General features: G+C 46.1%; 54 protein-coding genes and 1 pseudogene (2 of these 55 running past the window's edge). 16 read left to right on the top strand and 39 right to left on the bottom strand.

All coding sequences use genetic code 11. The features are described 5' to 3' along the window. Nucleotides 1-384 carry the 5' end (the start) of an ABC transporter ATP-binding protein gene (locus AC1TPC_RS16230; protein WP_482067863.1) on the bottom strand. It extends 393 nt beyond the left edge of the window, so 384 of the gene's 777 nt are visible here — the first part of the coding sequence; its start codon is at nt 382-384; its stop codon lies beyond the left edge, outside the window. 313 nt (nt 385-697) lie between these two features. On the opposite strand from AC1TPC_RS16230, the gene AC1TPC_RS16225 reads away from it, so the two are divergent. After that, on the top strand, nt 698-1474 hold the full coding sequence (locus tag AC1TPC_RS16225) for an exodeoxyribonuclease III (RefSeq protein ID WP_482067873.1): 777 nt from the start codon (nt 698-700) through the stop codon (nt 1472-1474). A gap of 67 nt (nt 1475-1541) precedes the next feature. Here the strand turns inward: AC1TPC_RS16225 and murI are convergent, their stop codons facing one another. The 3 genes from murI to AC1TPC_RS16210 form a co-directional block, all read right to left on the bottom strand. Continuing rightward, nucleotides 1542-2339 carry a glutamate racemase gene (murI, locus tag AC1TPC_RS16220; protein ID WP_482067862.1) on the bottom strand — a complete coding sequence of 266 codons (798 nt, stop codon included), beginning with the start codon at nt 2337-2339 and terminating at the stop codon, nt 1542-1544. A 152-nt stretch (nt 2340-2491) separates the two neighbouring features. Further along, entirely contained in the window at nt 2492-4384 is a 1893-nt protein-coding gene (locus AC1TPC_RS16215) for an LTA synthase family protein (RefSeq protein ID WP_482067861.1), read from the bottom strand. Between the two features lie 379 nt (nt 4385-4763). Then, complete coding sequence (locus AC1TPC_RS16210; protein ID WP_482067860.1) at nt 4764-5018, bottom strand: hypothetical protein; 255 nt, start codon at nt 5016-5018, stop codon at nt 4764-4766. A 457-nt stretch (nt 5019-5475) separates the two neighbouring features. Here AC1TPC_RS16210 and AC1TPC_RS16205 point away from each other — a divergent pair, with 457 nt between their 5' ends. After that, a complete protein-coding gene (locus AC1TPC_RS16205; protein ID WP_482067859.1) occupies nt 5476-5883 on the top strand; it encodes an HAD family hydrolase in 408 nt (135 codons plus the stop codon). A 78-nt stretch (nt 5884-5961) separates the two neighbouring features. Here AC1TPC_RS16205 and AC1TPC_RS16200 read toward each other — a convergent pair whose 3' ends face one another. The 9 genes from AC1TPC_RS16200 to AC1TPC_RS16160 form a co-directional block, all read right to left on the bottom strand. Beyond that, nucleotides 5962-8079: an S-layer homology domain-containing protein gene (locus AC1TPC_RS16200; protein WP_482067858.1), complete on the bottom strand. Its 2118-nt coding sequence runs from the start codon at nt 8077-8079 to the stop codon at nt 5962-5964. A gap of 259 nt (nt 8080-8338) precedes the next feature. After that, nucleotides 8339-8689 carry a hypothetical protein gene (locus AC1TPC_RS16195; RefSeq protein ID WP_482067857.1) on the bottom strand — a complete coding sequence of 117 codons (351 nt, stop codon included), beginning with the start codon at nt 8687-8689 and terminating at the stop codon, nt 8339-8341. A gap of 166 nt (nt 8690-8855) precedes the next feature. Next, nucleotides 8856-10349 carry an O-antigen ligase family protein gene (locus AC1TPC_RS16190; RefSeq protein ID WP_482067856.1) on the bottom strand — a complete coding sequence of 498 codons (1494 nt, stop codon included), beginning with the start codon at nt 10347-10349 and terminating at the stop codon, nt 8856-8858. A 135-nt stretch (nt 10350-10484) separates the two neighbouring features. Beyond that, entirely contained in the window at nt 10485-11501 is a 1017-nt protein-coding gene (gene mglC / locus AC1TPC_RS16185) for a galactose/methyl galactoside ABC transporter permease MglC (RefSeq protein WP_482067855.1), read from the bottom strand. 30 nt (nt 11502-11531) lie between these two features. Continuing rightward, nucleotides 11532-13049, bottom strand: coding sequence for a sugar ABC transporter ATP-binding protein (locus AC1TPC_RS16180; RefSeq protein WP_482067854.1), 1518 nt, complete (start codon nt 13047-13049; stop codon nt 11532-11534). Between the two features lie 109 nt (nt 13050-13158). Continuing rightward, the gene (locus tag AC1TPC_RS16175; protein WP_482067853.1) at nt 13159-14169 is read right to left on the bottom strand and encodes a galactose ABC transporter substrate-binding protein; all 1011 of its coding nucleotides are present in this window, start codon (nt 14167-14169) and stop codon (nt 13159-13161) included. A 112-nt stretch (nt 14170-14281) separates the two neighbouring features. Further along, a complete protein-coding gene (locus AC1TPC_RS16170) occupies nt 14282-15268 on the bottom strand; it encodes a substrate-binding domain-containing protein (protein ID WP_482067852.1) in 987 nt (328 codons plus the stop codon). After that, nucleotides 15265-17016 (bottom strand): cache domain-containing sensor histidine kinase, encoded by a 1752-nt coding sequence (locus AC1TPC_RS16165; protein WP_482067851.1) that lies wholly within the window; start codon nt 17014-17016, stop codon nt 15265-15267. The genes AC1TPC_RS16170 and AC1TPC_RS16165 overlap by 4 nt, the downstream gene beginning before the upstream one ends. Then, nucleotides 17013-18665 (bottom strand): response regulator, encoded by a 1653-nt coding sequence (locus AC1TPC_RS16160; protein WP_482067850.1) that lies wholly within the window; start codon nt 18663-18665, stop codon nt 17013-17015. The genes AC1TPC_RS16165 and AC1TPC_RS16160 overlap by 4 nt, the downstream gene beginning before the upstream one ends. 329 nt (nt 18666-18994) lie before the next feature. Between AC1TPC_RS16160 and AC1TPC_RS16155 the strand changes: the two genes are divergently transcribed. After that, on the top strand, nt 18995-19381 hold the full coding sequence (locus tag AC1TPC_RS16155; protein ID WP_482067849.1) for an SET domain-containing protein: 387 nt from the start codon (nt 18995-18997) through the stop codon (nt 19379-19381). 160 nt (nt 19382-19541) lie between these two features. On the opposite strand, the gene AC1TPC_RS16150 is transcribed toward AC1TPC_RS16155, so the two are convergent. The 8 genes from AC1TPC_RS16150 to AC1TPC_RS16115 form a co-directional block, all read right to left on the bottom strand. Then, nucleotides 19542-20108, bottom strand: coding sequence for an NAD(P)H-dependent oxidoreductase (locus AC1TPC_RS16150; protein WP_482067848.1), 567 nt, complete (start codon nt 20106-20108; stop codon nt 19542-19544). A gap of 125 nt (nt 20109-20233) precedes the next feature. Then, the gene (locus tag AC1TPC_RS16145; RefSeq protein ID WP_482067847.1) at nt 20234-20761 is read right to left on the bottom strand and encodes a TetR/AcrR family transcriptional regulator; all 528 of its coding nucleotides are present in this window, start codon (nt 20759-20761) and stop codon (nt 20234-20236) included. A 240-nt stretch (nt 20762-21001) separates the two neighbouring features. After that, on the bottom strand, nt 21002-22648 hold the full coding sequence (locus tag AC1TPC_RS16140; protein WP_482067846.1) for a family 10 glycosylhydrolase: 1647 nt from the start codon (nt 22646-22648) through the stop codon (nt 21002-21004). Nucleotides 22649-22796: 148 nt separating this feature from the next. Beyond that, a complete protein-coding gene (locus tag AC1TPC_RS16135) occupies nt 22797-24644 on the bottom strand; it encodes an oligopeptide ABC transporter substrate-binding protein (protein WP_482067845.1) in 1848 nt (615 codons plus the stop codon). A gap of 15 nt (nt 24645-24659) precedes the next feature. Next, nucleotides 24660-25565 carry an ABC transporter permease gene (locus AC1TPC_RS16130; RefSeq protein ID WP_482067844.1) on the bottom strand — a complete coding sequence of 302 codons (906 nt, stop codon included), beginning with the start codon at nt 25563-25565 and terminating at the stop codon, nt 24660-24662. A 26-nt stretch (nt 25566-25591) separates the two neighbouring features. After that, nucleotides 25592-26554 carry an oligopeptide ABC transporter permease gene (gene opp4B / locus AC1TPC_RS16125; RefSeq protein ID WP_482067843.1) on the bottom strand — a complete coding sequence of 321 codons (963 nt, stop codon included), beginning with the start codon at nt 26552-26554 and terminating at the stop codon, nt 25592-25594. 5 nt (nt 26555-26559) lie between these two features. Further along, nucleotides 26560-27495: an ABC transporter ATP-binding protein gene (locus tag AC1TPC_RS16120; protein ID WP_482067842.1), complete on the bottom strand. Its 936-nt coding sequence runs from the start codon at nt 27493-27495 to the stop codon at nt 26560-26562. Next, nucleotides 27482-28498: an ABC transporter ATP-binding protein gene (locus AC1TPC_RS16115; protein WP_482067841.1), complete on the bottom strand. Its 1017-nt coding sequence runs from the start codon at nt 28496-28498 to the stop codon at nt 27482-27484. The genes AC1TPC_RS16120 and AC1TPC_RS16115 overlap by 14 nt, the downstream gene beginning before the upstream one ends. Before the next feature lie 634 nt (nt 28499-29132). On the opposite strand from AC1TPC_RS16115, the gene AC1TPC_RS16110 reads away from it, so the two are divergent. Beyond that, nucleotides 29133-29312: a matrixin family metalloprotease gene (locus AC1TPC_RS16110; RefSeq protein ID WP_482067840.1), complete on the top strand. Its 180-nt coding sequence runs from the start codon at nt 29133-29135 to the stop codon at nt 29310-29312. A 372-nt stretch (nt 29313-29684) separates the two neighbouring features. On the opposite strand, the gene AC1TPC_RS16105 is transcribed toward AC1TPC_RS16110, so the two are convergent. The 6 genes from AC1TPC_RS16105 to AC1TPC_RS16080 all read right to left on the bottom strand — a co-directional run bounded on the left by AC1TPC_RS16105 (nt 29685) and on the right by AC1TPC_RS16080 (nt 37165). Then, nucleotides 29685-29885 (bottom strand): hypothetical protein, encoded by a 201-nt coding sequence (locus AC1TPC_RS16105; protein ID WP_482067839.1) that lies wholly within the window; start codon nt 29883-29885, stop codon nt 29685-29687. A gap of 97 nt (nt 29886-29982) precedes the next feature. Continuing rightward, nucleotides 29983-31581, bottom strand: coding sequence for a response regulator transcription factor (locus AC1TPC_RS16100; RefSeq protein WP_482067838.1), 1599 nt, complete (start codon nt 31579-31581; stop codon nt 29983-29985). After that, complete coding sequence (locus tag AC1TPC_RS16095; protein ID WP_482067837.1) at nt 31556-33508, bottom strand: cache domain-containing sensor histidine kinase; 1953 nt, start codon at nt 33506-33508, stop codon at nt 31556-31558. Before AC1TPC_RS16095 ends, AC1TPC_RS16100 begins: the two co-directional genes overlap by 26 nt. A 70-nt stretch (nt 33509-33578) precedes the next feature. Continuing rightward, nucleotides 33579-35246, bottom strand: coding sequence for a type 2 periplasmic-binding domain-containing protein (locus AC1TPC_RS16090; protein ID WP_482067836.1), 1668 nt, complete (start codon nt 35244-35246; stop codon nt 33579-33581). Nucleotides 35247-35324: 78 nt separating this feature from the next. Further along, nucleotides 35325-36149 (bottom strand): carbohydrate ABC transporter permease, encoded by an 825-nt coding sequence (locus AC1TPC_RS16085; RefSeq protein WP_482067872.1) that lies wholly within the window; start codon nt 36147-36149, stop codon nt 35325-35327. Between the two features lie 80 nt (nt 36150-36229). Continuing rightward, nucleotides 36230-37165, bottom strand: coding sequence for an ABC transporter permease (locus AC1TPC_RS16080; protein WP_482067871.1), 936 nt, complete (start codon nt 37163-37165; stop codon nt 36230-36232). Between the two features lie 328 nt (nt 37166-37493). On the opposite strand from AC1TPC_RS16080, the gene AC1TPC_RS16075 reads away from it, so the two are divergent. After that, nucleotides 37494-38678: a carboxylate--amine ligase gene (locus tag AC1TPC_RS16075; RefSeq protein WP_482067835.1), complete on the top strand. Its 1185-nt coding sequence runs from the start codon at nt 37494-37496 to the stop codon at nt 38676-38678. On the opposite strand, the gene AC1TPC_RS16070 is transcribed toward AC1TPC_RS16075, so the two are convergent. Further along, a complete protein-coding gene (locus AC1TPC_RS16070) occupies nt 38679-39563 on the bottom strand; it encodes a helix-turn-helix domain-containing protein (protein ID WP_482067834.1) in 885 nt (294 codons plus the stop codon). Between the two features lie 223 nt (nt 39564-39786). On the opposite strand from AC1TPC_RS16070, the gene AC1TPC_RS16065 reads away from it, so the two are divergent. After that, the gene (locus AC1TPC_RS16065; protein ID WP_482067833.1) at nt 39787-41394 is read left to right on the top strand and encodes a glycoside hydrolase family 43 protein; all 1608 of its coding nucleotides are present in this window, start codon (nt 39787-39789) and stop codon (nt 41392-41394) included. A gap of 215 nt (nt 41395-41609) precedes the next feature. On the opposite strand, the gene AC1TPC_RS16060 is transcribed toward AC1TPC_RS16065, so the two are convergent. Together AC1TPC_RS16060 and AC1TPC_RS16055 are read right to left on the bottom strand one after the other, a co-directional pair. Further along, nucleotides 41610-41951, bottom strand: coding sequence for a DUF1801 domain-containing protein (locus tag AC1TPC_RS16060; protein ID WP_482067832.1), 342 nt, complete (start codon nt 41949-41951; stop codon nt 41610-41612). A 128-nt stretch (nt 41952-42079) separates the two neighbouring features. Further along, nucleotides 42080-42244, bottom strand: a pseudogene (locus tag AC1TPC_RS16055) (YciI family protein); the annotation flags it as partial. 293 nt (nt 42245-42537) lie between these two features. Between AC1TPC_RS16055 and AC1TPC_RS16050 the strand changes: the two are divergent. Then, a complete protein-coding gene (locus tag AC1TPC_RS16050; protein ID WP_482067831.1) occupies nt 42538-42870 on the top strand; it encodes a hypothetical protein in 333 nt (110 codons plus the stop codon). Between the two features lie 370 nt (nt 42871-43240). Then, a complete protein-coding gene (locus AC1TPC_RS16045) occupies nt 43241-43915 on the top strand; it encodes a DUF2306 domain-containing protein (RefSeq protein WP_482067830.1) in 675 nt (224 codons plus the stop codon). Nucleotides 43916-43963: 48 nt separating this feature from the next. Here the strand turns inward: AC1TPC_RS16045 and AC1TPC_RS16040 are convergent, their stop codons facing one another. From AC1TPC_RS16040 to AC1TPC_RS16020, 5 genes are all read right to left on the bottom strand, one after another. Next, nucleotides 43964-44470, bottom strand: coding sequence for a HEAT repeat domain-containing protein (locus AC1TPC_RS16040; RefSeq protein ID WP_482067829.1), 507 nt, complete (start codon nt 44468-44470; stop codon nt 43964-43966). 242 nt (nt 44471-44712) lie between these two features. After that, nucleotides 44713-45099 (bottom strand): ankyrin repeat domain-containing protein, encoded by a 387-nt coding sequence (locus AC1TPC_RS16035; RefSeq protein ID WP_482067828.1) that lies wholly within the window; start codon nt 45097-45099, stop codon nt 44713-44715. A gap of 24 nt (nt 45100-45123) precedes the next feature. Beyond that, nucleotides 45124-45978 carry an ankyrin repeat domain-containing protein gene (locus tag AC1TPC_RS16030; RefSeq protein ID WP_482067827.1) on the bottom strand — a complete coding sequence of 285 codons (855 nt, stop codon included), beginning with the start codon at nt 45976-45978 and terminating at the stop codon, nt 45124-45126. A 60-nt stretch (nt 45979-46038) separates the two neighbouring features. After that, nucleotides 46039-46890 carry a CPBP family glutamic-type intramembrane protease gene (locus AC1TPC_RS16025; RefSeq protein ID WP_482067826.1) on the bottom strand — a complete coding sequence of 284 codons (852 nt, stop codon included), beginning with the start codon at nt 46888-46890 and terminating at the stop codon, nt 46039-46041. After that, nucleotides 46887-47444 carry a PadR family transcriptional regulator gene (locus tag AC1TPC_RS16020; protein WP_482067825.1) on the bottom strand — a complete coding sequence of 186 codons (558 nt, stop codon included), beginning with the start codon at nt 47442-47444 and terminating at the stop codon, nt 46887-46889. The genes AC1TPC_RS16025 and AC1TPC_RS16020 overlap by 4 nt, the downstream gene beginning before the upstream one ends. A gap of 193 nt (nt 47445-47637) precedes the next feature. On the opposite strand from AC1TPC_RS16020, the gene deoC reads away from it, so the two are divergent. The 7 genes from deoC (at nt 47638) to AC1TPC_RS15985 (ending at nt 53642) form a co-directional block, all read left to right on the top strand. Continuing rightward, nucleotides 47638-48306, top strand: coding sequence for a deoxyribose-phosphate aldolase (gene deoC / locus AC1TPC_RS16015; protein WP_482067824.1), 669 nt, complete (start codon nt 47638-47640; stop codon nt 48304-48306). A 51-nt stretch (nt 48307-48357) separates the two neighbouring features. Beyond that, nucleotides 48358-48753 (top strand): cytidine deaminase, encoded by a 396-nt coding sequence (locus AC1TPC_RS16010; protein ID WP_482067823.1) that lies wholly within the window; start codon nt 48358-48360, stop codon nt 48751-48753. Between the two features lie 76 nt (nt 48754-48829). Beyond that, on the top strand, nt 48830-50011 hold the full coding sequence (locus tag AC1TPC_RS16005) for a NupC/NupG family nucleoside CNT transporter (protein WP_482067822.1): 1182 nt from the start codon (nt 48830-48832) through the stop codon (nt 50009-50011). Nucleotides 50012-50029: 18 nt separating this feature from the next. After that, on the top strand, nt 50030-51211 hold the full coding sequence (deoB, locus tag AC1TPC_RS16000) for a phosphopentomutase (RefSeq protein WP_482067821.1): 1182 nt from the start codon (nt 50030-50032) through the stop codon (nt 51209-51211). A gap of 21 nt (nt 51212-51232) precedes the next feature. After that, nucleotides 51233-51940 (top strand): purine-nucleoside phosphorylase, encoded by a 708-nt coding sequence (deoD, locus tag AC1TPC_RS15995; protein WP_482067820.1) that lies wholly within the window; start codon nt 51233-51235, stop codon nt 51938-51940. Nucleotides 51941-51981: 41 nt separating this feature from the next. Further along, nucleotides 51982-53283 (top strand): pyrimidine-nucleoside phosphorylase, encoded by a 1302-nt coding sequence (locus AC1TPC_RS15990; RefSeq protein WP_482067819.1) that lies wholly within the window; start codon nt 51982-51984, stop codon nt 53281-53283. A 20-nt stretch (nt 53284-53303) separates the two neighbouring features. Further along, nucleotides 53304-53642, top strand: a complete 339-nt coding sequence (locus AC1TPC_RS15985) for a hypothetical protein (protein WP_482067818.1) — start codon at nt 53304-53306, stop codon at nt 53640-53642. Between the two features lie 295 nt (nt 53643-53937). Here AC1TPC_RS15985 and AC1TPC_RS15980 read toward each other — a convergent pair whose 3' ends face one another. From AC1TPC_RS15980 to AC1TPC_RS15970, 3 genes are read right to left on the bottom strand one after another with little or no spacing between them, the layout of a single operon-like run. After that, the gene (locus tag AC1TPC_RS15980) at nt 53938-54978 is read right to left on the bottom strand and encodes a DUF1835 domain-containing protein (RefSeq protein ID WP_482067817.1); all 1041 of its coding nucleotides are present in this window, start codon (nt 54976-54978) and stop codon (nt 53938-53940) included. A 45-nt stretch (nt 54979-55023) separates the two neighbouring features. Further along, entirely contained in the window at nt 55024-56112 is a 1089-nt protein-coding gene (locus AC1TPC_RS15975; protein ID WP_482067816.1) for a threonine aldolase family protein, read from the bottom strand. A 28-nt stretch (nt 56113-56140) separates the two neighbouring features. Then, a complete protein-coding gene (locus tag AC1TPC_RS15970; RefSeq protein WP_482067815.1) occupies nt 56141-56578 on the bottom strand; it encodes an Lrp/AsnC family transcriptional regulator in 438 nt (145 codons plus the stop codon). 153 nt (nt 56579-56731) lie between these two features. Here AC1TPC_RS15970 and AC1TPC_RS15965 point away from each other — a divergent pair, with 153 nt between their 5' ends. Beyond that, nucleotides 56732-57379 carry a YitT family protein gene (locus tag AC1TPC_RS15965; RefSeq protein WP_482067814.1) on the top strand — a complete coding sequence of 216 codons (648 nt, stop codon included), beginning with the start codon at nt 56732-56734 and terminating at the stop codon, nt 57377-57379. 134 nt (nt 57380-57513) lie between these two features. Here the strand turns inward: AC1TPC_RS15965 and AC1TPC_RS15960 are convergent, their stop codons facing one another. Beyond that, nucleotides 57514-57671 carry the 3' end of a hypothetical protein gene (locus AC1TPC_RS15960; RefSeq protein WP_482067813.1) on the bottom strand. Its footprint extends 226 nt past the window's final position, so the window shows 158 of its 384 coding nt (coding positions 227-384); its start codon lies off the right edge, out of view; the stop codon is at nt 57514-57516.

The raw sequence follows: 57671 nt of genomic DNA, 5'->3' as shown, positions 1-57671 counted from the left end.
CGATTTCTCGAAGCCCTTCAAGCGCACAAGTTCGATCAGTTCATCCACCTTCTTACGGATTTCCGGCTTATGCAGGGATAAGTCGGCGGCGATGTTCTTCTCGACTGTCAGCCATGGGAACAAGCGAGGCTCCTGAAAAATAAATCCCTTCTCAATGCCCGGCCCGGTCACCTGCCGGTCATTCAGCTTAACGCTGCCGTCAAAATCGACGTCGAGCCCGGCGACGATTTTGAGCAGCGTGCTTTTTCCACAGCCGCTCGGACCGATGACAGTAATGAATTCACCTTCTTTCACCGCCAGATTAATATTTTGAAGAGCCGAAATGGTGCCTTTGCCGGAATGAAAAGTCTTGCTGAGCTGCCGGATGTCGAGTAACGCGCTCATGAGTTTCATCCTTTCTCTCGTCCCGTTCGTTATTAACACAAAGAGGCATTCTCAATTGAGAATGCCTCCGTTCGAACGGTCGACCTTATTTAATTTGGTTAAACCATATTATTCTTAGTTAATTAGTTGGTTTTAACATAACAAGAAACCGCCATGCTGTCAATGGTAGTGGAGAAGTTGGTTTTAAACCTGTACATACAGCTGTATGTACAGGTTTAAAAATGATAATAAACGTCTGCATACTTGTTGAAATAGTACTCCTGTATGCTAAACTAGTAAATAAATGATAGAAAACGCAAGGAGATAAATGATGATCAAGCTCGTATCCTGGAACGTAAACGGTCTTAGAGCATGCGTAACCAAAGGCTTTAACGACTACTTCAAAGAAACAGACGCCGATATCTTTTGCCTGCAGGAGACGAAGCTGCAAGACGGACAAATCAGCATGGAGCTGGGCGAGGCGTATTTCCAGTATTGGAATTATGCGATTAAGAAAGGCTACTCCGGCACCGCTGTGTTCACGAGAATAAAGCCTCTATCCGTGCACTACGGCATAGAGGAGAACTCGGAGCCCGAAGGGCGTGTCATTACGCTTGAGTTCGACGGCTTCTACCTCGTCAACGTATATACACCGAATGCGAAGCGCGACTTGACGAGACTGGATTACAGAATGGAATGGGAAAATCGGTTCCGCAGCTACCTGCAGCAGCTGGATGCCGTAAAGCCTGTACTCGTATGCGGCGATCTGAACGTGGCGCATCAGGAGATCGACCTGAAGCATCCAAAACCGAATCTGGGCAACTCAGGCTTTACGTTAGAAGAGCGAGGCAAGATGACGGAGCTTCTAGAGGCTGGGTTCCTCGATACGTTCAGACATTTGTACCCGGATCGTGCGGATGTGTACAGCTGGTGGTCTTACATGCCGAAGGTGCGCGAGCGGAACGTTGGGTGGCGCATTGATTATTTTCTAGCTTCATCCAGGCTAAGCCCGCTGCTCATCGATGCGCAAATCGATACTCATATTTTGGGAAGCGACCACTGCCCTGTCCTGCTTATGATGGAGGATATTGAAGCCGAAGCTTCGGAATAGGCAGTCCATTAAACTCGAATAGGCGGACGGCACTCAGGGCTTGAGCGTCGTCCGCCTATTTGCATTGTTAATTGGGGAGCGTCTCCGTCATGGCATCCTTTTCGCGCAAGTAAGCCAGCGCCGTCTGCATTTTATCGATATAAGCCGGCTCGTTGCCCGTACACCTAAATTGAACGTTTCCGGTTCCGCCGCCCCCGGCGAAGCCGTACCGGCTTAGCAAGGCTTGCAGACGCTTCACCGTCCCGGCATTCCCATCCACAATCTCGATATGAGCCGGAAGCAGCTCTCGCAAAATATCCTTGTAGAACGGGTAATGCGTGCAGCCAAGTACAATGATGCCGTAATCATTCAAATCATAATTAGAGAGCTTGGACCTGAAATATTCATTCATGATTTGTTTATCAAATTGCAGCGATTCGCAATAATGCACAAGCTCCGGCAGAGGCAGCGAATCGACGATTCCCATATCATCCACGCGGGAGACGAGCGCATAATACTTAGGCATCTGAAGCGTTAATGGCGTTGCGAAGACGAGCACTCTTTTGCCCGTTGCACGGTTCATCTCCACCGCCGGCTTAACTGCAGGCTCCATGCCTACGATCGGAAGAGAGTATCGCTTCCTAAGCTCCGTAATCGCAATGCTAGTCGCTGTATTGCAAGCTACGACTAACGCATCCATTCCCTCATTCATCATCTTGCCAACCGTATCGAAAATGTACGCCTTCACGTCTTCCTTCGGCTTCGTGCCATAGGGAACGTGAAGCGTGTCCGCCATATAAAGAAAATCCTTGTCAGGGAGCCGCTTGAGCGCTTCCGCCAGCACGGTAAGTCCGCCGATCCCTGAGTCAAAAAAACCTATTCGCATGTCTCATCGATTCCTTACGTTTAATGAAATAGAATAATCGGATAGAGCTAATTCCATCTTAACTCATTCCCACCCTGCATTAAAGCTTATAATTGCTTCTTCGATTAAAAAAACGCCCCTCGTCCTTCATGGACAAGAGGCGCTCTATTGTTTTATGGCGCTCGCTTCGGCAGCAGCCGGACATATTCATCCGAAAGCTTCATGAGCTCCAATATATAATCATAATCCTCGCGGTATTGGCTGAAATCTGCTACCGGTTCTTTCGTCCTAATATCGGTGGCCGTACCATCCTCGAATCCTTTGCCTGGCACGAACAAAATTTCATTGTTGAAAAATGACCCCGTCGGCAAATAATATCGCATACCGACTACATTTTGCGTCGTATTGAGCAAATCATGGCCAAAGGCCGTATAGCCTTCATCCTTGAGGGATATGCCAAGCAAATTAGAAATCGTCGGCATAATATCCACTTGGCCGCCTACCTGCTCCACTACCTTCCCGTCTTCACCTGGTACATGGATGAACAACGGAATATTGAAGCGGCTGACTAGACCGTCATATTTAATGCCCAACTGCTCGCTGACCCATGCGGGATCATTATCCTTCGCCTGCAGCCCGGAGTGATCGCCGTATGCGACCAGCACCACATTTTCCCACATGCCGTTCGCTTTGAGTCCCTCTATAAATTTCCCGAGCGCGTAATCGGCATAATTGATCGCTGTTAAATAATCGCCTAGCTGCGTATCCTGCAGCGATTCCGGCATCTTAATCCGCTGGAGCTCGCTCGGCACCCTGAACGGATGATGGCTGGATGCCGTTACAAACTGCGCATAAAAAGGCTTATTTTGCTGATCGAGCGCTTGAAGCTTCTCTAATCCGACCCGGTACAACTCCTCATCTGAGGCGCCAAAGGAATTAAAATGGTCATTTTTAAAAGAAGGCTTATCATAGTATGTTTCAAATCCTAAAGCAGAATACATTCGGTTGCGATCCCAGAACGTTACATCATTAATATGAAACGTGTTCGTGGCATAGCTGCTCTCTCCAAGCAATCTTGGCATACTGGGCACGACTCTGTTGCCATAACCGGTGGACATAGCCATAACGCCTGTCGGATAGATGGAAGTGTTGGACATGAACTCGGCATCCGATGTGTTGCCCTGCCCGATTTGCTGGAAGAAATGCGGGAAGTAGAAGCTCTCCTTCGCCAGCTTATTCAGAACAGGAGTAACGACTTGTCCTCCAACCGAAAGATTAATCGTAAAGTTTTGGAACGCTTCGAGCTGAACGACGATGACATTCTTACCTTTGGCGAAGCCAAAGTAGTTCGGCGTACCTGCTGTCATCGCAGCCCCCGCTTGGTCAAAATAAGAAGTCTGAAGCGCCTCAGTGCTAGCAGCCGTTTCTTCCACGCTTCCGTTCTTAATTGCGTCCTGCTCCTGATTCGCTTTAATCGCAGCGGCAACCTGATAATCTAGAAAGCCTAAGCTTTCAGCTTGCACGATCTCATTTGGGATAGAGCTGGCTGACCAGATGTATCCGCCCGATACAGCAACGCACAAAACAGCAGCCATACTTGCGATCAATGGCCTGACAACGCGTCTTCGACTCTCGCTGCGCTTACCCCGTACAAGATTAATGATATACAGCAGAACAAATACGATAACATCTGCAAAAAATAAATAATATTTAGCTTGGATAATCGATCCTACGCTTGTCCGAATTTGCAGCACCTGATCCAATCCATGCAGTGCGGTGTATGTAGGCACCGTTCCATAATAGCTAAAATATATAGTAGAAACGAAAAGTAGAAGCGACAGCACTGCATTCAGTATCCCAAATACCGTCCCTTTCCACTTCGCGGAGGTTATGATGTCAACGACCAGCAACAAGGCAAGCACCGCTGCCGCATCCGTAAGCAGACGATCCGCCTCTATGCCATTAAAGACGAATTGGCGGAACAGGACCATTTTCAGCATCATAACAATAAATAAAATAATAATCGGCGACCTATCGTAATTGGAACGGGTAGATATAAGCTTCAAGATCCTTCACTCCCTAGAAATCAACACTTGCTCCGAAAATAAAAATAAACCGTCAAGGAATGACGGCTTACTTAACTATTAATGTTAAGGGAATGTAAAGAAAAATGCAACGGCTAATATAGGAAACAATACACTTGCTATATTTTTCAGGATAGACTTCCGCTGATTTATTGACGGATATTGGAAGCTGCGGCGTTAATACAATAATAAAAAAGCAATTAATGAGAGCCGATATCAAAAGAAAGTATAATACGTCAAAACATCTCAAAGGTCAAATTAAACTGGCCCTAAGACAACTCCTCTTTATGTTTCAATAGAATACTTTAATGTGCTACCGCAGTTAATTGGATAGATAAATTTAATAAGCAATACATTAACTCTATTGTACGATCTTTTTGCCCTTCAATGACAATCGATATAGAGCAACAGATGTCAATGTAATTATTCCCCCTATAACAATAAAGGCAACACCATAAGTATGTAAGTGATAATCTGTTGCAGGAATAAATAGCCAGATAAATTTACGGATACCCATACTGCCATTACTTCTAGCACTAAATGTGTAGATGGTGTATCCTTGATAAATAACATACAAGCCAATAATCAATAAGATAATCCTACTGAATAACTTCATCTTAGGCTCCTCCTTCTCTTTATCGTTTAATTTAATTATTATATTCCATCTTTGTAATTCTATACTCGGTGCATTTTATTACACTTTCCTTATGTTAGTAAATCATCACTCCTCCCACTTTTAATTCATTTAGGCTACGTTACAAGCGTCGATAAAAATGTTCTTTCGGACTCCTCAAATATTTTAGACGGAAAGAGTAAGCATATTGTTACGATGCAACCACATTTCCTACATTGGAACATCGGCTTCTTATTTTGTGGTTTTAACCTAACAATAGCGTTCATAGGGACACCGTAACTAAGCATTTTCTATATTCTCTAACCTTGCCCCGAATAGATGGACGCAAAGAAAACCTCTATAATAAATCATGGAGAGGTACATATGGGACAAGGGAAGAAATTCGATAAGGCATTTAAGGAGCAGGTAGGAGTCAATTTCATAATTCAGAACCCTTGGTATGACTAAAGAATTTGGACATAAAAAAGGGAGTACCTCCCCAATTCTCGAAATAGTAGGTGAAAGCCGCCCTAACGATCCCCGCTTTGGTGAAATGCCGCAGCTCGAATGCCCCGCTTCGTTTCGCACGCTTATAGTGACCTATATTGGGCTGCTTGAAGAATTGGAACCAATAAAGGAAATGGTGCAGCAGACGTACGGAGATAAGGTCCATATCCTCCTCATGAAGGATCAATACATAGAGAACCACTATTTTCTGGAGTTCAGCCATAGTAAGGCAAACAAAAAGGAGGGGCTGCTGCAATGGGCTAAGCTCATGCAATGCGAGCCTGAGGAAATAACCGTATTCGGAGATAATCTGAACGATATGGGCATGTTTGAAGGCTCATCGCATTATCGACGCTCGTAGGTGAAAGCAACGAAAATTGCAGAAGGGCATCCCTATCCTGAAGAACGGGAACCCTTGCGGGTTCCCGTTCTACGTTATTTATTTGACCAGCAAGGTGTAAATCGCTTTCGCGCTTTCTGCGCGTGTCAATTGCGCTTTAGGAGCGAATGAATTGCCGCTGCGGCCTTCAATGAAGCCAGCTGCATATGCTGTGTCGATGTAAGCTAGTGCCCACTCTGCAGCTTCGCTGCGATCCGCAAACTTCGCTTCAGCCCCAGCTGCTAGCTTGCTGCCTGCTTTATGCTCGTATGCCCGAACCAATAGGACTGACATTTCTTCTCTCGTAATCTTCGCGTTTGGTGCGAAGGTTGTTGCATCCTTACCTTGAACAATGCCCGCTTGGCTTGCAGCAGCTATGGCTTCCGCATACCATGCGCTAGCGCTCACATCCGTGAACCCTGCCGGCCCAGTCGCTGTAAGACCGAGCGCTCTAACGAGCAATGCAGCAAACTCGGCACGCGTTACATCGGCTTGCGGTGCAAATTGATTCGCGCTTATACCTTTTATAATGTGCTTAGCGGCCATCTCTTTAATGATATCGGCTGCCCAATAATTAGCTGCCACATCCGTAAAGGATTTGTTATACTCCAAAACCGCATATTTACTGAAGTGATGAATATCTACCTTAAGCTCATCTCCAACAAGCTTGCCGCCTACATACTCCAGCTTGCCATCGTCGGCGATGTAATACACGCCAATCAAAGATTTATTGCGACCTGCAGCCACTTTCAGACTGATCGTAATAGGCTCATCAAATTGGCTTAATACCGTTGTCTTGCCATCTTTCGTTACAACGGACAACGAGAAGTCGTAAATATCGCCTGCTGGCTTCACATCCGCATTGCTTTGCGTTTTTGCTTTGCTTAATAGATCAGATGATGCTGCGTCCGAAACCTTTTTATAATCAAATGAGATTTGGGCGCCTTCGAGCTGACTAGCAGGCAGTAACGCCTGAAGCTTCGCCAGCACCTTGGTTGGAATTTCTACGCTTAGGTCATCGCTGTCCAATTGCAGCTTGTTGCTGCCAATCGCTTCTGCCGCTGTAATAGGAAACAGAACTTGCGGCTTATCTTTGGCAATCGCTACCGTCACGACGCCGTCTTTACCGTTTTTCAAGCTATCCGTGGTGATAACTTGCTTGTCTTTATTAGGGTCCTCAATTAGAGGTCCACCACCAGGACCGCCAGGACCACTAGTCGGAGGAGGGCCAGCTGTTCCCGTTGAATCAGCAACAAAGGAGAGGTTATTAAACCTTGTTATATTTTCACTTGTGAAATAATAAGTGTCCGCTCCTGTTTCCAAGCTATTAAATTTCAAATAGTCTCCATAGCGCAATACGGCTTTATATTTTTCCTTCGATGATGGCATCATGATTTCATTTCCGCCGCTTGTGCTCGACAGCTGCAGTTCATAGGTCTCGCCCTTCACTAATGAAACAGGAAACTTCAAAGTAAAGATATGATCGCTATACACCACTTTTTGCAGCTCGCTATCGTACCATGAGTCTACTTGTACTTCAGATGCGTATGCAATTAGATTTATTTTACTATTTGATAATACAAAATCTGTTGGAACAGCAGCCGATCGATCAATTCGAGCTCCTTTTCCGTTATTTTCGGGCAGCTCTACTTGAATGAATGGATAGCCTGATTTTTCTGGTGTGAACGAAAAGAGCTTTTCCCCACTCTTGAGGTAAGAATTCTCTTTTTTTCCTGAGAGATATTCCGCAGTTTTCATCCGGTACAAATCCAATGCAACGGTTTCGTCTTCGTAAAGATACGATCCATCTTCACGTTTAGGAATAACAAACTTCTTCTTATCTTCTCCTTCTGTTATCTTCATTTCCTTTGTTGTATCCGAGCCAACAAACGCGCTATAAGCGACCCATTTGTAAGGTGTATTGTTATCGTCGTATTGTGTGCTCGCATTTGAAGACACTTTTCCAGCGATTTGTACAGCCTTGCCTGATGCGTCGATTCGTTCAACCGTCACGTTATCAGGATCAGCTGTATAGATTCCCCCTGTTAACTCTCCCGTTGTTTCGTTGTAATCGAATCCTATGTAGGCAGCTGCATGAGAAAGGATTGGCATTAACATAGACAACAACAACAATGTTACTACTGAAGCACTAAACTTCTTGCGGATTGGCTTGTTCATTGATAAACTCCTTTTTTTGAAATTTTTTACATAACTATTCTATTCTATCAAATATGATTATCTATATCTAGGTTTTTAAGTCTTTGTACTCCAAGCACAATTCAATATCTTCCAGATTAAATCGCAAAGAAAATAGGAAGCCTATCGAGTTCCCATTATTCTATCTTTTATTTGACCAACAAAGTGTAAAACGCTTTCGCGCTTTCTGCGCGTTTTCCATATTACTCAAGCGGAAAATGGGAAGTATGCATATTAAATATTATTTAACTTCAACCTTGATTGCGTATGCAACAGAACCTTTTGACCATTTTGCAAAAAAAGAATATATATGCACTCCACTAACATCAGAGGCCTTAATTTGGTTAGACACTACCGTTATATTTTTAAAGTCTTTCTTACTTATTGTTTCAACAGCCCTTATCTCTTTTGGAGGATGATCAAATGATATATTAATTTTCGAGTTTTTAGGTACGACAATAGGCTCTTTATTTTTCATAATATCTGAAGGATCTCCATAACCGTCTTTTGTTCCCCAACTATAAGATATTACTTCTACAGGAATATTAGTCTCATTGTCCTCAGATACAGCTGTAGCATTAGGTAATGGCATATTGCTCAAACTCCCACAGCCAGTAGGTATCATAATACATATAAGCAAAAATATGAGTCTAAACATTAAACTCCCCTTTTCATTAATAAACTCAACATTGTTTTCCAAATCGAATGTAACATTTTTGTCGAGTTAGTGATTGCAGCACTGATAGGGTCTAAGATTACTAGAGCTTTTTCAGATGTTTAATAATAGAATCCAACAAGTCGTTATACAGCTTCTGTTGAGTTACCATATGCTTAGCCTTCACTAGCTTACTTGCAGCCCGCTCATAATAGCGAGAGTCCCCTGAATCATTGCCCATTCGTACATCTATTTTGGCTGATTCATATAGGATCGAGCTCGACCATGGAATAGCCCGCTCTGCCCGAACGAGCTGCGCTTGTGCATATTCCAGATGATTTGCTCTTACTGCTCTTACTGCTTGCTCCTTCCAATGGTAGCCGGCAGCCATCCATCCAAAGAAAAAGGCAACGAAAATTAAAGCCGAGCATGCTGCTGCAAGCTTAACCCCATTAACTTTTATCACCTTTATTTTCTGAGGCATATGAAGCATTAAGCTAATCAGCAAAGTGAGTATAAGCGGAAACGTCAGGTCAAAATCAAAGGCCGCGTGCAGGAGCATCATTGTGATCATAACAAATAAGCCTTTGCCTTCTATCTCATTCGTGCTTCCAGCCGCATGCCATACAGATAGTCCATTCTTTATAAAAATAGCAATCAGAGCCAACCAGCATAGTCCGCCTATTAGACCGATATCCAAAAATACTTGAATATAGTGGTTGTGAATAAATTTTACAAAATACTCCTGAGATTGATACGCATACTGAAGCACCGTCCAGCCGCCTCCGCCAGTACCTCCCCACATATAATCCATAAACATATGGATACTATCTTTCCAATACACCAAGCGGATTTGAAATTCTGATGTTTTTGTTTGAATGCTCGCCACGCGATTGAGAAAGAACAAAACATCCTGCTTAATTAACATGGCGATAATCAGACTTCCTAGATGGCAAACTGCCACGTAAAGGATTGATTTTTTTGTTCGTAATTGCGGAATAAGAAATAGGGTCACAGCTGCTGAGATAAGCCAAAGTATCCATACTGAGCGAGAGAAGGTTAAGAGCAAGCCAACGGCGTTGACTGTCAATAACAATAGCTGAAGCTTGGATTGGGTCTTAGCGAATGCAAGCATGCTTATGAGGATTCCTGCCAAAAGAATGATTGCGAGGGCATTGGCATATTGCAGCGTAGATTCCAGTCTTCCCTGTCGTTCGAGTTGAAACGCAATACCGATGAACACCAAGAAGGAGCCTATCCAAGGCCAGAGGTATAGGAGCTTTGCAAGCTTTTCACGCGCAAGCATCGTTGCCATCAAAGACAACGGAATCAGGCTCGACACCCTTGATGCTTCTAATACAGCAGCTTCAAGATCTAAAGCGTATAGGCAAGCAACCCAATAACAGGCTACAAATAATCCAATCGGCAAATGCAGCCAAGTAACCGAAACGGATCTTCCCCACATTAAAACAACAAAAAAACCTATGTAAGCAAATACATTCATCACTAGAAAAGTTTGCTCAACGATATAGCCCGTGAAGATAGCACCGCCCAGAAAAAACAACATCAATATGATATACACAAAAGAACCGCCCATCCTGCACGCTCCAAATCTATCGTTAATTATTGGCTATACTTAGTTCGACAAATATTTCAGATCCCCTCTACACCGCAAAAAAGGAGCTGCCCCAGGTCATCGACCTTACGGGACAGCTCCTATTTCCTGCTCGTGTTACTTCTTCGCAACGTATTTGCGAATATCGAATGCTACGGCAACGACGATGATCAAGCCTTTGATGATCAGCTGCCAGTTCGGGTTGATGCCGATGAAAGTCAAACCGTAGTTGATGACGGTGAAAATAAGAACACCTGCGATGATTCCTTTTACCCGGCCTACGCCTCCGGTTGTCGACACGCCTCCAACCACACAAGCTGCGATAGCATCAAGCTCGTACATATTACCATAGTTGTTTGACGCACCACCCGTACGCGCAGCTTCCAGTACGCCTGCCAGACCATACAAAGCGCCGGCAATCGCGTAGATCCACATCAGGTTGCGAGCAACGTTAATGCCTGATACATGAGCGGCTTGAATGTTGCCGCCAATAGCGTACATGTTTTTGCCAAGACGCGTTTTGTTGAAAACAACCCATACGATGAATGCTACGAATATAGCGATGAGTACGATATAAGGAATTGAGAATTGACCGTCGCCAATGGCGCCTGTTCCAATCTCTGTAAAGTCATTTCGCAAGCCCCCGATTGGCTGTGAGTTGTTCGGCGGCAAATCGAAATAAAGCGAGTTCATGCCATACACCGCAACCATCGTGCCGAGCGTTGCGATAAACGGCGGAACGTTAAACTTTGCTACAATCAAGCCGTTCAAGAGCCCCACTAACAAGCCAACGATAATCGCAATTGCGATCGGGATGATGACTGACAGCTGCGGCAGGTTAGGGAAAAACTTGCTGGCGTAATCCGGCATTTGCAGCATCGATGCGGATACGACCGCACTGAGGCCGACTACGCGGCCTGCCGACAAGTCCGTACCTGCGGTAATAAGTACAAAAGCGGCGCCAAGTGCAATAATTACCCTCGTAGAAGACTGCACCAGCATATCTCTAAGCGTTGTTATAGACAAAAAGTTGGCATCAATGATTCCGATTATTAAAATTAATACGACAAGAACAATCCAAATTGCGTTCTGCGAAAATGCATGTTTTATTTTTAAGCCTTTAGCTGTGTTCATTTGCCCTAAACCTCCTTAAATCCTTCATCATTAGCCCGTCTGTGCTGCCAGCCGCATAATACTTTGCTCGGTCGCCGAATCGCCATCCAAAATGCCGGTCGAGCGTCCTTCCGACATAATCATGATGCGATCCGACATGCCAATGAGCTCCGGCATTTCCGACGAAATCATAATGATGCTCTTTCCTTGCTTCGCCAGCTCAATAATAATGCTGTAAATCTCGTATTTAGCGCCAATGTCGATGCCCCTTGTCGGTTCATCCAGCAGCAAAATGTCTGGATCGGTCAGCAGCCATCGAGCCAGCAGCACCTTCTGCTGATTGCCGCCCGATAAGTTGCGAATAAGCTGATCGACTGACGGCGTTTTTGTTTTGAATTTCTCGACGCCTTTCGCCGCTTCTTTTCTCATCTTCGCTTCGTCTAGGAAGCCGAAGCGATTCTGATACATCCCCAGATTTGCGATAGCGGTATTCTCCATGACAGACAATACGGGGAAAATGCCCGTTACCCGCCGCTCTTCCGTTAACAGCGCGATTTTGTGCTTCTTCGCGTCAATTGGCGATTTCACCGTAATCGGCTTGCCATTCTTGTAAATCGTTCCCGATTTCACGGAACGAATACCGAATAGCGCCTCGATCAACTCCGTACGCTGCGCGCCGACTAGCCCGCCTACGCCAAGTATTTCTCCTTTACGCAGCTCGAACGAAACATCTTTGAAGGAATGCGCATGAGGTGATGTTAAGCCATCCACCCGCAGCATGACCTCGCCTGGCTTGTTTGTCCGCTCCGGGAACCGGTCCGATAGATCGCGGCCAACCATACGGGTAATAATCGTATCGATAGTCAGCTCGGGAGCCGGCCAAGTGCCGATATATTTACCATCGCGCATAATCGTCACATCATCCGAAATGCGTAATATTTCTTCCATTTTGTGCGAAATATAAATAATGGAGACGCCTCGTGCCCGCAGTTTGTTGATAATAGCGAACAGCTGCTCAACCTCATTGCCTGTAAGCGATGACGTCGGCTCATCCATTACGATAATTTTCGAATTAAACGATACCGCTTTGGCAATTTCGAGCGATTGAATCTTGGATACGGACAATTCGCCGACAAGCTGGTTCGGATCAATCGTCATATTTAAATCCTCGAACAACGCTACCGTGTCGCGGTACATCTTTTTATGGTCAATGAACCGGAGAGGGGGAAAGCCTCTTACCGGAAATCTGCCAAGCCAAATGTTTTCCATCACGCTGCGCTGCGGCACCGGGTGTAGCTCCTGATGGATCATAGAGACGCCTTGGTTCAATGCGTCTTTTGAGTTTTTAATATCGACCTTCTGTTCATCCAAGAAAATCTCGCCGGCATCCGGCTTATATATGCCAAACAAACATTTCATTAAAGTAGATTTGCCTGCACCATTCTCTCCCATTAGAGCATGAACTGTGCCGGGACGTACCTTCAGCGTTACATCATCTAGCGCTTTGACACCTGGAAACGTCTTTGTAATCCCGTTCATTTCAAGCAAATAAGGATGCTGCTTTGCCATCGTATAGCCTCCTTTTATCCAGCCCACCTGGAAAGTGGGCGAAAAAAAACAGGGGCAACGCAAGTGACGTTATTCCCCTGCTTCTTGTTCATCCATCTGTCTGCTCGTATTATTTGCTTTCTTGCGTTACTTTTTGGTACGGAATCCAAACATATTTGCCATCCGTAATTTCAAAGCCTGTGTTTTCTTTCGTTGGCGTTTCGCCAGCCGCAAGTACACGCATAAGCTCAACTGTTGCTTTACCTTGGTTCGTTGCATCGTTCAGAACTGTTCCAAGCAATGTTCCTTCTTTCAAAGCTTGGTTTGCTGGATCTGTTGCGTCTACGCCGACAACCGGCATAAATTTATCGTCCTTGAAATAGCCGGCAGCTTTCAACGCTTCGATTGCACCAAGCGCCATGTCGTCATTGTTAGCTAGAACAGCTTCGATGCTGTCGCCTTTGGAAGAAAGGAACGCTGCCATTTTTTCTTGGCCTTTAACGCGATCCCACATCGCTGTATCTTCAGCCAGCTTCTCTACTTTAATGCCTGCATCTTGAATCGCTTGAATGGAGAATTTCGTCCGAAGCTCAGCATCCTGATGTCCCGGCTCGCCTTTTAACATAACGTATTGCAATACGCCGTCGCCGTTTTTATCCGCTTCCGGATGCGCTTTCCAGTACTCAGCAACGATTTCGCCTTCCATCGTACCGGACTCTTCCGCTTTAGCGCCTACAAAGTATGCTTTATCCCATTTTGCCAAATCATCAGCAAGCGGCTCGCGGTTGATGAACACGACTGGAATGTTTGCCTTTTGCGCTTTATCGATAATGATGCCTGCAGCCGTACGGTCAACCGGATTGACCGACATCGCTTTTACTTTTTTCGTAATAAATAGATCAACCTTATCGTTTTGCGTTGGCTGCGAGTTTTGGCTATCTACGATATCTACTGCCAATTTACCTTCTGCCGCTGAATTGATTGCATTACGAACGCCGCTCATGAATGTATCGTCAAATTTATAAATCGCAACGCCTGCCTTTGGCAAGCCGCTAGTGCTTCCCTCTCCGTCTGAGTTTCCGCAAGCTGCTGCCGTAACCGCAAGTGCTCCGATCATAATCGCTGCCGTCCACTTTTTCATTTTTATTGACCCCCTGGTGGATTAATTAACTACAGCTTCATTATGTCGTATACAGCGATAGATTCACATTTAATATCCTCATCATTTTTATTAATATCCTCATGTCTTTCGATTATTGAACGACGGGGAACAGCAGTTTTTGATTTTTCAGCCAAAACATATTTTCCTCCGTAATAAATTCCATATCCATTTCCACGCGGGCAGAAACCTTCTTTCCTTGCGCCGCCGCAAGCGCATGCTTGACGCCGAGATAGCCCATGCTGAACGGATTTTGCACTATTAACAGCTGCAATTGATTTTCCTGCAGCAATTCCAGAAGCTCTGGCGAGCTGTCGAAGCCGACCAGCTTAATCTTCTCCCCAGCCTGCCTGCGCTTAAGCTCAAGCGCCGCTCCGATCGATGTTTGTGTATTAAGCGACAGAATGCCGTCAACCTTTTGCCTATCCAGCATGCCGCTGACGGTTTGCTGACATTCGCTATATTCATCCGAGCAGGGCTGGCTGTCTACGAGCCGAATGCCTTCATATTCCGCAACGGCATCACGAATGCCCTGCTCTCGCAGCTTGCCGTTAATGCCCCCTTTGGTGTACGCAACGATAGCTACGTCACCTTCGCCGCCAAGCTGGCCAGCCATCTCGCGCACCGCTGCTTTCCCGGCAACATAATTGTCCATGCCTATATAAGAGGTCGTCTCGCCTGAAGTGAGCAAGCTGTCGATTGCAATGACTGGAATCCGCCGCTTGGCAGCCTCTTTCAGAAACGGTTCAAAGGCCCCATCGTCATTCGCTCCAAGCACAATGGCATCAGGCTTTGTCTCCAGCGATTGCATCGCCGTTTGCAGCTGGCCCGCAACATCACCTTCATCCGATGGAGCGGAGACATGCAGATTGATGCCAAATTCCCTAACGGCTGCCTGCGCGCCCATCGTCACGTTCTGCCAGTAGTCGCCTTTGCTTGTACGGAGAATAAGCTGAATCGTCTTCCCTGCCCGCTCCTCCTTCGGCTCCTGCTCATTTGGATAAAGCGCAGAATATAGCAGGTAGGCAGCTGCAAGGAAGAGAAGCACGCTAATGATGCTTCCTTTTTTCATGACCATCATGGCTGCTCCCCTCCTTCGACTTGCTCAGGCAAACGAGCAGGGAAACGAATCGTGACGGTTGTCCCGACTTCCAGCTCGCTTTCAAAATGCAAACCATACTTTTCGCCAAAATATAGTCTAATTCTTTCCTGCACGTTCATAATGCCTACACCTGATCCTTTCGAGCTAACGACTTCTCCCATCAGAATTTTGCCAAGCTGCTCCTCCGACATGCCGAGCCCATCATCGATCACCTTAATAACCACATCGCTGCCATCAAGCTTAACAGATACGACAATATGCCCCTTATCGACGGATGGCTCGATGCCATGCATAAGCGCATTCTCGATTAAAGGCTGGATAATAAGCTTCAAGGTTACACAAGACAAAGCCTCTTCTTGCATATCAAAGGAATAGTCGAATTTATTTTTGAAGCGCATCTGTTGAATAATCAAATAATTTCGAGCATGCTCCATCTCATCCGCAATCGGAATTAAGCTTTTTCCTTTGCCGATACTAATCCGGAACAGCTTCGACAGCGCCGTAATCGTCTTGATTACCTCTTCGTTCTTGTTCATGCCGACCATGCGGACGACCGTATTTAACGTGTTGTACAAAAAATGCGGATTAATTTGCGCTTGCAATGCTTCGAGCTCATACTTTCGTTTGCTCTCCTGCTCCGTGACGATTCGGTTCATCAATTGCTTGATCGTGCCGATCATAATGTTGAACCGATCCGCAAGATGCTTAATTTCAAGCGGTCCCTCGCCGCTCGCCGTTAGATCGAAGTCGCCTCGCTCCACGCTTTTCATCGATAGCTCCAGCCGCTTGATCGGCCTTGAAATACGCCGAGAAACCATGCTGGACAATAGGAAAACAATGAGCGCCAACGCGACAAGAAGCTTCGACATCGAACGGTTCAGCACCGCGCTCGTCGTCATCACCTCATCCATATACGATACGCCAACGACCTTCCAGCCTACGTTGCCGATCGTTTGGACGCTGATCATTTTCGCTTCCTCTGTAGATTCATCTATATAGCTCCCATAAGTATGCTTGAGCGCAAGCTCGACATTCTCATCCTTTAGACTCGCATAAATGAGCTCAAGCTGCGGATGATACACGATGTTTCCTGCCGATTCGTCAAGCATGTACACATACCCTTTCTGCCCTAAGCTTACACGTTCGGACAGCTCATCTATCGTATTGAAATTTACATCAAGCAGCAGAACACCGTTCACCTGCTTGCCATTATGCTGAACAGTAATGCTTTTGCTAATCGATACGACCCAGCGGAATTGCTGCTTGTACAGGTTTTGCACATGGGGAAGCGATATGGACAAATGCCCCGTCGTATCGAGAGCGCTTCGGAACCAGCCTTCCTCCGTCACCTTCAGCGTGTCCTTCAGCTCAACATTCGGCAGGTCGAACAGCAGCTGTCCTTTATCATCAAAGAGCGCCAGCGAAACCGTATCAGTACGCGTAGACATCATCGATTCCAGCTGCCGGCGCATCGTGTCGGACTTTACATTTTCACTTAGACCAATCGCATGATGCATCATGTTGAACAGATCGGACGTAACCTCTACGTAATTTTCAAGATTGTAGCTGACCTGATCGACGATTTGCTGCGAGTTGCGAAAGGCGTTCTCCTTGGCGGTAGCCGAGAATCGGCCATATAGAACGACGCTGACTATTAATATGATAAATACCGAGAACAACGTAAACGATATCGTCAAAATATACTGAATGCTTCTGCGCTGCATCATCTGCCTTGCTCCGTCAAGCCGCTTCGATATTCTTTGGCGGATAGTCCTGCATATTTCTTAAAGCTGAGGCTAAAATAATTCGGGTCCGCAAAGCCCACCTTATCGGCAACTTCGAACGCTTTCAGCTCCGTCGTCCGCAGCAGCTCCTTGGCCGATTCCATGCGCAGCTGCAGCAAATAGGCGCCGAACGTCATTTTCAGCTCTTTTTTGAACAATCCGCTGAAATAGCCTGTGCTGATATGCAGCTGTGCGCAGAGCTTCGCTATCGATAAATCGCTTTCGTGAAAATGGCTCTTCGTATAGCTGATCGCATCCTCCACAATTTGCTTATACGTATGCTGCCTGCGGCTGGCGATACGGCTTCTCACCTTCGCACACAGCTCACCGAACCAAGCCTTCGTTTCCTGCATGCTGTTCAGCTTCTGATATTGATTCAATATCCCCCAGCTGCCCCCGAATATATCATCGGAATCGCTCTCGTGGATTCTTGTTAATTTGATAATGGCTGTAACCATTTCGAGCAAATAATGCTGGTATTCGTGCACAGGCGCCTGAACGCGAGTGATTTCGTCGAATAGACCCTCAACGACCTCATCCAGCTCCTTCTCTGTGCCCAGCTTGACGGCGCTAATCAAACTTTGCTCCTTCCACTCGTCGAAGAGGAGCTTCTCATGGTCGCGATTCTCCATATCATCAATGCAAATAATTAGGTTATTGCCAAGAATTCGCCGATAATCGAGAGCAACCGTGGCGGATTCGTACGCATATTTCAAATTGCCGATATCCCGTGTGAACGTTCCGACGCCAATCATGACCGGGAACCGCAAAAACCTCTCGATGCTTTGCAAAATTTCTTTTAGCGCATCCTGCGTTTGCTCCATAATCAGCTCAGAGTCCGGGCGCGGACTGACGGAGAACAGCACGACCTGATCCTGATGGATAAAGACTTTGCCAAGCTCATGTCTCGCCCATATTTCACTCGCGATGTTGCAAACCGAAAATAGCTTCAGGTCCAAATCAGTTGACGAGGCTAGTGAATTCGTCGAGGGCTGAGCAGCTTCCTCATTTCCGATGTCTGAGTGGTTCACTGCAATAATCGATACGACATAGCCTTCGCCCTCGAGCTGCATGTCATATTTGGCTGCTTTCACCAAAATATCCTTAGGCTGCTGCTTGCGCGTAATCAAGGACGATAAAAACTTCTCGCGCACGATGGGCAAGCTTGTACGGTAATGCTCCTCTAGCAGCTCGATATTGCTCCGCTTCTCCCGCTCCTCGTCCATCCGCTTGGCAACCTCTGCAATCGTCTCCGTCAGCTGCTCGGCTGAGAACGGTTTCAAAACATATGCCTCAACCTGCAAATGAATCGCCTGCTTCGCATATTCGAACTCATCATGGCCGGACAAAATTACGATCCGCGTAATGGGATACATCTTCCTCGCCCATTCCGAGAGCTCAAGCCCGTTCATATAGGGCATACTAATATCGGTAATGAGCACATCCGGCTCCATTTTCTCAAACAGCTCCATCGCTTCCTTGCCGTTTCCTGCCGTTCTTACCTCTGTGAAGCCGCAGCTTGCCCAGTCTATTTCTATCATTAATCCTTCTGTCACTTCCGGCTCGTCATCGACTAGCAGCAGCTTATACATAAGGTTCCCCCTAAAACATGGCTTTGAGCGCGACGCCCCCTTGCGGACTGCGTATCGCCAATACCATTTTGCCATATATTTTGTCTTTGTAAAAATAGCATGGCCTGATTAGATTATGGTTTGTCATTCGCCATGCTATTTATTCACTATAAAATGTGCTGCACATCAATAAAGCCGGGCTCTCCTGCGGAGCTCCCGGAACTAAATATATGTGCCGCGAGCACGAGATGCTGGCTATTTCCTCATTAAATTGCTATATTACCTAAGATGAGTTAGATTTCTTATACAATAAGGGACTCTTTAGACTAATGAAAACGTAGGTGAACAACATGATTGAGGTAAAGACTTCCAAGCTTAGCGACGGAGAGTTCAATAGAGGGGTATTCGCGACACGTGATATAGCAAAAGGCGATCTTATTCACGAAGCACCGGTAATTCCCTTCCCAAATGAAGAGCATGAACACATAGAGAAAACCTTGCTTGCTGATTATGTGTTTGAGTATGGCGCTAACCACACGGCTATTCTGCTAGGCTATGGTATGCTGTTCAACCATTCCTATACGCCTAACGCCTACTATGATCTTAACTTCGACAATCATACGGTTGATTTCTTTGCTCACACCGCAATTACGGCCGGGGAAGAGATCCTCATTAACTATAATGGCGAAGTCGATAACGAAGATCCGCTATGGTTTAATGAAGATAAAGAAAAGTAATAAAGGTTAACGGCATGAAACGAGGCAGCTCAGGAGAAAATAAACCCGGGCTGCCTCGTTTTTTTGAATGCTCTATTTTATACAAATCCGCCATTCAAGCGCGATTCATTTCCTCATATAAAAAGATGAAAGCCCCTCTCAATGTACTCGCCAATTTTCGTTATGCTTTGCTTGCCATATACGCGACTTGATCCAGCCAAGCGCGGCGCGTATTTTCATCCGACTTCATGACAGCGTCAAAGACGACATGGTACAAAATTTCGAATCCGCAATATTCAAATATTCCTTTATCCGAGGTTAGGCGAAGCGCCTTATCCAAGCCGCTGGCTGCATATTCAGCATTCGATTTGCCTTGCGTATGAATAATAACCGCTTTTTTCCCTTTTAGGAGCCCACTCTGTTCGCCATTTGCATACTTGTAAGCAAAACCATAGGTGAACACTCGCTCAATATATCCTTTCAAAATAGCAGGCAATCCCGTCCACCAAATCGGATAAATAAACGTAACGACATCTGCCCACTTCAAGTATTCCTGCTCACGTTCAATATCCTCAGACATTCCGCCAATGATTTCACTGCTGCTGACTACTGCGTTAAAGTCGATTGCATAGAGATCCCGAACGACTACCTCATGCCCCGTTTGCTCAAGTCCGGTTACGGCTGTCTCCAATATGGCATGATTAAAGCTTTCTTTCCTCGGGTGTGCGTAAACGATTAGATGTTTCATATTATTTCTCCTCTCAAATGTACAAGCTTATACTCTCATCTATAATTAGTGATCAATCAATTTCTTTGTGCCATATTTGTTATTGATTGATCAATCACATTTGCTAAAAGCCAAGAACGGCTCGGCTAATCATTCATTTCCATTAACTCCGGCAAGGACAGCGCCATCGAGATATTGCATAACATTCCTCTAGCTAGAAATAGGAGTGTCTTCTCCTGCGGTCTATCCAAACCTGCTTGCTTGAACGCATCATAAACGATTTGCTGAACTTCTCGGAAACCTTTTTGCATAACCTCAACGATGGCAGCCTCTTTTATCGTCTGAGCCTGCATTTGGAGCAGTGTCTCGCTCTGATAGTTCTCCATGATTTTCGCGTAGGCTTCAATTAGCTCTTGCTCTAGTTCATCGGGCCCTGTTGTGGAAATAACGAGTCGGAATGCATCTAAAATACGCATCCACGATACTTCCAATGCTTCTAGCAAAAGCGCTTCTTTCGTGGAAAAGAAACGAAATACGTATGGCTGCGAAATTTGGGCGCTTTCGGCAACCTTTGCTGTCGTCGCGCGATAATAGCCGATTTCCGCAAAAACCTCTATGGCAGCTGATACAATATCATTGCGACGATTGACTGAAGTTGATGAGCTTTTTGTCATTATGCACTCCACCTTTAAATAGCGATAAGCGATTCGTGATTTCTATTTAGTGATTGATCAATCACTAAACACATCATACTTTATCTTTTGTTCAAATGCAACCATCTCTTTACCCGGCTAGCCTATTATAGCCAAGTCCCCAAGAATCAGAATCCACGACTCTTAATAACCAATCCTAATCGCAAAAAACGTTTCATGCTTTGCCGCATCGGCAAAGCATGGAACGTTTTTAAAATAAGCTTATTTAAAATAATAAGTCCGAAGCGCATCCATAATACCAAGCTGGTTTTTCCGGAGATCCTTAGCGCTGAAGAAAACATCGCCCTTCACTTCCGGATATTTCTTGTTGTACTCCAGCTGATTAATCATTTCCTGTACGCTTTTCCAGCCCGCTTCCTTCGTGCCGAGCTTATACGGTGAGTGCCCGATATACAGGTCAACCCCCGTTCCTTTCACTTCTTGTACCCACCAATCTACAAGCTTGTCATAGCGTGCAGCATTAAAGGAGAGGCTCCAATAAATTTGCGGATTGATGTAATCAATCCACCCCTTTTGAATCCACGTTCTTGTATCCGCAAACATATTATCGTACGCCGTTACGCCTGCGCTTGTATCTGAGCCCGACTTGTCCACTGACTTATTCCGCCACACCCCGAATGGGCTGATCCCGTATTCCGCCTGCGGCTTCACCGCGTGAATCGACTCTCCGAGCTGACGTACAAATTCATTGATATTGTTCCGGCGCCAGTCGGCTTTTAAGATTAATTTGCCGGCATTATTGCTCTTGAAGGCTGCCTCGTCGTCAAAAGCCACATTCGACGGATAGAAATAATCATCCAAATGCACGCCGTCAATCGCATAGCCGTTCACGACCTCCATGATCGTATCGATAATATGCTGGCGTGCCGCCGGGATACCGGGGTTAATGTACAGCTTGCCTCCTGCATTCACGATCCAGTCTGGCTGCTGCTTAGCCACATGATTCACAGCTAGCTGATCGATCTTTGTATCCACATTTGCCCGAAACGGATTGAACCAAGCGTGGAACGCCATTTTCCGCTTATGCGTCTCCTCGATCATGAAAGCAAGCGGGTCATAAGTTGGGGCAAGACCTTGTACGCCTGACAAATATTTTGACCATGGAACAAGCTTTGAAGGATACAAAGCATCGCCAGTAGGACGCACCTGTACGAAGACTGCATTTAACCCCATCCCTTGCAGCTCATCCAGCAGGCTTATGAATTCACCCATCTGCTTCACTGGATTCTGATAGGAGGACGGAGTGGGCCAGTCCAAATTATACACGGTGGAAACCCATGTTCCGCGCAGCTCAGGCTTTGTGACTGGTCCTGTATTCGGATCTGGAACAGGAAGCGGATTTGGATCTGGCTCTGGATCAGGATCTGGCTGGACAATGCCGCCTGTCGGATCTTCGACCGCTGCTGTCAGCAGCGTAATCGTCTGCTCCGCTTGATTCCAATTAACCGTTAATCCGAGCTGCTCGCTGACGAACCGCAGCGGTACCATCGCCCGTCCGGCTTTGACCCGCACGGATGCGTCCAGCTTAACGCTTTCCCCATCTACGGTTGCAGTTGTGCTCCCGCTGGTCATCGAAATCTCTTTATTTCCGCTGCCTTGAATCGTTACCGACCTCTCCTTGGCGTTCCAATTCACGCTGGCGCCTAGTTCTTCACTAATGATACGAAGCGGTACCATCGTTACATTAACCTTCGGAAGGATATAAGGCGATACATCGCTTGTAATCGTTTTTCCGTTCAAAATAATGCGAATGCCTGTCTTTTGTGCCGCTTGGCTGATTGGCGCAGCTGCAGTCAAGCAAATAGCTGCAAGCAGCAGCCAGATGGACCATTTTCCTAATAATTTCATGCGTTTCAATTCCCCTATCCCCAAACCATGTAATAAAGCATCCCAAACAATTAGACGCTTATTGCCATTCATTGGTTGCACGAGAACAAGGTCAATTAATAAACATTAATAAAAGGCCCGACCATAAACGGTCGGGCCCTTCTGCACCTTATTTCGCTACAAACGGTTTATCCTGCGATACAGCAATCTGATACGTATATAGATCCGTTCCGTCGCCTATCGCATAGTTGAGTATCCGCTTGTTGACCGGAGAGATCACAGCGCGGTACAAGGTTGGGAATACCGGAACCTCATCTACCATTAGCTGCTGCCATTCCTTATAAATGCCTTGACGAACCTTCACATCAAACGCTTCCGCTGATAAGCCAGCTTTAAGCAGACGATCCTGCTCATCGCTCGCATAACGCGAGAAGTTGTAGATCGCGTCGCGACCATACAAGCCTGCAGGATCAACGTCAATGCCTACACCCCATGCCCCTTGATATACATCTACCTTAGGATCATCCTCGCCATTGGAGCCCACACGCTCATAGAAGGTGTTGAATTCTAGCATTTCAAGCTGAACGTTCAATCCGATTGCTTGCCAAGACTGCACGTAATACTGGGCTAAAGGCTGAGCAGTATCCCCGCCAGTCATGGAGATAAAGTTAATGACCAGCTCGCTGCCATCCGGATTGGTACGATATTTTCCATTTAACTTATAGCCCGCATCATCCAAGATCTTCTTGGCTAATTCCGGATCAAAAGCAAGACCTTTATTCGTATCATCATGGTATTCAGGATGGGACGGCGGGATTAGCGTCGTCGCGTTCCATCGCAAGCCGTGATAGAACTTTTTGCCGACCTGGTCATTATCGACTGCATGCGCCATCGCTTTCCGCAAATTCACATCGCCCATTTTGGCTTTTGGATCAGGAGCAACCTTTTTGGTCGCTGCATCCCATTTCCCTAGCTTAAAGCCAATGTACGTATACGCTCGGTCAATCGCGCCCAAATATTCAACGTTCGACATCGTCGCGTTATCCGGGTATTGATCAACCGGGAATGAATCGACGAGATCGACTCCGCCGCTTTCGAGCTGCTGAACGATAGTCGTAGGGTTAATAACTTTTAGAATAACTTCATCCAAAGCAGGCTCTCCCCGCCAATAATCCGGGTTTTTCTCAAAGACAACCGATTCGCCAGGAACGATGCTTTTCACTTTAAAAGCCCCGAAGCCGATTGGCTTCTCGCGCACCTCTGGCGAAGAAGAAATTTTTGCTACATCCATATTGCCGAAAATATGCTTTGCCAATGGATAATTCCACACGCCGCCGGTTAATAAGGATGGCGTTGATTCAATGTAAGTAATTTTAAGCTTTTTGTCAGAAAGAACCTCTATGCCGGAGATGGTTTTTGCTTTGCCATCATGGAATTCATTCATCCCTACAATATTCGTGAAACTAGAGTCATATCGCGGGCCGTCATATTTCGGATTTCCAATAACTTCATGGGCAAACAGCCAGTCTTCAGCTGTTACCGGCTTGCCATCATGCCAGTTGACATTATCACGAATCGTAAGCGTAAACGTTTTGCCGTCTTCCGACACTTCATACGTTGCAGCTCCGTCATTCGTGTATACATAGTTTTTATCCCAAGTGAGCAGCGCTTCATCAAACCAGCCGAGCACCTGAGAATCCGGGTCACCGGAATAAAAGTTGAAGTTCAGCGTCCCTTCAAACGGTGTATCCGATACCAAACCGAAGGTGATGGAGCCGCCTTTAATGGCTTCGCCCTCATTTTTCTTCACGTTGCTGAAATCATCAATGGAATAAAGACCATCCTCTACGGCAGGCTTCTCGCTCTCGGTTGGCGTTGGTTTATCCCCGCCGTCCGTCGGAGACGGATTCCCCGCCTTGTTCCCATTGCCGGATGTACATGCCGCTAGAAAGACGAGCAGCGCCAGCATTAGCGGAAGGATTAGCGACCTTGCAAAAACAGACTTCCTCTTAACCATAAATTTCCTCCTCTATTATCCTTTTCTTTGTCTTGCATCCGTCGCACGCTTTAACGCTTGACCGACATTATTTATACTCAACATCAATACCAGGATCAGTAACGATGCAGGTAACCAGATCCACCATCTAGACTCTAGCGTTTGCGGGTCCCTAGCATAGCTGACTAGAGTTCCTAGACTAGGCGTGCTCTCTGGAAAACCGAACCCTAAGAAGGAAAGGCCGGATTCCAAGCCGATATTTGCCGCCAAATTCAAAGTCATCGTAACGATAATAATAGAGCTTAAATTTGGCAGCACTTGCGACAGCATGATTTTCAGATTAGAAGAGCCTAACGTCTTGGATGCTTGCACATAATCGAGCTCCTTCTCCTGCAGCGCTTTGGAGCGAATCAGCCTTGCAATCCCCATCCATAGAAAAGCGGTCATAATAAGCGAAAAGGAAACAATGCTATATTTAGGAACGGCTGTGACAAAGGCAATAACGATCATCAAAGTCGGCAAAATCATAAAGAAATCAACGAATCGCATAAAGACATTGTCCACCGTCCCCCCGAAATAACCGGAGATGAGTCCTACTAAAACGCCAATAATCCCAGTAAGCAAAGTAACGATAATACCGATTGATAAAGAGTTCCGTGTTCCGATAATCAATTGCCCAAAAACATCGCGTCCGCCATAATCGGTGCCCAGCCAGTATTCAGCCGATGGCGGCTGCTTAAGCGCGAATAAATCTACTGTTACGATTTGCTCTTGGTCCAGAACAAGTGATATCCCATAGACGGACAAGATCACTAGGCTTAAGAAGATTAATGACACGAAGGCCAGCCTATCTCGAACGATTTCCCGCCAGATGATGCTCCAGCCTGAAGGACTTTTGTCCAGTTGCTTGTGCGTGCTTATTGGGGCGGTTGCCTTTCTCATTTCATTCACCTCAAGGTATCGGGTTCTTATTTAATTCGAATACGAGGATCAACTATGCTTAAAATGATGTCGGAAATTAATGCTCCGAGAATGGATGCCACTCCGTACAAGAGAACCAAGGTCGTAACGACGCTGAAATCACGCAGGGAGATCGAGCTGAGGAACAGCTCGCCCATTCCGGGATAACTGAAGATACTTTCAATGAACACCGTACCTCCGATAAGCCCTGTAATTTCATAGCCAAAGAACGCTGCGATAGGCAATAATGAATTCCGTAAAATATGCCGATTATAAACGCGTGATTCCGAGGCGCCCTTCGCTCTTGCCGTTATGATGAAATCCTTCTGCTTCGTATCGATAATCTCGCTGCGCAGCAATTGAACGGTTGTAACCGTCGTAATTAATGCCATGGACAAGGCCGGCAGCAGCAAGTGATAAAATTTGCTCATAACGTATTCAAGCGTTCCTGGCTCCACTCCAGGTTCGATGCTTCCTCCTGTCGGAAACCAGCCAAAATGAAAGCCGAACACCCATAGCATCAGCAAGCCAAATATAAATAACGGTGCTGCAAAGCCTAAGTATGTATAGCCTGTAATCATTCGATCCGCCCATGTATCGTTATAGCGTCCGCTAGTGATGCCGAGTGGAATCGCAATTAAGTAAGTAAGGATTAACGTTGCTAAGGATAACCAAAAGGTATTCATCATCCGCTGACCGATCAGATCGGAAACCGGCATTTTAAAACGAAACGATTGCCCGAAATCGCCTTGAAAAGCCTTCGTAATCCAGTCCCAATATTGCACATACCAAGGGTTGTTGAGACCTAGCCTCTCACGCAGCGCATCCAGCGCCGCCGGATCTACATCTGGACCGATCATGCCTGTCAACGCATCTCCCGGCATGGCTTTAGCCATTAAAAATACAAGAATACTCAATAAAAAAATTTGAGGAACCATAATGACCATTCTTCGCGCAATTGTCCTCCACATCGTCCTCAACCTCTCTCAGGCAAAGCCACGAAATGTGTCTCTGATATTCGTTTCAATGGATAAGCTAAGCCATCCTCGTCAAAATAATTGCCATAGGCTTGTTCATATTCCGTCTTTACCGCTGCTCGGAACCTATTCTTTTCCTCACGTTTATTCGGATCAATATCAGGTATGGCAGAGATAAGGCGCTTCGTATATATATGCTGCGGGTCATCGAAAATATCCGCTGTCGTTCCTTGCTCTACGTAACGGCCCTTATACATAATGCCAATCTGATCGCACATATGCCGAATAATACCAAGATCATGACTGATCAATAAATAGGTAAGATTCAATTCCTTCTGGATATCCTGCATAAAATTCAGCACCTGCGCTTGCACCGACACATCGAGTGCCGACACCGGCTCATCAGCGATAATCAGCTTCGGCTTTAGCGCAATTGCTCTCGCAATGCCGATCCGCTGCCGCTGGCCTCCCGAAAATTCATGCGGATATTTATAAATCGATTCCGGGCTTAAGCCTACCTGCTCCAGCAGCTGCTGCACACGACGTTTCTCCTCGCCTGCAGACAGCTTCTCGAAATTCCGCAATGGCTCGGAAATAATGTCGAGTACACGCTTCTTCGGATTCAAGGAGGAATACGGGTCTTGGAAGATCATTTGAATATCTCTGCGGAATGACGAATGTCTGTTCATTCCATCTGCCGCTAACTTCCGGCCTTCAAAGAGAATGCTGCCCGATGTTACTGAATTTAGACCTATAATCGCTCGGCCTGTCGTTGTCTTGCCGGAGCCGGATTCGCCTACGAGCCCATAAGTTTGTCCCTGCTCCATGGAGAAGTGTATACCGTCTACCGCTTTGACGGGTTGACCTTTTTTGCTGAAAAGGCCGCCGCGATTTGGAAAGTGCACCTTCAGATCACTTACCTCAAGAAATGACATGATGACGATCCCCCTCCTTCGAATCAGGGAAGTGAAAGTGCTTGTAGCAGCTGCATCTGACCAGATGCCCCGGTGAAATCTCATGCATAATCGGGTTCTCTTCATGCGCAGATTCATCAATCCAAGGAATCCTTGACCGAAAGCGGCAGCCCTGACGCGGGAGATTTTGCAGAGACGGTACGATTCCCTGTATGACATGGAGCTTGGATTTTGCTTCATTCACAGTCGGTATGGATTGCAGCAGCGATCTTGTGTAGGGGTGCTGGGCATTTGAGATTAACGTATAAATATCGGCGATCTCGACAATTTGGCCGGCATACATGACCGCTACGCGATCAGCCATTTCGGCAACAACACCGAGGTCATGCGTAATTAAGACGATTCCAGCCTTGCTATCCTCCTTTAGCTTTCGGAGCAGTTCAAGAATTTGCAGCTGTATCGTTACATCGAGCGCAGTAGTCGGTTCATCGGCAATCAGCAGCTTGGGATCATTCGCGATCGCGATCGCAATAATTACCCGCTGCCTCATTCCGCCGGATAATTCATGGGGGTATCGCCCGTAGGTATGCTCGGGGCGGGGAATACCTACTTTCGCCAAAAGCTCGATTGCTCTGTTTGCCCTCTCCTTCTTCGAAAGCCTAGGCTGATGAAGGAGAATGATCTCTTCAATCTGGGAGCCAATAATCATGAGCGGATTTAATGCCGACAAGGGATCTTGGAAGATCATGCCCATATCTTTTCCCCTTAGCTTGTTTAGCTTGGAGGGAGACAACTGCGCAATATTGTGCCCGTTGTAAATAATATTCCCTTCAATTCTCGCTCTCGTATGCAGCCCCATGATCGAGTAGGCTAGCGCACTCTTGCCGGAGCCGGATTCGCCGACTATCGCCAGCACCTCATTTTCTCTCACCGATAGCGTGACATCATCCACCGCTGCATAATAATGATCCGAGATTCGAAAAGAGGTCGTTAAATGTTCGATTTTCAGCAGCTCTTCGTTCAAATAAATCCTCCTAACAGCGCAATCATGCTAAAGTCTCAATTCTCTTAATATTCAGATAATTACACGCGAATAGAACCATGTCTTCGGAACGATATAAAGAAATATCTACTACTAAAGCAGTAGTCATATAGACATTTATTTACTTATATTTGGTTAACGTTCCTTATTTTCTCCATATATTAATGTTAAATTTACATTATGTCAAGTATTTATGTGGAATTAATCCTATTAATAATTCAGTTTGTTTATGTAATAATATTACATAAACAAACTATTTTAAATTATTTTATGCAGCTTTCGTTTCGTTATAGTGTCTTCACAATCAATCTTTTCAATGAACTATCACTAATTATCAATAAACAAATCAATTCTATAAAATTATTATTTTTTTTGCTTAAACGGTTCCTTTTCTATTCATTAACATGCTTAGCTATTTGCACATGGAATATCGAACATAAACATGACATGCATGACGAATCAAGCGTTAAGCCTTTCTTTATATCAATAATTAACTAGGTATATAATCCTGCATGCGAATGACTAGGATTAATGACTTCTATTGGGCGAAAATACAATAGGGCCTCGCTTAGAAGACGGGCGCACCGGCGTAAGCAACAGGAGAGCGTTAAATTTTATGAGAAGGAATTGTCATCAAAGAAAAGCAGTCTATATTCATGAAATCGGTCATGCGTTAGGACTTGCTCATGCTTCGACCGGAGTGGCTTCTGTCATGAGAGATCAAGATCAACGTCATGCAAACGGTTGGTATGTTCCTCAGACGGATGATATTAATGGAGTAAATGATCTTTATTAAAAGGAGAAAAAATTATGAGGAAAATATATATTGTTACCGCTCTGATTCTTTGTTTTCTTATGATCGGATGTTCGAACAGTAATTCCATTAAAGAAAAAGCCAATAACGATATTGTAGAAATAGTCACAGACTAAATTAGTGATAGCTTGATGAAGATTTGGGATATTCATAATAGGCAAAATTAAAGGATCCGAACATGCGGATCCTTTTTTATTTCACAAAATATAGGTTTTTGTACATTTGTTCACCCTGGGAATATTTGTATCAATGCCAATTTACGACTAAGCAATACCCCTTACATACACAAATTGGATATTTTATACCCGGTAAAATTTTGTCGTGAAAATTCTCTTTTATCCTTGTTGTACATCATTACTTCGGCGGAACCTCAGGGGGAATGTCCGGTTTGACTTCAGGGATGACGTCTGGTTTAATCTCTGGCGGCGTCTGCGGAATAACTTCCGGGACAGGCTGCTCAGGCTTAATCTCCGGCGATGCCGGCGGAACAATTTCCGGTTCATGATTAGGATTAACCTCAAGGATGTCTTCCGGTAAAGCATCATCAAATAACATGGTTCAACAGCTCCCTTCGCTTATAACTATTAGTACCCTAAATGAGCCCAAACCTAACATTAAAAATAAAAGAGGAACCCAAAGGCTCCTCTTGCATTCATTCTCTATTGCTCACTTGGCCTTGACCGGCATCCGATCTGACCTTAATCCGATATTCCTGTGGCGAGATGCCTTCCAGCTCCTTGAACACGCGTGAAAACTGCTTGCTGTTCTCAAAGCCGACGGTGCTTCCGATCTCCTGCAGCTTCTGATTCCCTTCGAGCAGCAGCTCCTTGCCTTTGCGAATACGCACTTTTTTTAGAAATAATACGAAGCTCTCTCCTGTATGGGCTTTGAACGCTTCGCTAAAATAGGAGTAATTCAAGCCAACATAATTGCTTACGACAGCCATATTGAGCGGCTTGTAATAATTTTCTTCCATATAGGCAACAGCTGACTTAATCTCTGAATGCTCGCTATAAGCAGAACGAATGCCTCGGATATAATCATTTACGCTTAACAGCAATAGCTCCAAGCTTCGGTAGTAATCATGAAAGCTCCGGAAGTTATCCATGCTGCCTACTTTGCGATACAGCTTCAGCACCTCGATCGATTCCTCGCCATAAATACGGAATACCTCGTCCAGCACCTGCTCGTTCATCCGTTTTCCAACTAGCTTTAAGTAATGGATGTCGACGTCAGGTATTTCCTCCGTACGGAAGATCAGCTTCAGCAGCTCTTGAACCTCCCGTTCCCGGTCAGTACCCAGCATATTCCCCAGCTTGCGAATCTCCTCGTCAGGCAGCTTGAAATCCCGTCGCTTCTCTCGAATATCCTCATACCGCAGCATGCGGCAATTCGAATACAAGAACGAAGACTGAAGCGCTTCCGATGCCTGCTTGTAGCAATGGAACAAATCCTCAATCCGGTTCCCCTCGCTACTTACACCCATGCGCAGCCCGTCCAGCTCCCTTCCGCCTGCCTGCCGAAACAATTCCTCGAACTGCCAGGCCGGACTTCCGATCAGAACAAGCTTGCTCTCGCTATCCAAAAAAGAAACATCCAGAACGCCATTGATCGGCTGAAGCATCCGCTCAACGAGCAGCTTAAACTCATCCTTGTTCATCGAGTCGCCGCTCTCTGATTTATAGTTCAATACAGCGACAGTAAACGGGGACGAAATTTGCTCGAAGCCGATTTTGAACGCCAGATCACTTAAGCTGTGGCTGCCTGTAGTAAGCTTCTCTTGCCGAAACCACTCCTTAAGCAAGTTAATTCTCAGCTCTTCACGATACGTATCGCTTACCGCTACTCGCTGTGCTAATTCAGCTTGCACCTGCAGCGTACTCTCGCTTTTAAGCAGCGCTTCAAACAGCTCGTCTCGGCGTATAGGCTTGAGCAGATAGTCTTTTACCTGATATTTGATAGCCGCTTTCGCATAGGCAAAGTCATCATAGCCGCTAAGAATAATAAAGATCGGCTTCTGCTCCGGCCCTTCCTCTAATGTAAGCCGCTTAATCAGTTCAATACCGTCCACTATCGGCATGCGAATATCAGTTATAACGATATCCGCCCGTTCACTATCATATTGCGTTAGAGCGTCATCTCCATGGATTGCTGTCCGAATAGCATATTGTTCCGGAAATTCTCGTTCAATCATGGTTTTGAGCCCTAATCGGATATTTTTCTCGTCATCTACGATTAATAGCTTCCTCATTGCCGGACCCCCCTCCCATTAACAGCACCTTCGGAAAAGTAATAACTACCTCTGTGAATTGCCCTTCGCTGCTGTACACATGTAATCCATATAGCTTGCCATAATAAAGCCGAATACGCTGGTGAACATTGCGCAGGCCAATCCCGAACGCTTGCTTTCCGCTTCCAAACTCTGCGCCAGAGGAAGCATTGGTACTATTTTCAGCATGAATCATTTCATTTAATCTCTCTAGGCGCTCCGCTTGAATACCCATCCCATTGTCCTTGAGCGTAATAATAATTTCTGCCTTCTCATTCTCGGTGACATCAATTAAGATGGTGCTCTTGCTCTCTTCCACCCCAAGCCATGCATGCTTAACCGCATTTTCGATGATCGGCTGCAGCGACATCTTGAGCACCTCGATCTCCATCAGCTTTGGAGGAATGTGCAGCTCGAGCTGGATCGGCTCGTCGAACCGAATGTTCATAACGGCAATGTAATTCTGAATATGACGAATCTCATCCCGCAGACTGACATATTCACCTGACCATTTGAAATTGTAGCGCATCATCCCGCCGAGCGAGGTGAGTGAATCGGATATCGTCCGCTGGTTCTCCATCTCTGCCAGCATCTTAATGTTCTCCAGCGTATTGTACAAAAAATGAGAGTCGATCTGGCTGTGCAGCGTACGCAGCTCCGCCTCTTTCGTCAGCGCTTGCTTCTTCACGCCCTGTGCAATCAATTCATTAATGGTATGAATCATTTTGTTGAAATGATGGGCAAGCTCCCCTATTTCTCCGCCTCCCCCGAGCGGCAGCCCGGTTGGCACTTCCCCTTTTCTAACCTTCTTCATCGCCTCTGTCAGGCGTCTCAGGTTTTTGAGAATAAAGGAATTCAATATATACGTAATAATAGACAGCAGTCCAATCAATATAAGATTTGCAGCTATGATCTGCTTCTCTGCCGTAGATACGCGCTCATGTGCAGTTTGCAAGGACACGACATTTAGGATATGAGCATCAGCTTGCTCGATAGGCGTTGAGACGAGCAGGTAAGGATGCTTATTCACGACAAAACGCTTCTCGTTGATTCCTTGCTCATTCATTCCAGCAAATTCATTCTCGATCGCTTGGCGAAGCTCCGGATTGCGGCCTGCAAACAGTTGATTGTCATCCAGAAAGATAGCGCCGCTGCTGTCAGCAAGCATCATTTGTGAGCCCTCATCCTTAATATTGGCAAAAGCTTTGGGCGAAAACTGCTTCAGCAGCATTTCCACCTGTATAATCCCAATGCGCTTGCTCCCGGCATGTATGACGCGTACGAGCGACACCTTCGGCATTTGGTTATTCACATCGGTCACATATCGACGCAAAATATCGGGATCATTGTCCTTGAACATCCACAGCTCCCTGCCATCCAATTGATCCAGTCCAGCGAACCAAGGCTCGCTTTGAATCCGGCGCTCTTGAAAAATAATCGGCCAAATTTCCGATATATGCTCATTGTTTGCGTATAAACGGAGATGGGCAATATTCGGATTGTTCGTTTGAATATTGATCATATCGGTAAGGGGGCCCCGGTACAAATCAAGCAGCTCTTCAATGGGCGGCTCTTCCTTAGTCGATATATATTCTAAAATTTCAGATTCCGATATCGTGAGCTGGGCAGCCAGTTCCATCGCTTCAATCTGATTCAAAATATTCACTTTTTCCATTTCCAGCAAGTATTGACCCTGTTTAATCGTATCATTCGTATAACTATCCCTGATCTGGCCAAAAAGATAATTCGATACAACGATGCTTGGTATCAATAGAATGATGATATAAGCGGCTACAAGGCGGCTTTGCATCGATCTGCGCCCCAGCCAATGTGTAACCGATTGAAGGTATGACCGCGAACGGGATATCCTGCCCATTATTTTCTCACTTCCGCTCCGTATATCATTCACTGTAATTATTCCTTATGCAACAAAAAGCACTCCAGCCCGTTTCCGGTTCTGGAGTACCTTTCGTTTGATGTTACTTAGTCGCTTCAGCCAATTTCGCAATGTTTATCTCGTATTGCTTTTGCTTGTAAGCCAGTACCTTGCTGAAGCCGAGAGACTCGCGTTTAGCTAGATAGTCATTCCAAATCTTATCGAATTCAGCATCGGATTTCGCAAGCACTAGCCTCGGAAGCACTTTACCGAACTCTTGATCGATTTTCGTATTCATAATGCCTTCCTCTGATGTGCCTGTAGGATTAAGCTGGTCGAACTCAGACAAGCTCTTCGCTTTGCCGCGTGTCCAGTCTTCCAATTGCTTGAACGGCTCAACTGCAGGAGGGGACCATACCGGCGTAAGGTTCGTGTCCATCATCATCCAGAACGTATGGGATGCTCCATATTGCTTATCGAAAGCGCCGCGATCCGTATTCAACAGATTAAGCACATCCGGCAAAAACTGATCCTTGCCATCGATATTGTCCCAAGTTTCGCCTTGTTTGCCGAAGAACGTATCATGCTGGCCTTCTTCAGAGATCAAATAGTCCAGGAAACGAATCGCACGCGCCTTGTCCTTCACGTTTTTGGAGATCAATGTAACCGTCCAACCCGAAATCGATGGTCCAGCCAGTGTCGGTTGATCCAAATTCGCATTTGCAGGACCGTCAACCGCGATGTAGATCGAGTTCGGGTCACTTGCAAATAGCGCATTTTGTTGGTTAGCTAGGTCAGATCTGGAATACAGCATCGCGAAGTAACGGCCTTGCGCGATTTTTTCTTCCATTTGCGGGCGCTTGTCGATGAAGATATCTTTCGCTAACAAACCATTCTCGTTCGCTTGGCGCATCGTTTTGAGCCATTTCACATATTCAGGATCTGTATTGCGATCATAAAGCTGACCATCTTTATCGTACGGAATAGCTAGGAAATTTTGAATATAATGCTGCAGCGACGCATTGCCCGTATCGTTAAAATCATACATGCCCAGCGGAATAAGCGGTTGGCCGTTAACGTCAGGATACTTTTCCTTCGCAGCCTCAAGCGCCTTCAAGAAGCCTTCCGGCGTGCGCATATCCGGGCTTCCAAGCGCTTCGTACATATCTTTGCGCACTAGGAACGTTTGTGTTGACGTAATGTTATCTCCGAATTTCTCATAATCCTTAGGGGATGAGGACGAGTTGGGATAGCCGTAAACATTGCCGTCTTCCTGCTTGTACCACGAAAGCTTGGCCGGGTCCGTTACTTTGTAGAAGTAAGGATCATATTGGTCAGCAAGCTCATTCAATGGCAGGACCAGATCGCCTTCGAGCATTTTCTTAACCGCTTCTTCATACCAGCCCAGCGTAATAAAGTCAGGCAGGCTGCCCGATGCGATCATCGTATTCATCTTCTCCGCTTCGTTGCCGGCAGGAACGATAAAGTTTACATTAACGCCTGTTTTCTCCGTAATATATTTCGATGTAGCGTCTACGCCCCATTTGTTAGGGAACCAAGAAAAGTTAATATACCAGTCAAACGTAATCGGGCTTTTATCCACTTCCCAGCCCTTATCGTCTTGCGTAAGCTTCACTTCTTCAGCAGGAGCACCCGTGCCCTCTTCTTTATTCGCATTTTTGTTGCCGCCTGATGAGCAAGCCGTTGTTAAGACTAGAACCGTTGCGATCATCAGCATCAATAAATTTTTGAGCTTAGGCTTCTTGTTCATTTTGTCTTCCCCTTCACTGTATGAATGATTATATATGCAATCCTCTGCCCGTTAAAGGACGGAAGTTTTTGCCGTTGGTTAACCTTTGATCGAGCCAATCATCATCCCTTTGACAAAATACTTCTGCAGGAACGGATAAGCGATCACGATCGGGAGCGTTGTAACGACCATCGTAGCCAGCTTGATGGATTGCGTTGTAACCGATTTGCCAATTCCTCCAGGAATAGCAGCAAGCATCTGGTTAGAGCTGGACTGAGCGACAACCCGGTACAAATACGTCTGAACCGGCTGCAGGTCCATATTGTTCATATAGATGACGCCGGCAAAATAATCATTCCATTGGTATACGCCGTGGAACAGCGCAATCGTAGCGATAACCGGCATGGACACCGGAAGAATAATTCTTACAAAAATCGACCAATCATTCGCACCGTCAATTTTGGCTGCTTCCTCAAGTCCATCCGGAATATCCCGGAAGAAGGTCATGAAGATGATGAGATCGAAGAAGCTGAACATCGCCGGGATGATATAGACCATGAAATTATCGAGCAAATGCAGGTCTCTCATAAGCAGATAGGTTGGGATTAGGCCGCCGCCGAAAAACAAAGTAACGGTGCCGAAGAGAATATATATTTTGCCGCCAATGAGACCTTTACGAGAGAAAGCAAAGGCAACCATAGCTGTAAAAAACACGTGAATTAGCGTTCCAAGCACCGTTTTTGCAACCGTAATGCCCATCGCCGTCATAATGCCGGTGCTTTGGAAAACCGCGTCGAAGCTCTCGAAGCTGAAAATCCGCGGCCACCAGTAGATCCCTCCGCGCATGCCGTCTTGCCCCTCGTTTAGGGCGTTGACCAGCACATACCAAATCGGATATAACGTCGCGAAGCAAATGAGAAGCATGCCAAAGTTATTGAAGAGGTCGAAGAAAGCTTCTCCCTTTGTTTTACGTTTAATACTAAACACGGCTGGACTCCTCCTTTTTAGAAAAGTGATGTATCGTTCATTTTTTTCGTGACACGGTTAGCAATCAGCAAGAGAATAAGTGCGATGACTGCCTTGAACAATCCGACCGCTGTCGAATAGGAATAGCGTCCTTGCTGCATGCCGGTCTGATAAACATAAATATCGATTACGTTGCTCGCACTCTCATTCAGCGAGTTTCTCAGCACGAGAATCTGGTCGAAATTGGAGTTAAGCACGCCGCTTACTGCAAGAATGAAGAGGATGGAGATCGTCGATTTGATGCTTGGCAGCGTGACATACCACATTTTCTGAAAGCGTCCCGCTCCATCAATCGTTGCTGCTTCGTACAACTCCGGCGATACGCTCGCGATAGCCGCAAGATAGATAATCGCGGACCAGCCGAGCTCTTTCCAAATATCCGAAGTAATAATGATGCTCCAGAAGTAGCCAGGCTCTGCCAAATACGAGATCGGCTCTTTAATGAGATTAAGCGCAAGCAGCACATTGTTGATGACGCCTACATCCGCAAGCCACGTTGTCAGGATGCCGCCGAGAATGACCCATGACAAGAAGTGAGGCAAGTAGGAAATGGTCTGAATCGCCTTTTTGAACCCGATAGAGCGGACCTCGTTAAGGAACAAGGCGAAGATAATAGGTAAAGGAAAGCCGATAGCCAGCTTAATAAGGCTGATCCCGAGTGTATTCCTCATCACGTTGACGAAGCTCTCATCCTGGAAAAATTCCTTGAAATGAGCGAAGCCTACCCAAGGCGCTTCACTAATGGATTTCACAATATTGAATTCTTTAAAAGCGATAATAACGCCGTACATTGGAACATAGTTGAATATAATCATCCAAACTACGCCGAGCAGCGCCATAATCTGGATATGCCTTTGGCTGTACAGCTTCTTGAACCATTTGCTTCTCGCTGCTTTTGCGTCTGCAGCAAGCAGGGAAGCGGAAGCTGGTGCCGAACTTAGCTGTGTCTTCAAAATAATAACCCCCATGCTGTTGAAAGTCTGATGTAAGCCCTTGCAAACCTTATAGATTAATTGTAGATCGTTGTCCCTCCTGCCGTAAGGCTTTAGATTTCGTATTCAGGTGACCATTTTTCGGTTTTTGGCTGATGCTGTCATTTTTGCGGACAAAAAAAGAGGAGCTGCATTTATCCGAATGCTTCTTTGATAATAAGGAAAAATCATGATATATTTTCTAATATTTAGAGGATTCAGCTAATCGCTATTTAATATCCAATCTATTAATGGAAGCGAGTGTTCCTTCGTGAAAAATAAAGCGGTCATACTAGGTTCTAACTTCTATACAGGACTTAGCATTATAAGAGGCCTAGGATCGAATGGCATCTATACCGTCGCCATGGATCATTCCAAAGAAAATACATACGGCGCTCAGTCTAAATATTTAAACGAACAATTAATAGTCCCTCATTATAAGAAGCAGAAGGAAGAGCTTTTGCACTATTTAATCAACTATGGCAAACAGCAGGAAGTGAAGCCCGTCCTGTTCCCAAGTGTCGACCCCTATGTGGAATTTATAGATGCCTATCTCGACGAGCTCAAACGCTACTTCCATATCAACATGACCGAGCAAGGTTTCTGGAGCAGCATCATGGATAAAGAATATCTTCATACGCTCGCAACGAAGCACGGTGTATTAGTACCAGAATCGATTAGTCCAACCGAGGAGCGGTTCGAGGAACGCGTCGTATCCGAAATCGGATTTCCATGTATCGTGAAGCCAACGGATTCCCCTTCGTTTGTATCCTTGTTCCGCGCTAAAATATTTACATGCAACAACCTGGATGAAATGAGGATTGCGCTCGAGAAGTCGGCACAGTCCAAGATGGACGTTATTGTGCAGCGGATTATTCCCGGCTTCGACGACCATGTCTATACGTTTGACGCTTATTTGGATCAGAGCTCCAATGTAACCCACTGGCTCACCTGCCAAAAGCTAAGGCAGTTCCCGATCAACTTTGGCGCTTCTTCCTTCACGAAGCAAAAATACGTAGAGGAGCTTTATCATATTGGTGCTCCCTTCCTAGAGTCGATTGGCTACAAAGGCTTCGCAGAAATTGAATTTAAGAAGGATGCGGAGACGGGGAAGTACTACTTGCTCGAAATCAATGCCAGAACGACTACTCTAGATCCTCTTCTCCGAAAATGCGGGGTAGATTTTCCATTGATCGCTTACAAGGAGCTTACGGGGACGCCGATTGGAAGCTATGCCGTTAGAGATGACAGAGGCATCGCTTTTTGCTTTTTGTTTGAGGATCTTATCTCCTCCCGTGATTATGTGAAGGCGGGGCAGCTAGGCATCATGCAGATCGTAAAAACCTATTTCACCAGAAAAGCGCCTGCGATTTGGAGCATAAGCGACCCTGTTCCCGCCTTCTACTTCTCATCTATCATTGGGAAGAAAATAATAAAGAAGCTCGCCCGGCGATAGTCAATCATGAAACCGGCCGCGGAAGCTGCTCGGCGACTCCCCGGTCCAGCGCTTGAACTGCCTGCTGAAGTGAGCCATATTATGATAGCCAAGCTTTGCCGATATCGATTCGACGCTCGCGTCCGGGTCCATCAGCAGCAGCTTGGCTTTTTTCAATATTAAAGTGGATAAATATTGCCGCGGAGACATCCCATAGACATGGGTAAACATCCGATTGACCGACGACATGCTGTAACCTACCGCTGCCGCAATGGATTGGATGGTGTCCATCCCGCTGTCCTTATCTCCCCCGTTTGCCTCTCTTTCTACCGCTTGCTCCAGCTTAAGCGCAATCTGCGAAGCAACCGCTGACTTGCGGGCTCCAGCTGCATCCCTGTTTAGCTCGGACAGCGTACCGCTTAAGCCGGCGAACAGCTCAAACAGAGCGGACAAAATACTCATACGAGATTCAACCCGATCTGCTGCCTCTTTCGAAGTTAACGCCATGATTTTATCCAGTGCAGGCTTGATAGAAACAGCCAGCTCACTATCCGATTCATGGAAGCAGCGGCTATTGCGGATAAGAAGCTCGCGGAAGGTTCGTTCATCCACGTCGAAATGCAAGCAGTAATAAGTCATCTCCTCGTCGCCGATCACTTTGCTTTCATGGTGGTCCCCCGGACCCAGCAGCATAAGATCACCCGAATTTTGCCGATAGGACACTCCGTTAACCGTCATCTCCTGTACGCCTGACAATACGAGATTCACCTCAAAGAGCGGATGCTTATGCAGCGGATACTTCCATTCAGGGTCAACGGTTCGCCAATGCGCAGCAAAAACACGGAAGGTGGAATCGATATCGGGAAGCATAAATTCCTTGCGGACAGATTCAAATGTTGTCGACATAAACAAACAGCCTCCTTCGTCATTTGCATGGTTTTATAAAATGATTGATTTGGGTAAATTTTAACCTGCTATGGATATGGGAACGATCTAATATCATTGCTATCCTATTGGTATTATAGCGTACATCTAGCAACGAAGAAGACTGCAAAGATGGGTAATTGCCTCACTGCAGCTGCTGCACTATTGACTCGGCCTTCGATCACATTCGCAAAGGAGAAAACATATGACTGACATTCAAAATCCGATTTTAACAGGCTTTAATCCCGATCCGTGTATTTGCCGTGCAGGCGAAGACTACTATATTGCGGTCTCGACTTTCGAATGGTTTCCCGGCGTTGGGATTTACCATTCCAAGGACTTGAAGAACTGGAGGCTCGCCGCAAGGCCTCTAAACAGGCTCAGCCAGCTGAACATGATGGGCAATCCGGATTCCGGCGGTATCTGGGCACCTGCGCTATCTTACAGCGACAATAAATTTTGGCTTATCTACACCGATGTGAAAGTGACCGAAGGACAATGGAAGGACTGCCACAACTATCTGGTCACCTGCGACACGATTGATGGCGAATGGTCGGAACCGATCCATGTGAACAGCTCCGGCTTTGACCCTTCCTTGTTCCATGACGAGGACGGCAAAAAATATTTTGTAAACATGATGTGGGATCATCGGGCCGGACATCATAACTTCAACGGCATTCTGCTGCAAGAATACAGCGCCAGCGAGCAGAAGCTGATTGGCAAGCCGGAAATTATTTTTAAAGGAACGGATGTTAGACTAACGGAAGCGCCTCACCTGTACAAGATCGGTGAATACTATTACTTGTTAACGGCTGAGGGCGGGACCAAATATGAGCATCAGGCCACGATCGCAAGGTCCAAGCAGCTGCGCGGCCCCTATGAGGTTCATCCCGAAAATCCATTGCTCACATCCTTCCATGCACCGCGCATCCCGCTTCAGAAAGCCGGTCATGCTTCTATCGTACAGACGCATACCGATGAGTGGTTCTTGGTGCATTTGGTTGGACGGCCGCTTGCTATAGAAGGCGCGCCTCTGCTTGATCCGCGCGGCTACTGCCCGCTTGGCAGGGAAACCGCCATTCAGCGGGTCGAATGGCGTGATGAATGGCCATACGTCGTCGGCGGCAATTCGCCTTCGCTCGTTATTGAAGGGCCAAGCATGCCAGAGGTGAAATGGGAGCCTGATTATCCGGTGAAGGATGATTTTGACAGCGACACGCTTAATCCGCATTTCCAAAGCCTGCGCATCCAGCTCGGCAAGCAGATCGTATCACTGCAAGACAATCCCGGTCATCTGCGTCTGTACGGCAAAGAATCGCTGACCTCCAAATTCACGCAAGCGTTTATCGCAAGGCGCTGGCAGCATTTTAACTTTACGGCAGAGACGAAGGTTGCTTTCCATCCGACAACCTTTCAGCAATCTGCCGGGCTAGTCAATTACTACAACACACAAAACTGGACATCATGCCAAATTTCGTGGAATGAAGAGAAAGGCAGAATTTTGCAGCTTGTCGCCTGCGATAATTTCTCGTTCTCGGAGCCTCTTCGAGGCAATGAAATTGCCCTTCGAGAGGATGCTGATTATGTCTATCTGCGTGTAGATACGGAGAATACGCTGTACTATTACTCGTATTCGCTTGATGGCAAGAGTTGGACCCGCCTTCCTGTAAACTTCGAGTCCTACAAGCTCTCGGATGATTACATTAAAGGCGGCGGCTTCTTTACAGGCGCATTTGTCGGCATGCAGTGCCAAGATACCTCCGGCCGCAGCAACCATGCAGACTTCGATTACTTCATCTACGAAAGCCATTAATGAAAGAAGAAAGTCCACCCGGGGAAGATTCGACGCTCCGGAGGGCTTTCTTCTTTTGCCGTTTACGAATAAGAAAAAACCTCCGACAGCACTTGAAATAAGTGTTTGGAGGTTCTTTGTGCGATCAGAATCGAAAAATGCCGATCATAAAGCGTCGCGCCGTTAACTATGTGCAAAATCAGCATTCAGTTGCTTATTACAGCAGCCGTTTAAGCTTATAAAGTTGAAGACGCTTGGCTTACCAGAGAGGAAAGCTGCTCGGAATCAACCGTGTTCCCTTCGCGCAGCTTAATTGTTTTTCTTTCCGGAGGACCATCGAACAGCCCTTCCGGCAGCGTTAGCTCGCTCGCGTTAAAGATCGTAAAGCTTACTGCGTCCTTCGACGTTGAAATGACTGCGGCGTATTTTCCATTTTTCAAAAAATGAGGCTTCTTGTATTGGATACGCTCCTGAACGTCCGGAATCGCTCCGTGGACAACCTCGCGCAGGCGGGAACACATCTCCCCTTGCCAAGGCACTTTGACCGCTTCGATAAAATCCGTTACTTCTTGGTTCATGTTTTCTTCTCCTCTTCGATAAGTTCTAGGTATCGATTTCTAGTGCTTTTGTAAAATTCCAGACTCTATACATACGACGAACGAGCAATGACAAAATCGACAGATCGGGAAAAAATAATTTAACTTTTTACCCGTATGCCATTCGAGCTGGCATGCAGCCCATCGGCTGCGAGCAGGACGCCGGCCTTAGCCAATTCTTCGTTGTACCGCAGCATCGCTTCGAGAAGCTCCTGACTAGGCATTACACCCGCCTCGGAATCCTTTGTACCCTTAACAATCATCATAAATCGCATATTTGTTTCCCTCCTGATTCATTATGGAGACTCGATTATTCGTTCTCATCCAACCGTTAATCTCGCTCCTACATGAACGACGAATCGCACAACTAGAAATCGACATATCCCGTTGAAAAAGATTTATAGTAGTTGAGCCAAGTTTAACAACTCTCGCAGTTCAGTATTCTTTCGTCATTTACCAGGTTAATTCCTGTGATACAATAAAAAATGGAAAACATGCTGCAGCTGTTTACTAATTAGATAGTAGACATCCACTATCATTTACCTATATCACGGATTGGGGTGGCTTCATGCATTTAGAATTAGAACAGGGAACATGGACATTTTTTATCTCTTGCATTACGATCATTATTCTCTTAAGCGCAATTGTTTTAATAAGAATGTCAATTATTTATAAAACTAAAGCTTTTGTATGGATAATCATTTCCACCATCTTTCAAACTGGAGCATTAATACTTGGACTAACATTATTTGCGCAGGATAGAGAATTAGGAACTATGCTGTCAGAGGAGAACTCTTTGTATATTGGAATTATTGGTCTAACATGGGCGGCAAGTATGTTATTCCTTTTTATTGGAATTTGGCAAATAAGCGATAAGCTCTTAAATAATAATAAAAAATAAAAGTGCTTTAATAAGAAACTGTGAGTCATGTTTTGTTCAAGACCCCATTTTGTAGATAATGAAAAAAGCCCTATGCTGCAAGCTGGCGCCGATACTCTATCGGTGCCAGCTTATTTAGCTTAAATATTTTTTCTAGTCTAATATTTTATTTTTCAGTCTATCACTTTATTTTCCTCTAACAAAAAAAACTATGAGCGCGAGCTGCCCGAGGCTTTAGCTAGCGCCTAAACCATTTCTCATTCAGCCATCAGCCTGTCGTTAATCCGCCCTCAGACGGAGGAGTTGCTCCGCCGGAGGTCAGTTGAGAGTCGATCTCTTGAATGGTAAATTACATTTAGTAATAAATGACATATATCGTGGAGGTTGAATAATGAAAGCACGAGGAAAAGCAGGTCGTGGTCGTTCATGGGCATTAGCTATATTAGCTTTTTTGGCTTTAGGAATTGGGGCATACGCCTTTCTGCTGTACGGATCGCCTGAAGGCATCAAAGAGCAGCCATTCGTGACGGAAAAAGGAAGCCTGCCTGATTTGTGGTTCACCGTCCTATGGGCGCATGCCATCTCTGCCGGATTAGGTCTCGCTATCGGCTGGATTCAGCTTGTTAAGCGACTTCGCCACAGATCACCGAACATTCACCGCTTGATCGGCTATATTTATTCGTTAATGATCGTTATTGGGGGAATTACCGGCCTATACCTCGCTTATTACGCAGAAGGCGGCTGGATCGCAAAAATTGGCTTCGGCGCGCTTTCCGTTGCTTGGTTATACACCTTATTCCGCAGTCTAAAAAGCATCATCGTTGATCAAGATCCAATCGAACATGGCCGTTGGATGGTAAGAAATTATGCGCTCTCCTGCGCGGCAATCACTCTCCGCATTTATACTCCACTTGCTGCAGTATTGTTTGGACTAACCGATGCAAATGATACTTTCGCCGTTATCGCTTGGATCTGCTGGGTACCCAATCTGTTGTTCGTAGAACTTATCTTCAATAGAAAGAAGCCTAGAAACCGTATTCCACAGGCTCGGCAGGCTAAGCTATAGAAGCTGTAAGAAATGCCTTGCGAAGTTGCTTCGCAAGGCATTTCCATTTTAGTTTTGAAGCCGATTAGCTAATATTTTCCCTAATGCCTCCTCGGCCGCAAAAACCTCAATTGGGCTATCTGGCTGCTCCCGTGCATGCTTTAATTTCTCCATTATTTGTTCAGTAATCTGCGCAGGATCAAGGAAAGACATCGCCCACGCCGCCCAAAAACACGCTTTATTATTTTCTGTAGCTAGTATTTGCAGCAGATGAGGGACACTTTGATTGCCGATTCTAGTTAAAGTCAAAGCAGAGGCCATTCTTAGCTTCTCATTGTCTTCCATCAGTAGAGCCGCAACCTCAGAAGCCGAATCAGCCGCAGCTGAGCCAAATTCACCAAGCACAACGACTATCATCGTACGTACAGAGTCATCAGACACATGCAGTCGATCGATTAATGCTGGAATCACGTGAGCTCCTTGTTTTTTCAAAGCATGAATGGCAGTGAACGCTTCTTGCGTACTTGAACTCCCAAGCTTAGCGATATTAGCATCAATCGGCTTTAAATCAGACATTAGTTTTTCCCCCTTACCCTGAGATAATTGCTCCTAATAAACTATACTACATTTTTCCATATAATCCTTTTTATCACTCGAAATTCTTTTCAATAAACAAAAATAGGCATGCATCGCAGTGGCGAATAGCGACTTGTACGGTTTGATATATCGAGTTGCCATAAATGCAAAAAAGGCCACCCGCGCCATTGTTATCGGCAAGGGATGGCCTTTTCGAATGTGTAACCCAATATCATGACAACTCATTTAAGCCATTCAAGAACTTGCGCCGCCTCTTCCCCGCCCTGCTGAGCGTGTACGACGAGCGGAATCCCGTGAGCACCCTTAGCATTTACAAGATCAGGGTTGTCAGCAAGCATAGCACGGACAATATCAACCTTCCCGAGCATCGCCGCCGCAAATAAATCGATACGCGCCCCATTTTCGATAAGAAACAGAGCGATGTCTCTTCTTCCCATATGAGCGGCCGCACCGATAGCGGTTTCCCAATCCCCGCCGCCCCAATCCCATGCTGCATTCACAAGACCTGGCTCTTGTTTGAGCAGTTCCTTAACACGTTCCAGGTCACCATGTGCATTGCCGACAAAATCTCTTACTAATTCAGGCTGGAGGGCTTGTTTGTTTTCCATTGAAATTTCTCCTTTGACTGTTTTTTATTGCAAGAGAGCAGCAGACGCTTGATGCCCCTTTGACTTAGCTAATTCGTAGGGCGTTTCTCCCGCATCATTGGCAGCGAATCGATCTGCTCCTGCCAGCAACAGCATATTGATCATCGTCACTCGGCCAAAATGTCCCGCTACATGAAGTGGAGTAAAGCCTAATCGCCACTTCCCTTCACACTTCACGTTCACATCGGCGCCATGTTGGATCAACAGCTTTACGATATGCTCGAAATTCCCGGCTATAGCTGCATGAATGGCCATATTGTTCAGGTTCCCATCCTTGCTTCTGGCGTCTATATCCGCACCCTTGTCGAGCAGAAAATTCACCGTTTCCTCGTTGCCAAAATGTGCAGCTAACCCTAATGGAGTAAAGCCATCGCTGCTGTAGCTTTCGAGCCATTCAGGCGACTCTGCCAACAAGTCGTTTATACGCTGCGTATTGCCAACTGCTGCCGCCTCAAAAATAGTGAGCTCTGCGCCATTATTCAGAAGCAATTCTTTGATCTCTTTCGAGCGGTAATAGGCAGCCATCAATACAGCCGTTTCTCCGCTAGCGTTGCTTGCATTAACAAGGGTTGAATCCTTGTTTATCAGCTCTGCCACCTTGTCTAGATTGTTAAGCTTTACCGCATCAATCATTTCATTTCGCAATTGCTGAACGTTATCTGCAAGCAACTTGGCCTTTTGGAGCAGCTCCTCGGATGCTTGTATGCCTACGTTTATCAAATGCGTGACTGCCCTTGAACGGTTCGACTCAAGTCCAGAATCAACAAGCACGTCTATTGCCTTCAAAGTAATATCATCTAACCGGATGGATATAACAACGCTCTGTTTCTTGTTAGACATAAGTGTGTGTTCTCCCGTTGTTGTTATTGTAATTTTTATTACAATATTACAATAACTGATTTACCTAAATATTTCCACACCTTTTTTTCTACTTGGATTCGTTGTTATATTCCTTTTTCTAATCTTATATATCCATAAGCCCGCAAGTCCCGTCAAAGCAATGGCGAGGATGCCGTCTGGGCTGGGCATAGCTAAAAATTCAAATTGTTCATGCACCAAAACGAATTTTTTCAAAATCAGCGTATCAATAAAAGCATTTCCCATCGTGTGCATAACAACAGCCGGCCATACGCTCTTGGTCATTAATAAAATCTCGCCATATAGAATCGCCATAGCGATCACACCGACCATCATGCGCGGGATATAGGTGATCATACTCTCCGTGGTATCTATGAACAGAAATAAATATGGAAAATGCCACGCCCCCCAAACCAACCCAACGGCTATATGAACGAGAAAGCGGTTATAACCAAGCGTGAACAGCTTCGGAGCCATATAGCCCCTCCAGGCAAATTCCTCGAACATATTTTTGATGAAGCTCGGAATAATAGCCATCCCGAATGCCGCCATATAAGGAGAAGACGACAGGGGCATCTCCATCCATCCCAGCAGCAAGCTTATACCGACAACGACCACTGCCAGCAAGGGGAAAAACAGCATACTGAACATATATAGCAGCATATTTCCTTTGAAGCGAGGATTGATGCCAAAATCCTTCCACCCGTCTCCCATCAAGCTGCGCATAATTACAACAGCCAATAGGGGCGACACAATCCAAATCAACTGCCCGCGACTGCCGTTCTCATCTGATCCGATTTGCAGATCCACAAGGCGTCCGATCCATCCACAGCTAAGCGCAACGATTGAAAAAATGATTACGTTAATTAGCGACTTGTTTTGCTTTCCTATCATGGACTCAGCTCCTCTTTGATTTTCTGCAAGTACTTCCCGTACCAGTCCTTCAAGAAAGCATAATAATCGCTTCCGAATTCCAACGTATCCAGTCTGCTTCTCACCTTCGGATTATTTAGAAGGTCACTTTTTTTCGCGATCTGCTCCTCGTTCATTTGCTGGAACATCTTCATGGCATTTCCGACATTCTCGATTTCACGCAAGTATTGTTCGACGAGCTCGAGTTTTCTTGCGCTCTCGACATAGTTGAAGAAAAACATTTTGACGAGCGCGGGATCTCGGGGTTTGTCTAACGCAATCGATTCGCCAGCCCAGCTCAAAAACTCCTTTTCCCCCGCTTCCGTTGTGGAGTAAACCTTCTTGCTTCTTGCACCTATGCGTACCTCAGTTACCTGGATATGCCCATTCTGAATGAGCTTCTTCAAAGCCGGTTGTATGCTGCCTTGACTGGTGTTGTAAAAGAACCCTGTGCTTGATTCCATGCTTTTCTTCAAATCGTAAGATGACTTATCGCCGTCCATCAGCAAACCCAAAATGATTTTATCCTGCATCATGATTACCGCCTTTGTTTCTAATAGATATGTCTACTAGACATATACAATCTGATCATAATGCCTTTATTTTATTCTGTCAACAATTGCTAACAAACCTGTTGAACATATGTTCACCAACTTGTTTACATATGTTCAAACTAGTGCTATTATAATGATGCATTTAAGGATCGTATAAGGGGAAGGTGAACTGGCTATGTTAAATTTGTCCGGAATGATAGATCATACGCTTTTGCGCGCAGATGCAACAAAGGCTGAGATTACAAAATTAACGGAAGAAGCGAAAAAATATAGTTTTGCTTCCGTTTGCGTCAACCCAACCTGGGTTGCTTATTCAGCTGAACAGCTGGCAGGCAGCACGGTTAAGGTTTGTACCGTAATCGGATTTCCACTTGGAGCGTCAACTACTGAGACTAAAGCTTTTGAAGCTGCGAATGCCATTGCAAACGGAGCAACTGAGGTTGATATGGTCATTAACATAGGTGCTTTAAAGGATGGCAATGATCAATTAGTCGAAAAAGATATCCAAGCGGTTGTTGAAGCTGCAGCAGGCAAGGCGCTTGTGAAAGTAATCATCGAAGCGTCGCTTCTTACGGATGATGAGAAGGTTCGCGCTTGCCAGCTCTCAGCTCAAGCCGGAGCAGATTTCGTAAAAACTTCAACAGGCTTCTCCACTGGCGGAGCAACAGCTGAGGATGTTGCGCTTATGCGCAAAACGGTTGGGGACAAGCTAGGTGTTAAAGCTTCCGGAGGCATTCGCAATCTTGCCGATATGGAAAAAATGATCGCTGCAGGCGCATCCAGAATTGGCGCCAGCTCAGGCGTAAAGATTATGGAAGGCGAGCAATCGACCTCTTCTTACTAAAAATAAATGGTGCTGCTCCTTGCCGGAGCAGCTTTCCAGAAGGGAAAAAAGATGAAGGAGCAATTGATTCAAGAAGCTATTGATGCGCGCAAGCATGCTCATATTCCCTACTCGCATTTTGCTGTTGGCGCGGCTTTGCTGACAAGCAGCAAACGCATTTACAAGGGCTGCAACATCGAGAACGCCTCGTATGGGTTAACGAATTGCGCAGAGCGGACAGCTATTTTCAAAGCGGTATCGGAAGGCGATCGCATTATTGAGGCCATCGCTGTCGTAGCCGATACGGAAGGTCCTATCTCACCGTGCGGCGCATGTCGGCAGGTATTAGCGGAATTTTGTGATGAGAATACGAAAATCTACTTAACGAATCTCCATGGCAATACCGAAGAATGGACCATGTCACAGCTCCTTCCAGGTGCTTTTCAAGCGAAAGATATGGAAAAGTAAGAGGCAGTTTAGTTGAAAGCGCTTTATAGAATTGCATTGCATCAGGTACTAGACTAACTTACTAGGAGAATGAACAATGAAATATTTAATCGCAATATTGGGCTTGCTTGTTGTTCTTGGTCTTTCGTATGTTGCCAGCAACAATAAGAAGAACATCCGGTATAAACCATTACTCATTATGGTGGTCCTGCAAGTGATTTTGGCCTTTGCGTTATTAAATACTGTTATTGGCGAAGTTTTAATTAAAGGCTTCTCCGGCATGTTCGAGAAATTGCTAGGCTTTGCCCAAGAGGGAATCAATTTTGTATTTGGCGGCCTTCTGAACGACGGACAATTCTCGTTCTTCTTTACCGCGCTGCTGCCGATCGTGTTTATTTCAGCTCTTATCGGTATTTTACAATATATCAAGGTGCTGCCGTTTATCATCAAATATATCGGTCTTGTCTTGAGCAAAATAAACGGGATGGGCAAATTGGAATCCTATAATGCGGTAGCTTCTGCTATTTTGGGACAATCCGAGGTATTCATTTCAGTCAAAAAGCAGATCGGCTTGCTGCCGAAGCAACGGCTGTACACGTTATGCGCCTCGGCGATGTCCACGGTATCGATGTCGATTGTCGGCTCTTACATGACCATACTCGATCCTAAATATGTCGTTACGGCGCTTGTCCTTAATTTGTTTGGCGGATTTATCATTGCCTCCATTCTCAATCCGTATAAGGTTGAAGCCGAGGACGATATTTTACAGGTGCAGGAAGAAGAAAAACAAACGTTTTTCGAAGTGCTCGGCGAATATATTTTAGACGGCTTCAAGGTCGCTATCATCGTCGCAGCGATGCTGATTGGTTTTATCGCGCTGATCGCGCTGGTTAACGGACTTTTCAGCGGAATCTTCGGCATTTCGTTCCAGGCCATACTGGGTTATATTTTTGCTCCATTCGCTTTCATTATGGGTGTTCCATGGAAGGACGCCGTCGATGCAGGAAGCATTATGGCGACGAAAATGGTATCCAACGAGTTCGTAGCTATGCTGGAGCTTGCGAAATATCCTAATCTATCTGCGCGCGCTGTCGGTATCGTATCCGTATTCCTTGTGTCATTCGCTAACTTCTCATCGATCGGCATTATCGCCGGCGCTGTAAAAGGGCTTCATGAAAAACAAGGCAACGTGGTTGCTCGCTTCGGCTTGAAATTGCTGTACGGGGCTACTTTGGTTAGCGTCTTGTCTGCCATCATAGCAGGACTGTTTATTAAATAACGAAAGGAGTCAATACGTATGCATACTTTTAAAAGGATTCATCTCATTGTTATGGACTCGGTAGGAATTGGCGAATCGCCTGATGCGGCAAAGTTCGGTGACTTCGATGTTGATACGCTAGGCCATATTGCGAATGAACTTGGAGGTTTGAAGATGCCTCATATGGGCGTCCTCGGATTATCCAACATCAAGGAAGTCAAAGGGGTTCCGGTTGCGGACAAGCCGCTTGCCTATTATACGAAGATGCAAGAGGCGTCGAACGGCAAAGATACGATGACGGGGCACTGGGAGATCATGGGGCTTCATATTGCGGTACCGTTCCGCGTATTCGAAGACGGATTTCCGCCTGAATTAATCGCTAGGATTGAAGCCAAAACAGGCCGCAAGGTAATTGGCAACAAACCAGCCAGCGGCACGGAAATTATAGACGAGCTTGGCGAAGAGCATATGCGGACAGGCGCATTGATCGTCTACACGTCTGCGGATTCCGTTTTGCAAATCGCTGCTCACGAGAATGTGGTACCATTGAAGGAGCTGTATGAGATCTGCGAGTTTTGCCGAGAAATCACCTTGGAGGATCCGTACATGCTGGGGAGAATTATCGCTCGTCCCTTTGTTGGTGAGCCAGGTCATTTTAAACGGACATCCAATCGTCATGACTACGCCTTGAAGCCATTTGGTTCTACTGTGATGAATGAGCTAAAAAATGCCAGCTTTGACGTCATCGCTCTCGGAAAAATTTCCGATATATATGATGGAGAAGGCGTAACCAAGGCCATTCGCACCGTATCCAATGCAGACGGCATGGATCAGCTTATTGCCGTTCTTGATGAACCGTTTACCGGCATTAGCTTCTTGAACCTCGTCGACTTTGATGCGTTATACGGACATCGCCGCGATCCTAAAGGGTACGGACAAGCCTTAGAGGAATATGACGCTCGTTTGCCAGAGGTGTTCGCCAAGCTGACCGATCAGGATCTGCTTATTATTACGGCGGATCATGGCAATGACCCGACCTATCACGGTACCGATCACACTCGCGAATATGTGCCATTATTGGTATACTCTCCTCGTTTTGAGCAAGGCGGGCACGCCCTTCCAGTAAGGGAGACCTTTGCGGATATCGGGGCGACTATAGCAGAAAATTTCGGAGTCGCGAAGCCCGCGCACGGCACTAGCTTTTTAGCAGCATTAAAATAACAAAGTTGAAGGAGAATGACAATGAGCATTCATATTGCAGCCGAGCAAGGCCAAATTGCAGAAACGATTTTATTGCCGGGAGATCCGCTGAGAGCGAAGTATATCGCTGAAACGTATTTGGAGGATGTCATCTGCTATAACGAGGTCAGAGGCATGCTGGGCTTTACAGGTACTTACAAAGGCCAGCGCATTTCCGTGCAGGGAACGGGCATGGGCGTCCCTTCCATCAGTATTTATGTCAACGAACTGATCCGCGATTATGGCGTAAAAAACTTGGTGCGCGTAGGCACTTGCGGCGCTATGCAGGAAAGCGTGCATGTTCGTGAAGTTATTTTGGCACAAGCAGCTTGTACAGATTCCAGCGTCAACCGCCACGTGTTTGGCGGCTACGATTTCTCGCCGATTGGCAGCTTCTCTTTGCTAAAGGCAGCTTACGAGCGTGGTACCGCTAAGGGGCTAAAACTGCATGTCGGAAATATTTTCTGCTCTGATTCCTTCTATCGGGACGACAAAGCGATTGTGCAAAAGCTGATGGACCACGGCGTCCTAGGCGTGGAAATGGAAACAACTGCACTTTATACGCTGGCTGCTAAATATGGCGTCAACGCTTTAACGATTTTAACGGTGAGCGATCACCTGCTGACTGGTGAAGAGACCACGTCTGCAGAGCGCCAAAGCACCTTTAACGATATGATGGAAGTCGCTCTCGAAACGGTTATTTCTATATAAATACGGAATTATAAATAGATATTAGGTGAGGAGAGAAACATATGAGAATGGTTGATCTGATTGAAAAAAAACGTGATGGTGAAGAGCTGACGACAGAGGAAATCAACTTTATTATCGACGGTTATACGAAGGATGAAATTCCGGACTATCAAGTCAGCGCCCTCGCTATGGCGATCTTCTTCAAGGATATGACCGAGCGCGAGCGCGCTGATTTGACGATGGCAATCGTGAATTCCGGCGATACGATCGACCTGTCAGCTATTGAAGGCGTGAAGGTAGACAAGCACTCCACAGGCGGAGTTGGCGATACGACTACGCTGGTGCTGGCCCCTCTTGTAGCTGCGCTTGATATCCCGGTTGCCAAAATGTCAGGCCGCGGCCTTGGACATACGGGCGGTACAATCGATAAGCTGGAAGCCATCGCAGGCTTCCATGTGGAGATCGAAAAAGATGAATTCGTGCAATTGGTGAATAAGGATAAAATTGCGGTTATCGGCCAATCCGGCAACCTAACGCCAGCTGATAAGAAGCTATATGCCCTGCGCGATGTTACGGCAACAGTTAACTCGATCCCGCTTATTGCCAGCTCGATTATGAGCAAGAAAATTGCTGCCGGCTCGGATGCTATTGTGCTCGACGTCAAGACTGGCGCTGGCGCGTTTATGAAAACCGTAGAGGATGCCAAAGAGCTTGCACATGCGATGGTAAGCATCGGCAATAACGTCGGCCGCAAGACGATGGCGGTTATCTCGGATATGAGCCAGCCGCTCGGCTTTGCTATCGGCAACGCGCTGGAAGTGAAGGAAGCGATCGATACGCTGCAAGGAAAAGGTCCTAAGGATTTGGAGGAGCTTTGTCTTGCGCTAGGCAGTCAAATGGTGTTTCTGGCGAATAAAGCTAGCTCCCTTGAAGAAGCTGAAGAGCTGCTGAAGGAAGTAATCCGCAATGGCAAAGCGCTCGATAAATTCAAAGCCTTTATTGCCAACCAAGGCGGCGACCCATCTGTCGTAGATCACCCTGAGAAGCTGCCGCAGGCGGCATACCTTATTGAAGTGCCTGCCAAAGAAGATGGCGTTGTTACTGAGATTGTTGCAGATGAGATCGGCACGGCGGCAATGCTCCTTGGAGCTGGACGCGCAACTAAGGAATCCGAAATTGATTTAGCTGTGGGACTCATGCTGAATAAGAAAATCGGCGATACGGTCAAAGTGGGCGAATCACTCGTTACCATTCATGCGAATCGTGAAAATGTGGATGATGTGCTGAACCTCATTTACGAGAATATTCGCATTGGCAGCGAGGCAACACCTCCGGTACTCGTCTACGGTATTGTGACGGAGTAGGCTTAGAAGGAGATAAATAAATGTTTTATGCGATTGTCATTTTGTTTTTGGGGTTTCTTCTTATTAACGGTGTGTTCGCCTTTCAGACGAAATTTATCGGCGCTTCATTAGGAGAAACCTTGAAGTTCCAAGCGTATATGATCCCCATCTTATTTCTTGCGAATGTACTGCTTGGACTCGGCTTCAAATACGGCTATAAATATTTAGGCAGCAATACGCTGGTCGTCTCCAGCTCCAAATTTCTTGATATTATAGCCTTGCTTGTCGTCTCCTTCTTCTTCTTCTCGGAAGTGCCAAGCTGGAAAACATTTGTAGGCCTCGGTTTGGTTGTGGCTGGCATTATTGTGGCTAAGCTTTAAAATAGCAAGTCCCCCTTTGGAACGGTGGCGGAAGGGCGCTGTATCAAAAGTAGTATGCTCGTTGAGAAGATAGCTCGCTTTGAATTGAAAATAGCGGTACAGGAGGCTATTCCTGTACCGCTATTTTTCTATTCAGGTCTATGGTTGCTTGGCTTCATGAGATTGTGGGCAGCGAAAGTCTCTCCACCTCAGAACAATAAATGCTGGAATAAGCGAAAAAGCATGTGAAAAGTAAGTTTAAGGAGCGAGAGACAGGAGCTCCTTGGCTCTCAACTAGCTGGTGAAAAATTTAATTTCAGTCCACGCTGCTTCTTACGCTGTAATAGCGCATAGCGCGAGGGACTCCCTTGATTTTGAGGCGGCCGCTGTAAATCAATTCCCGAATTCGGTATTCAAAATAATCGTCACCCACATATTGATCGCAGTAGCCTAACGCTTCGCCAATCACGCGAGCTGCTTTGATAAAGTCCCGATCACCCTTTCCGCTATGCAGTTTTTCAACGGTCTCCATCAAATAAGCGTCAAAATAATCCTCGCCAACAGACAGAACCTTCTCATCCTTGCAAATACGAAGCACCTCAGGCTGCTCAGCAAGCTCTAGCCACTCGGTCTCTAATACCTTTCTTGAATCCCCGTTCAATCGTACACTAGCACTGCCTTCACTAAGGACAGCCTGCAGCTTGTCTGGCGTTATTTCACCAGAGTGCTTATACTCAACCGTCAGGTCTTGGTTGTTAAACAAGTAATCGCAAACATCCGATACAGGAATGGTTAATAAGGGGTTCCCACTGTTCCTTAATAAGTAAACGGCATAACGCAATCCTACCTGCTCATGAGCATTCATGCTGCTCCATATCGTTATAGCAGCCTGAGGCGGAATGAGCGAAATTTGCCGCATTAAGCTCTGATAAGCTTCCTCGTAGTCATCCCCATCCTCTCCACTGTTAATATGGTCGAAGAACCATTCCTGTCGCTTCGTTCGTCCTTCCTCTTCGTGCAACTGCCATATAGGTCCGATGGAGTAACATTCGCGAAAAGCGATTACCTTATCGGTATCCTCTCTCCCGAGCTTCTTGATCGCGATTTTCAAGCATGCAGCAAAAGTATCACCAAACCCGATATGCACTTGCTTGCAATTCTCGTCAGGCTCCCATTGCTGCTGCTTATTTGGGGTTAATACAGCCTTATACATCCCCAATAAATCCTCATACAGATCCTCTTTTGGATTATGATCATTTTCCACTGCCTCAATCTTGAGCATCATATGCATAATTATGGATTGGATTTCCCGTTCCGATAAACCGTTGATCGCATGACGCAATTCCAATATTTTCATCTGCATATCCTCTCTCTCCAGAGTCATCCGCTTTAGCAGTTAGCTCTACCCTTGCAGCTTCCGGCCCAGCAAACGAAAAGCTTCTATAACAAATTCTTTTGGAGCCACGCCATACCGATCGCCAATGTTGACCTCAAAATAGGAGCCCCCATCACCTTTATCACGTACTGACTGCGTCAAGCCGATGCCTGTTTCAATAGCGATTGCGATAAGAATCGGTTCAAGCTGCTCCTTCGTTACCGTCGTGTGCACATGAAACATATTGGATACAGGCACTTCCGGGACTGTCTTCATCGCATGGCACCCGTTATATAATGCAGCAAGCTCCCGCGCTTCCCTGTAATACTTCTCCATATGCGGCAGCCGACGCTCCATATAGTAATCTGCGGCAATAATATAAGGATACAGGCTGATTAAATCACCGCCATGCCGTCTCTTCCAAATCTTCGATTGTTCCGTAAAATTTTGCTCTCCGGCCAAGACCGCTCCAGCAATACCGCCAATTCCTTTATAGAACGAAATATAGACGCTGTCGAAGAGCGAGCAGACCTCTAGCGCCGACTTGCGATAATAGGGAAGAATCTCAAACAGCCTTGCCCCATCAAGATGAAGCTTAATGCCTCTCTCCCGGCAAAACGCCGACATCGCTTCAAGCTCCGCGTATTCCGGCAATTGCCCGCCAATTTCCCTCTGCGGCAGCTCCAGCAGCAAGCAGGCAATGTCTTCCTTCAAGCCAAGCAGATCCTTCAGAAGAACGGGCCTCTCTTCATCCGCCAGCAATATCGGTTCAAGATGATGCAGCTCTTTCATGCCGTCTTTCTCATGGATTTCCAGATGGCTTAACGGATGATAGCCCACCTTCTTAATCCCTTTCTCATCGCACCAAATTCGGAGCGCAATTTGCTGCGCCATTGTACCGCTGGGGAAGAACACGGCCGATTCTTTGCCTAGCAGGCGTGCCATTCGCACCTCAAAATCCTCGATAAGCTCCCCCTTGCCGTACATATCGCTATCCTGCTCATCCTCCCATTGTGCCAGCGCTTCCTTCAGCACCTGTACGTTCCGTCTTCCATGACCGATTAAGGGATAGCTGGCTTGATTATAAGCTTCAATAAGTGTCATTGTTTGTTCCATCTTGTATGTCCCTCTCTTTATCCGTCGTTTATTCCTTCGGCAGCATCGTCCGGTTCATCACCGGTGAAGACAGAATAACCGAGGTGTTGACATTGCCGAACGGCATGAGCCGCTCTACGAGCTCGCTCAGCGCATCCATCCCCGTTACCGCCGCCTTCAAAATATAGCTGACCGTTCCCGTTACCCGGTGGCATTCAATAATTTCATCGTCATTCATGATGCGCTTCTCGAATTCCATCGGAAATACCTTCAATTCGCTCATTTGAATGATCAGCTGTATGTTTCTCCCGACTGCGACCGGCGATACCCGAGCGCCAAATCCAGTAATGACCCCTCTCTCCTGCAGACGCAGCAAACGCTCCGAAATACTGGGACGGCTTAAAGCCAGTCGTTTGGACAGCTCGCTAACCGTCATTCGCCCATCCTCCTGCAGCAATTGGAGAAGCGTTCGATCCAATAGATCCATCCTCGCAGGCCTCCCTTCATTTTGCAGAAAAAACATAGCAATTTCATTCAATGTTACCTAATTTCACATCAATTTCATTCCGTTTATTATATATACGATTCGCGCCGTTTTGTATCCTTATATTAACAAACTTAAGCAGGCGGTGCATGCGATATGATACGGAAGTCAGACAACAAAGTGAAGGAAAACATCCGCAAATGGCTCCATTTTGCAATAGGCTGCTTCGTTACTGCCGGCGGATTGATCATCCTAAAGCATTCCCATATCGTTACCGGAGGAACAGCGGGTCTCTCTTTAAGCTTATCGCCCTTGCTGCATGTCCAATTCCCTTATTTATTTGCCCTGCTCAACCTACCTTTTTTTATTTTCTCTTACTTTTACATGGGCAAATCCTTTACCTTCAAAACCATTTTAGCTATCGCGCTTCTCTCTTTATTAAGCGCCATGGACAACATATTGCCTTCCTTTACGATTCCATCATTGGTTGGAGCTATCGTCGGAGGAGCATTTATCGGCGCCGGCCTCACCGCCTTGTTCCGTAACGGCGCTTCGCTCGGCGGCGCAACGATACTTGCCATTTACTTGCACAAAAAACATGGAATCAATCCCGGCAAAACCAACTTCGTTTTCGACCTTCTGGTTGTCCTCACCAGCTTGTCCGCATTACCGCTTACGAGCGGATTGTTCTCAGCTCTATCGATAGCCGTAACATCAGGCATCTTGTCCCTCTATAAGAGGAGGAAAAATAGCGCTGAGCAAGACAAAGCGAAAGCCCTGCCAAACGTCACGTCGTCACTCTGATTGAACATTGATTTTTATGGCAAAAAAAAGAGCAAAGTAGGCGTGTCCTCCTTTGCTCTGTCTATTTAAGCGATGAGCGGTCCTCATTCGTCGTTTACACTTGGCACGCTTGATGCTGAAAACCGTTACGGAAATTAAAAACAAATCGTCTTTCTGCAGCTTGATCTTTTTTTCTTTTTCTTTTTCTTTTTTTTGCCGAGCCCAATTTCAACAGCAATAATAGAAGAAATACTAATATAGTTGACTGAGCCCCTGACATTGATTACGACAGATTCGTCAACAATACCTAAAT

This window comes from Paenibacillus sp. Y280, assembly GCF_056786335.1.
Note: the sequence above shows the minus strand (reverse complement) of the source record. Positions and strands in the feature narration are given on the sequence as shown.

Coding starts and splice junctions, on each gene's coding strand:
- AC1TPC_RS16040 (WP_482067829.1), bottom strand. CDS start 44,470: ATGTCTGATTTAAAGCCGATTGATGCTAATATCGCTAAGCTTGGGAGT.
- AC1TPC_RS16205 (WP_482067859.1), top strand. CDS start 5,476: ATGACTAAAGAATTTGGACATAAAAAAGGGAGTACCTCCCCAATTCTC.
- AC1TPC_RS16145 (WP_482067847.1), bottom strand. CDS start 20,761: ATGACAAAAAGCTCATCAACTTCAGTCAATCGTCGCAATGATATTGTA.
- AC1TPC_RS16130 (WP_482067844.1), bottom strand. CDS start 25,565: ATGAGAAAGGCAACCGCCCCAATAAGCACGCACAAGCAACTGGACAAA.
- AC1TPC_RS16025 (WP_482067826.1), bottom strand. CDS start 46,890: ATGATAGGAAAGCAAAACAAGTCGCTAATTAACGTAATCATTTTTTCA.
- AC1TPC_RS16210 (WP_482067860.1), bottom strand. CDS start 5,018: ATGAAGTTATTCAGTAGGATTATCTTATTGATTATTGGCTTGTATGTT.
- AC1TPC_RS16090 (WP_482067836.1), bottom strand. CDS start 35,246: ATGAACAAGAAGCCTAAGCTCAAAAATTTATTGATGCTGATGATCGCA.
- AC1TPC_RS16030 (WP_482067827.1), bottom strand. CDS start 45,978: ATGTCTAACAAGAAACAGAGCGTTGTTATATCCATCCGGTTAGATGAT.
- AC1TPC_RS16160 (WP_482067850.1), bottom strand. CDS start 18,665: ATGTATAAGCTGCTGCTAGTCGATGACGAGCCGGAAGTGACAGAAGGA.
- AC1TPC_RS16190 (WP_482067856.1), bottom strand. CDS start 10,349: ATGGGCGGTTCTTTTGTGTATATCATATTGATGTTGTTTTTTCTGGGC.
- AC1TPC_RS16120 (WP_482067842.1), bottom strand. CDS start 27,495: ATGTCATTTCTTGAGGTAAGTGATCTGAAGGTGCACTTTCCAAATCGC.
- AC1TPC_RS16005 (WP_482067822.1), top strand. CDS start 48,830: ATGAAATATTTAATCGCAATATTGGGCTTGCTTGTTGTTCTTGGTCTT.
- murI (WP_482067862.1), bottom strand. CDS start 2,339: ATGCGAATAGGTTTTTTTGACTCAGGGATCGGCGGACTTACCGTGCTG.
- AC1TPC_RS16020 (WP_482067825.1), bottom strand. CDS start 47,444: ATGATGCAGGATAAAATCATTTTGGGTTTGCTGATGGACGGCGATAAG.
- AC1TPC_RS16070 (WP_482067834.1), bottom strand. CDS start 39,563: ATGTCGACAACATTTGAATCTGTCCGCAAGGAATTTATGCTTCCCGAT.
- AC1TPC_RS16065 (WP_482067833.1), top strand. CDS start 39,787: ATGACTGACATTCAAAATCCGATTTTAACAGGCTTTAATCCCGATCCG.
- AC1TPC_RS16170 (WP_482067852.1), bottom strand. CDS start 15,268: ATGATGGTCATGAAAAAAGGAAGCATCATTAGCGTGCTTCTCTTCCTT.
- AC1TPC_RS16035 (WP_482067828.1), bottom strand. CDS start 45,099: ATGGAAAACAAACAAGCCCTCCAGCCTGAATTAGTAAGAGATTTTGTC.
- AC1TPC_RS15990 (WP_482067819.1), top strand. CDS start 51,982: ATGAGAATGGTTGATCTGATTGAAAAAAAACGTGATGGTGAAGAGCTG.
- deoB (WP_482067821.1), top strand. CDS start 50,030: ATGCATACTTTTAAAAGGATTCATCTCATTGTTATGGACTCGGTAGGA.
- AC1TPC_RS15985 (WP_482067818.1), top strand. CDS start 53,304: ATGTTTTATGCGATTGTCATTTTGTTTTTGGGGTTTCTTCTTATTAAC.
- AC1TPC_RS16085 (WP_482067872.1), bottom strand. CDS start 36,149: ATGCTTCTCATTTGCTTCGCGACGTTATATCCGATTTGGTATGTGCTG.
- AC1TPC_RS16165 (WP_482067851.1), bottom strand. CDS start 17,016: ATGATGCAGCGCAGAAGCATTCAGTATATTTTGACGATATCGTTTACG.
- AC1TPC_RS16050 (WP_482067831.1), top strand. CDS start 42,538: ATGCATTTAGAATTAGAACAGGGAACATGGACATTTTTTATCTCTTGC.
- AC1TPC_RS16195 (WP_482067857.1), bottom strand. CDS start 8,689: ATGCCATTACCTAATGCTACAGCTGTATCTGAGGACAATGAGACTAAT.
- AC1TPC_RS16135 (WP_482067845.1), bottom strand. CDS start 24,644: ATGGTTAAGAGGAAGTCTGTTTTTGCAAGGTCGCTAATCCTTCCGCTA.
- AC1TPC_RS16140 (WP_482067846.1), bottom strand. CDS start 22,648: ATGAAATTATTAGGAAAATGGTCCATCTGGCTGCTGCTTGCAGCTATT.
- AC1TPC_RS16180 (WP_482067854.1), bottom strand. CDS start 13,049: ATGGCAAAGCAGCATCCTTATTTGCTTGAAATGAACGGGATTACAAAG.
- AC1TPC_RS16155 (WP_482067849.1), top strand. CDS start 18,995: ATGATTGAGGTAAAGACTTCCAAGCTTAGCGACGGAGAGTTCAATAGA.
- AC1TPC_RS16045 (WP_482067830.1), top strand. CDS start 43,241: ATGAAAGCACGAGGAAAAGCAGGTCGTGGTCGTTCATGGGCATTAGCT.
- AC1TPC_RS15975 (WP_482067816.1), bottom strand. CDS start 56,112: ATGGAACAAACAATGACACTTATTGAAGCTTATAATCAAGCCAGCTAT.
- AC1TPC_RS16100 (WP_482067838.1), bottom strand. CDS start 31,581: ATGAGGAAGCTATTAATCGTAGATGACGAGAAAAATATCCGATTAGGG.
- AC1TPC_RS15965 (WP_482067814.1), top strand. CDS start 56,732: ATGATACGGAAGTCAGACAACAAAGTGAAGGAAAACATCCGCAAATGG.
- AC1TPC_RS15980 (WP_482067817.1), bottom strand. CDS start 54,978: ATGAAAATATTGGAATTGCGTCATGCGATCAACGGTTTATCGGAACGG.
- AC1TPC_RS16105 (WP_482067839.1), bottom strand. CDS start 29,885: ATGTTATTTGATGATGCTTTACCGGAAGACATCCTTGAGGTTAATCCT.
- AC1TPC_RS16175 (WP_482067853.1), bottom strand. CDS start 14,169: ATGAAAAAGTGGACGGCAGCGATTATGATCGGAGCACTTGCGGTTACG.
- opp4B (WP_482067843.1), bottom strand. CDS start 26,554: ATGTGGAGGACAATTGCGCGAAGAATGGTCATTATGGTTCCTCAAATT.
- deoC (WP_482067824.1), top strand. CDS start 47,638: ATGTTAAATTTGTCCGGAATGATAGATCATACGCTTTTGCGCGCAGAT.
- AC1TPC_RS16060 (WP_482067832.1), bottom strand. CDS start 41,951: ATGAACCAAGAAGTAACGGATTTTATCGAAGCGGTCAAAGTGCCTTGG.
- AC1TPC_RS16010 (WP_482067823.1), top strand. CDS start 48,358: ATGAAGGAGCAATTGATTCAAGAAGCTATTGATGCGCGCAAGCATGCT.
- AC1TPC_RS16200 (WP_482067858.1), bottom strand. CDS start 8,079: ATGAACAAGCCAATCCGCAAGAAGTTTAGTGCTTCAGTAGTAACATTG.
- AC1TPC_RS16110 (WP_482067840.1), top strand. CDS start 29,133: ATGAGAAGGAATTGTCATCAAAGAAAAGCAGTCTATATTCATGAAATC.
- AC1TPC_RS15970 (WP_482067815.1), bottom strand. CDS start 56,578: ATGGATCTATTGGATCGAACGCTTCTCCAATTGCTGCAGGAGGATGGG.
- deoD (WP_482067820.1), top strand. CDS start 51,233: ATGAGCATTCATATTGCAGCCGAGCAAGGCCAAATTGCAGAAACGATT.
- mglC (WP_482067855.1), bottom strand. CDS start 11,501: ATGAACACAGCTAAAGGCTTAAAAATAAAACATGCATTTTCGCAGAAC.
- AC1TPC_RS16150 (WP_482067848.1), bottom strand. CDS start 20,108: ATGAAACATCTAATCGTTTACGCACACCCGAGGAAAGAAAGCTTTAAT.